This window comes from Actinokineospora sp., from assembly GCF_052390155.1.
Classification (GTDB): domain Bacteria; phylum Actinomycetota; class Actinomycetes; order Mycobacteriales; family Pseudonocardiaceae; genus Actinokineospora.
Map to the genome: position 1 here is coordinate 1 of NZ_JBQTHF010000039.1, position 44,449 is coordinate 44,449.

The 44,449-nt window shown below is 69.7% G+C and carries 28 protein-coding genes; 5 read left to right on the plus strand and 23 right to left on the minus strand.

Features of this window, described 5'->3' with window-relative positions; all coding sequences use genetic code 11:
* Positions 1–186: 186 nt before the first annotated feature.
* The 11 genes from ACT4N7_RS14875 to ACT4N7_RS14925 form a co-directional block, all read right to left on the minus strand.
* Positions 187–5,652, minus strand: coding sequence for a DUF7927 domain-containing protein (locus tag ACT4N7_RS14875; protein WP_444829305.1), 5,466 nt, complete (start codon positions 5,650–5,652; stop codon positions 187–189).
* A gap of 243 nt (positions 5,653–5,895) precedes the next feature.
* Entirely contained in the window at positions 5,896–6,534 is a 639-nt protein-coding gene (locus tag ACT4N7_RS14880) for a hypothetical protein (RefSeq protein WP_444829306.1), read from the minus strand.
* A gap of 39 nt (positions 6,535–6,573) precedes the next feature.
* Positions 6,574–8,229, minus strand: coding sequence for an NADase-type glycan-binding domain-containing protein (locus ACT4N7_RS14885; RefSeq protein WP_444829307.1), 1,656 nt, complete (start codon positions 8,227–8,229; stop codon positions 6,574–6,576).
* Positions 8,226–8,789 carry a phage tail protein gene (locus tag ACT4N7_RS14890; RefSeq protein WP_444829308.1) on the minus strand — a complete coding sequence of 188 codons (564 nt, stop codon included), beginning with the start codon at positions 8,787–8,789 and terminating at the stop codon, positions 8,226–8,228. Before ACT4N7_RS14890 ends, ACT4N7_RS14885 begins: the two co-directional genes overlap by 4 nt.
* A 163-nt stretch (positions 8,790–8,952) precedes the next feature.
* On the minus strand, positions 8,953–10,905 hold the full coding sequence (locus ACT4N7_RS14895) for a putative baseplate assembly protein (RefSeq protein WP_444829309.1): 1,953 nt from the start codon (positions 10,903–10,905) through the stop codon (positions 8,953–8,955).
* The gene (locus ACT4N7_RS14900; protein ID WP_444829310.1) at positions 10,905–11,312 is read right to left on the minus strand and encodes a GPW/gp25 family protein; all 408 of its coding nucleotides are present in this window, start codon (positions 11,310–11,312) and stop codon (positions 10,905–10,907) included. The genes ACT4N7_RS14895 and ACT4N7_RS14900 overlap by 1 nt, the downstream gene beginning before the upstream one ends.
* 16 nt (positions 11,313–11,328) lie before the next feature.
* Positions 11,329–13,647, minus strand: coding sequence for a phage baseplate assembly protein V (locus ACT4N7_RS14905; RefSeq protein WP_444829311.1), 2,319 nt, complete (start codon positions 13,645–13,647; stop codon positions 11,329–11,331).
* Positions 13,644–14,564, minus strand: coding sequence for a LysM peptidoglycan-binding domain-containing protein (locus ACT4N7_RS14910; RefSeq protein ID WP_444829312.1), 921 nt, complete (start codon positions 14,562–14,564; stop codon positions 13,644–13,646). The genes ACT4N7_RS14905 and ACT4N7_RS14910 overlap by 4 nt, the downstream gene beginning before the upstream one ends.
* Positions 14,561–15,043, minus strand: coding sequence for a phage tail protein (locus tag ACT4N7_RS14915; protein WP_444829313.1), 483 nt, complete (start codon positions 15,041–15,043; stop codon positions 14,561–14,563). Before ACT4N7_RS14915 ends, ACT4N7_RS14910 begins: the two co-directional genes overlap by 4 nt.
* A gap of 15 nt (positions 15,044–15,058) precedes the next feature.
* Entirely contained in the window at positions 15,059–15,508 is a 450-nt protein-coding gene (locus ACT4N7_RS14920) for a phage tail protein (protein WP_444829314.1), read from the minus strand.
* A 10-nt stretch (positions 15,509–15,518) separates the two neighbouring features.
* Entirely contained in the window at positions 15,519–17,075 is a 1,557-nt protein-coding gene (locus ACT4N7_RS14925) for an eCIS core domain-containing protein (RefSeq protein WP_444829315.1), read from the minus strand.
* A 1,683-nt stretch (positions 17,076–18,758) separates the two neighbouring features.
* Between ACT4N7_RS14925 and ACT4N7_RS14930 the strand changes: the two genes are divergently transcribed.
* Positions 18,759–19,001, plus strand: coding sequence for a hypothetical protein (locus tag ACT4N7_RS14930; RefSeq protein WP_444829316.1), 243 nt, complete (start codon positions 18,759–18,761; stop codon positions 18,999–19,001).
* Positions 19,002–21,408: 2,407 nt separating this feature from the next.
* On the opposite strand, the gene ACT4N7_RS14935 is transcribed toward ACT4N7_RS14930, so the two are convergent.
* From ACT4N7_RS14935 to ACT4N7_RS14950, 4 genes are read right to left on the minus strand one after another with little or no spacing between them, the layout of a single operon-like run.
* A complete protein-coding gene (locus ACT4N7_RS14935; protein WP_444829317.1) occupies positions 21,409–21,582 on the minus strand; it encodes a DUF6760 family protein in 174 nt (57 codons plus the stop codon).
* The gene (locus ACT4N7_RS14940; RefSeq protein WP_444829318.1) at positions 21,579–21,986 is read right to left on the minus strand and encodes a phage tail assembly protein; all 408 of its coding nucleotides are present in this window, start codon (positions 21,984–21,986) and stop codon (positions 21,579–21,581) included. The genes ACT4N7_RS14935 and ACT4N7_RS14940 overlap by 4 nt, the downstream gene beginning before the upstream one ends.
* A complete protein-coding gene (locus tag ACT4N7_RS14945; RefSeq protein WP_444829319.1) occupies positions 21,986–22,459 on the minus strand; it encodes a phage tail protein in 474 nt (157 codons plus the stop codon). The genes ACT4N7_RS14940 and ACT4N7_RS14945 overlap by 1 nt, the downstream gene beginning before the upstream one ends.
* Before the next feature lie 34 nt (positions 22,460–22,493).
* A complete protein-coding gene (locus ACT4N7_RS14950) occupies positions 22,494–24,026 on the minus strand; it encodes a phage tail sheath family protein (RefSeq protein ID WP_444829320.1) in 1,533 nt (510 codons plus the stop codon).
* 183 nt (positions 24,027–24,209) lie between these two features.
* On the opposite strand from ACT4N7_RS14950, the gene ACT4N7_RS14955 reads away from it, so the two are divergent.
* The 4 genes from ACT4N7_RS14955 to ACT4N7_RS14970 all read left to right on the plus strand — a co-directional run bounded on the left by ACT4N7_RS14955 (position 24,210) and on the right by ACT4N7_RS14970 (position 32,395).
* Positions 24,210–24,857, plus strand: a complete 648-nt coding sequence (locus tag ACT4N7_RS14955; RefSeq protein WP_444829321.1) for a Pvc16 family protein — start codon at positions 24,210–24,212, stop codon at positions 24,855–24,857.
* 8 nt (positions 24,858–24,865) lie between these two features.
* Positions 24,866–27,718, plus strand: coding sequence for a hypothetical protein (locus ACT4N7_RS14960; RefSeq protein WP_444829322.1), 2,853 nt, complete (start codon positions 24,866–24,868; stop codon positions 27,716–27,718).
* A 31-nt stretch (positions 27,719–27,749) separates the two neighbouring features.
* Positions 27,750–29,114 (plus strand): hypothetical protein, encoded by a 1,365-nt coding sequence (locus ACT4N7_RS14965; protein ID WP_444829323.1) that lies wholly within the window; start codon positions 27,750–27,752, stop codon positions 29,112–29,114.
* A gap of 80 nt (positions 29,115–29,194) precedes the next feature.
* The gene (locus ACT4N7_RS14970) at positions 29,195–32,395 is read left to right on the plus strand and encodes a hypothetical protein (RefSeq protein ID WP_444829324.1); all 3,201 of its coding nucleotides are present in this window, start codon (positions 29,195–29,197) and stop codon (positions 32,393–32,395) included.
* A gap of 235 nt (positions 32,396–32,630) precedes the next feature.
* Here the strand turns inward: ACT4N7_RS14970 and ACT4N7_RS14975 are convergent, their stop codons facing one another.
* The 8 genes from ACT4N7_RS14975 to ACT4N7_RS15010 form a co-directional block, all read right to left on the minus strand.
* Entirely contained in the window at positions 32,631–33,206 is a 576-nt protein-coding gene (locus ACT4N7_RS14975) for a DUF3558 family protein (protein ID WP_444829325.1), read from the minus strand.
* On the minus strand, positions 33,203–33,589 hold the full coding sequence (locus tag ACT4N7_RS14980; RefSeq protein WP_444829326.1) for a hypothetical protein: 387 nt from the start codon (positions 33,587–33,589) through the stop codon (positions 33,203–33,205). Before ACT4N7_RS14980 ends, ACT4N7_RS14975 begins: the two co-directional genes overlap by 4 nt.
* Positions 33,590–33,597: 8 nt before the next feature.
* Positions 33,598–34,725, minus strand: coding sequence for a hypothetical protein (locus tag ACT4N7_RS14985; protein WP_444829327.1), 1,128 nt, complete (start codon positions 34,723–34,725; stop codon positions 33,598–33,600).
* A gap of 125 nt (positions 34,726–34,850) precedes the next feature.
* On the minus strand, positions 34,851–40,832 hold the full coding sequence (locus ACT4N7_RS14990) for a type I polyketide synthase (protein WP_444829328.1): 5,982 nt from the start codon (positions 40,830–40,832) through the stop codon (positions 34,851–34,853).
* Between the two features lie 400 nt (positions 40,833–41,232).
* The gene (locus ACT4N7_RS14995) at positions 41,233–41,976 is read right to left on the minus strand and encodes a PaeR7I family type II restriction endonuclease (RefSeq protein ID WP_444829329.1); all 744 of its coding nucleotides are present in this window, start codon (positions 41,974–41,976) and stop codon (positions 41,233–41,235) included.
* Positions 41,977–41,985: 9 nt separating this feature from the next.
* Complete coding sequence (locus ACT4N7_RS15000) at positions 41,986–43,668, minus strand: Eco57I restriction-modification methylase domain-containing protein (RefSeq protein ID WP_444829330.1); 1,683 nt, start codon at positions 43,666–43,668, stop codon at positions 41,986–41,988.
* Positions 43,669–43,909: 241 nt separating this feature from the next.
* Positions 43,910–44,152, minus strand: coding sequence for a hypothetical protein (locus tag ACT4N7_RS15005; protein ID WP_444829331.1), 243 nt, complete (start codon positions 44,150–44,152; stop codon positions 43,910–43,912).
* 94 nt (positions 44,153–44,246) lie between these two features.
* The coding region (locus tag ACT4N7_RS15010; RefSeq protein ID WP_444829332.1) for a hypothetical protein at positions 44,247–44,449 on the minus strand (203 nt) is incomplete at its 5' end.

A 44,449-nucleotide genomic window follows, 5' to 3' on the forward strand; every position in this document is an offset into this window, starting at 1 on the left:
TCACCACCCCTTCCCTCACCACCCCTTCCCTCACCACCCCTTCCCTCACCACCCCTTCCCTCACCACCCCTCCCTCACCACCCCTTTCTCCGCCCCCTTCTCACCTCTGCAATCTTCGCCGCTGTCCATAGGAAACGATCGCCCGCGTGGCGGCCGGGGGGTGGCCGCCACGCGAGCGAGCGGGGGCTACTGCGCCCCGGAACCTTCCGTGCGGTTGCGGCGGCGGCTCCATAGCAGGGCCAGGCCGCCCAGACCGGCTAGGCCAAGACCCACAGCCAGCAGCGGCAGGACGTTCGCGCCGGTGTCGACCAGGTCGGGGCTTCCCGGTGGCGGTGGCGGTGGCGGTGCCAGTGCCACATCATCGCTGGTGCCGCAGTTCGGGTCGGTTGTCCCGGTCTTGCAGTTGTTGCCCGGGATGTCCGACAGCACCGCGTTGAGCAGGACTCGGTCACCCGAGTTCGGGTTGTTGACCTTGACCGAGTAGGTCACTGTCACCGAACTCTCGACCGCGACCGGTCCGCTCCACGACAAGGTTGTGCCGGTGAGGCTCACCGATCCCGTCGTGGCCTGGGCGTCGTTGTTGTAGGTGGCGTCGTCCAGCACCTTCGACAGGTCATCGGTGAAGGTGGCGGGTTTCTCGTCGGTGTAGGCGACTTGGCCCGTGTTTCGGACCGTCACGGTGTAGGTGACCTTGTCGCCAGGTTTGACCGATTCGCCGGTGGACTTCTTCTCCAGGGCGATACTCGACGTCTTGGTGGTGATCTTGCACGCCTCGTCGGTCGACTCCGCCTTGCAGTTGCTGCCAGGGATGTCCGACAGCACCGCGTTGGTGAGCAGGTGGTCGCCGGTGTCGGGATCGTTGACCGTCACCGAATACGTCACCGTCACCGACTCCCCGATCAACACCGGACCGCTCCACGACACCACGTCTTCTTCGACTTTCACCTCGCCCGCGGTGGCCTCGGCGTCGTCGTTGTAGGTGGCGTCGTCGATTACCGTTGCCAGATCGTCGCTGAAGGCGGCGAGCATGTCGTCGACGTAGTCGACCTGGCCGGTGTTCGTCACGGTCACCGTGTACGTCACGACCGCACCCGGATCGACCTCCGCCGCGCTGGAAGTCTTCGCCAGCATGAGACCGGACGTCTTGGTGACGGTCTTGCACGCCTCGTCCGTCGATTCCGCCCTGCAGTTGTTGCCGGGCAAGATCGACGTGATCGCGTTGGTGAGCAGGTGATCGCCCTCGTCGGGGTCGTTGACCGTCACCGAGTACGTCACGGTCACCGTCCCGCCCACCGGAACCGGACCGGTCCACGTCACCACGCCATCGGTGACGACCACCTCGCCCGCGGTGGCCTCGGCGTCGTCGTTGTACGTGGCGTCGTCCAGCACCGTCGCGAGATCGTCGTCGAAGGTGACGGGTTTCTGGTCGGTGTAGTCGACCTGGCCGGTGTTGGTCACCGTGACCGTGTACGACACGATCTCGCCGGGCTCGGCGGTCGCCATGTCCGAAGTCTTGAGGAACGCCGCACTGGCGACGCGGATGGTCGAGCCACACGCCGGGTTGGTCGAGCCGGGCTTGCAGTTGTTGCCCGGGATCGAGGACGTGACCACGTTGGCGATGATCTTGTCCCCGGTGTCCGGGTCGTTGATCGTCACCGAGTACGTCACCGTCACCGACTGCCCGACCAGCACGGGCCCGACCCACGCCACCACGCCGTTGACCACGCTCACCTGTCCGGCGGACGCGGCGGCGTCGTTGTTGTAGGTGGCGTCGTCCAGCACCTTCGACAGGTCGTCGGTGAAGGAGGCGAGTGTGTCGCCGGAGTAGTCGACCTGGCCGGAGTTGGTGACCGTCACCGTGTAGGACACTTTCGCGCCCGGCTCCGCCGACACCGCGTCCGAGGTCTTCGCCAGGGTCAGCTCGGACCCCCGCGTCGTGGTCTTGCAGGCCGGATCGGCCGAGCCGGGCGTGCAGTTGTTGCCCGGAACCGTCGACGTGACCGCGTTGGCGATGATCTTGTCCCCGGTGTCGGGGTCGTTGACCGTCACCGAATACGTCACCGTCACCGACGTGCCGACCGCCAGCGGTCCGCTCCAGGTGAGGATGTTGTTCTGGAACTGGACGGCGCCGCCGGACGCGGTGCCGTCGTTGTTGTAGGTCGCGTCGTCCAGCACCTTCGACAGGTCGTCGGAGAAGGAGGCGGTGCCGTCGGCGTAGTCCACCTGGCCGGTGTTGGTGACCGTGACCGTGTACGAGACGCGGCCGCCGGGGTTCACCTCCTGCGTGCTGGACGTCTTGGCCAGCGCCATCCCGGAACTGCGGGTGGTGCTCATGCAGGCCGGGTCGGTCGAGTTCGGCTGACAGTTGTTCCCCGGCACGGACGAGCTGACCGCGTTGCGCAGGATGTGGTCGCCGGTGTCCGGGTTGTTCACCGTCACCGAGTACGTCACCGTCACCGACTGTCCAATCGGGACCGGCCCGCTCCAGCTCACCACACCAGGTTGGTAGGACACGGTTCCACCCGACGCGGTCGCGTCGTTGTTGTAGGTGGCGTCGTCGAGCACCTGGGCGAGGCTGTCGGTGAACGACGCGCCGCCCGCCGGGTAGTCGACCTGCCCGGTGTTGGTGACCGTCACCGTGTACTGGATCGTCTCGCCGGGATTGGCCGTCTGCCTACTGGCCACTTTGGACAGTCCGAGACCGGAGGTGCGGGTTTCGGTCATACACCCCGGATTCGCGGGCGTCGGACAGGTGTTGCCCGGCGTCGGGGAGCTGATCGCGTTGCGCAGGATGTGGTCCCCGGTGTCCGGGTTGTTCACCGTCACCGAGTACGTCACCGTCGCCGTCTGGCCGACCTTCAGCGCGGCCCGCCAGATCACCACGGTGGGCTGGAAGAACACCGTGCCGGTGCTGGCGACCGCGTCCTGGTTGTAGGTGGCGTCGTCGAGAACCTGGGTGAGGTCGTCGGTGAAGGTCGCCTCGCCCTCGGCGTAGTCCACCTCCCCGGTGTTGGCCACCGTCACGGTGTACTGCACCGACTCACCCGGGTTGGCGGTCTGCCTGCTCGCGACCTTGGACAGTGCCAGGCCGGGGACTCGGTCGAGTCTGGTCATCGTCCGGCAGGCGGGGTCGGTCGAACCGGGAGGACAGTTGTTCCCCGGCACGGTGGACGTGATCGTGTTGAGCAGGGACTCGTCGCCGCCGTCGGCCCGGTTCACCGTCACCGTGTAGGTGACCGTCACCGAGGTGTTGACCGCGACCGGGCCGAACCAGCCCAGATATCGGCCGTCGAACCCCACATTGCCCGCCGTCGCCTGCCCGTCACCGTTGTAGGTCGCGTCGTCCAGCACGGCGACGAGGTCGTCGGTGAACGACGCCCGATCGGCGTCGGTGAAGTCGAGCTGGCCGTTGTTGGTGACAGTGACCGTGTATCTGACTATCGCGCCCGGTCTGACCGCCATCTGGTCGGAGGTCTTGAGGAACACGACCGACTTCGCGCACACCGCCGAGATGTCGTAGGCGAGCTGCGCGGCGGCGCTCGTCTCGACGCTGCCCACACCGGGGACGGAGACCAGCATGGCCGCGGTGTTGGCGATGGCCGCGGGCGCGCCGTTGCACACCTGGCCGACCGAGGTCCTGAAGCAGACCTGCGGCGCGTCACCCGCCCACCGGACCTCCACCCTGGGCCGGGCCGCGGTGTTCGGCGGGAACGCCGCCGGGTTGGCGTCGACGATCCGCACGTCCGCGCTCAGCGTCGCGGTGTTCCCGGTCACCGGGATCGAGGAGATGTCGATCGTCTGCTGGCTCGCGGGGTAGGAGACGCCGTCGAACCCCGGCACCACCGCGCCGCTGCCGTCGCGAAGGGTCACCACGGAATTGCGGTAGTTGGCGGGTGCGAGATCGGCGATCGTCACCGTCGCCCACCGGGACACGTGGCTCTGTCCGCCGTCGCAGTAGTACTGCGTCGGGGTGAGCGGTGTCGTCCTGGTCGACGTGGTGGAACACCGCCCCGCCCCGGTGATGGTGTTGAAGATCTCGAAGCGGCCGACGTCACCGACCGCCCACAGGCATTCCGGCAGCGCCGGGTCCTGCCGGATCGAGTAGTTCTTCATGTCGATGCCGGACGAGAACGGCTGGGTGCCCGCGCAGATGGCGTTGGTGGCGAAGTCGAAACAGTTGTAGGTGCTGGGGAACTCCAGGCCGTCCGGCGGCCGGACGACCACGCGTCGCGACGACGAGGTGTAGAGCCTGGTCCCCAGCAGCAGCGGCGAGCCGTACCCGTTGAATCCCATGTCCGAGTTCGCGGCGGGGATCTGCCAGGGCGGCACCGGAAGGTCCGCGTTGCCGTTGCCCGCCCGACGACAGTCCCAGTTGCCTTGGCCCGCCCCGATGTGGATGTACCAGCAGGCGCCGATGACCTCGCCTGCCGCGTTCAGGTAGGGCGCGGCGTATCTGGTTTCGGAGTCCGGTCTGTCGGCGCGGATCGGGTAGTTCCGGCACGAGGTGTTGGTCGCGGTGTCGAGGCAGAACCGCTGCTCGGTGAACCGTCGCGGTACGCCCGGCTCCTTCAGCGACCGCGTCAGCGACCCGAACACGTACCGGCCGAAACCCTCGACGACCGTCCGGCCCTGTGCGGGCTCGAATCCGGGCAGGTTCTCGGCCACCCGGACCGGGAAACCCGCGCACGCCGTCAGCGTGCTGGTGTCGAAGCACAGCAGCAGACCCGAGGCCATGACCCAGTACGAGCGGCTGCCGATCCGGGCGTTGCCGCTGATGTCGGCGTACGCGCTGGCATCGCCGCCCGGGTCCGGCTCGGAGGTCGCGGCGAGCTGGGTGAAGCCGCACGAGCGTTCGGTGGCGAGGTCGACACAGGCGACCCCGACCCGGGAGCCGCCATCGGCCACCCCCACGGGGAAGTACAGCTTTCCCGACGGGTCGATGTACTCGGCACCGGGCGAAAGAGGAGTGAGGTAGCGGTCTGGGCCGGTGTTCATCGGCGCACCGTTGTCGGGCGAGAAGTACGAGCCGTTCGCGCCCCAGCCCGGGCACACGGCGCCGGAGGACTTGTTGTGACACTCCATCAGCGTCACCGCGCGACCCGCGGGCCGGTGGTGGTGGACGTTGTAGACGTTGGCGCCGAAGAAGATCGCGTAGGTGCCGTCACCACCGCCCCTCGATCCCTGGAAACCGCCATCGGGGCTGGGCAGGTAGGACAGGTTGCCGGTGGCGCCGTCGGGGATGTCCGCCGCCCCGGCGCGGATGTTGGTCGTGCCCGCGGGCGGCTCGTTCGGACCGAAGCTCGCGCCACTGTCGGCCGACCAGGCGCGGGCGAACCCGGGTGGCACGCCGAAGGTGCCGGGGACATAGGTCTGCAGCGCGCCGATCGGGTCGTCGATGCGGACGTCGGCGGGGGTGCCCGAGGTGTTGCCGTAGGACAGCACCCAGTTGATCGTCTCCCCCGGGCGGACCGACGAGGTCGACCCCGTCTCCGCCACGATTCCGGCCTTCGCCAGCGTTCCTGAGGGCTGGCCGCCGACCGCGCCCGCGACGACGGGCGCGACGGCGGGCAGCACCACCGTCGAGGTCACCGTCGAGGCGACCAGGGCGAGCACGAGCGGCAGAGCGCGCAACCGCTTTCGTTGTCCTGTCACTGCAGCATCCATTCTCGTCGCTCGATGGCCTGCGCGGTCACGGAGCATCCGGCGATTCACTTGCTTTCCTTCCGCCGCCAGTGATCTAGGTGGCCACGAACGTTTGCCGTGGTCGGCCGGTCCACGGCGTGGCTGGCGGTGCCGCGGGAAAGACGCTCGTACTGGACGTACTTGGTCTTTTCTGCGGTGCCGTCAGCCGCGTCGTGGGCCTGTCGAACGCGGTGAACGTTTGTGGTCGCCGCACTAGGCGTCCACGTCCGCGCGAACCCGCGGTTCCCGATCGGGAGTGGCGGCCGCGGTCGCGGGCCGCTGGAACCGGCGGTAGCCGACATAGCCGAGGCCGAGCACGAGTGCCGCGCCGAGCCCGGCGGCGACCGAGGCGACGAACGACGGCGACGACCCGGCGGCCGGGGCGGCGGCGGTTGCCGTCCCGGTGTCGATGTCGCTGGAGCAGACCAGCGGCCGGGTCGACTCCGCCAGGAGCAGGCACGCGGTGGAGATGACCTTGCCGGACGGCGTGGTCGCGTTGATCATGGTGCCCGCCAGGGTGAACACGGCCTCGCCCTTCGCGGCGATGTCGACCGACCACCGGATGTGCGTCGGGTCCACCTGGCTGCCGCCGCCCGCGTCACCGACTCGGACAGCGCCACCGGTGGTCAGCACGACCGACGCGCCCGCGAGCGGTTCGGTGGCCGCGTTCCGCACTGTCACCAGGAACCGCACGTCCTGGCCCGGCGCGAGGACGTCGGTCGCGTTGTCCAGGTTGATCGAGGCGATGGGCGCCGCGGCGCTCGCGGGCGTCGGCAACGCGGACAGCAGCAGGGCGAGTCCCGCGGCGAGCAGTCCGGCGAGAACGCGTGGTCGGGACCCGGTCGTGGACATTTCGGTACTCCTCAAGGCTGTTGCCCGGTTTCGGCGCGGTCACTTCAGGGCGAAGAACTCGATCTCGCTGATCGCGACGGTCTTGCGTTTGGTGCCGCTGTAGACATCGACGACCTCGATGGTCACCGAGGTGACCAGCGTGGTGTTCTTCAGCTCGATCGTCTGCGCGCGGGAACTGTCCTGTGGCAACACGTTCTCGCCCTTGCCGGTGTTGTAGGTGAGCCGCAGGATCGACGGTCTGCCGTCGTCGGTGAAGGTGTCGCTCGATCCTGAGTAGACGATGAGGCTGCGCAGCAGATAGCTCTCGGAGAACCTGAAGGTGATCTTCGGGCGGGCGCCGCCCACCTGCGCCATCCAGTAGGTGTTGTTGTAGGTGTCGGACACCAGCCCGGGCTCGTGGTCGGGCAGCGCCGTCACCGAGGACACCGTGGTGGGCCGGACCGGTTCGAGGTTCGGCGCCACCTTCTTGTACAGCGCCCGCATGTTGTCGATGACCGTGGTGCGGAACGGCGGGTACACGGCGTAGGTCAGGCCGAGGACCAGCGCGACGACGACCAGGACGGTGCGCAGCCTGCGCAGCGACAGCGACGCCAGCCACGACCGGTGCTCCCTGGTGCCCTTCTGCCCCGGCCTGGTGCCCGCCGGGAACTTCTTGGTACGGCGCCGGAACAACCTGCGCCACCAGGTCGGCTTCACTACGCCCGCGTCGGCCAGCGACTCGCCGCAGCGGCTGCAGAAGTTGCGGGTGGGCGCGTTGCCCTCGCCGCACACCGCGCACACCAGGTCGTCCAGTTCGAGCCTGCGACTCGGTTTGGTGCGCACGATCGCCCGGGTCTTGATGATCGCGGGCGCCGGGGTCAGCTCGGGCGGCTGGTCGACCACCCGGCTCTCGGCGAAGCCGCTGACCGGCTGCGCGAGCGCGGCCACCAACTCGGGGTCCGGCGCGGTGTTCTCCGTTTCCGCCAACGGTTCCGCCGGCTTCGGCGGCGTGACGGCGGACGGCGGTGTCGTGGCGCCGGGCGGCGGGGTATTGGCTCCCGGTGGGGGTGGTGGCGCCTTCGCACCGGGCGGCGGCGGGGTCGCCTTAGCACCGGGCGGCGGCGGTGGCGTCTTGGCGCCTGGCGGTGGTGGCGTCTTGGCGCCCGGCAGCGGTGGCGTCTTGGCGCCGGGCGGCGGCGGTGGCGTCTTGGCGCCCGGCGGCGGGGGTGTCTTCGCGCCCGGCAGCGGCGGTGGCACCTTCGCGCCGGGCAGCGGGGGCGGCACTTTGGCGCCCGGCGCAGGCGGTGGCACCTTCGCCCCCGCGGGCGGTGGCGGTGGTTTCTTCGCCCCCGGCGGCGGTGGCGGTGGTTTCTTCGCCCCCGGCGGCGGCGGCGGAGTCTTCTTCGCGTCCGCGGCGGCGGGCGGGTCCGCGGCGGGCGACTCGGCCGCGGAGGTCCACGTCGCGAGCGCGGACACCGTCGCGGGCTCGCGCTTGTCGACGTAGACCCGCTCCGGCAGCCACGACGCGACCTTCCGGCGCACCCGCTGCCACCAGGTGAGCTTCTCCTCGACCGGCGGGGGCGGCTCCTCTACGACGATGACCACCTCGGGCGGCGGCGCGACCTTCTCGCCGTTCCACTCCAGGAACTTGCCGCAGTCGCCGCAGAAGGCGGCGGCCTCGTCGTTGTGGTTGCCGCACATCGTGCACACGATCATGCGATCACCTCCAGCGTGTGTGCCACGTGCACGGGCTTGGCCGCCCGGATCACCGCGGCGACCGCCGCCTCGGACACCGCGGCGGCGTCGTTCGGCCGGACCACCACGCGGACCCAGTGCTCGACGTCGGTCGGCGGCTCCGGGCGGGGCCGGATCGACCAGGACGTCCCGCCGCTCTCGGTGATCTCGACCTCGCCGTCGATCACCACCGCGAGGTGGCGGCGCAGCCCGGCCATGGTGCCGCGCATCCTGAACAGGTCGACGGCCTCGGCGACGACCGCGCGCTGCGCACTCATCGGCCAACTCTCGTCCAGCAGCACCCCGAACCAACTCGACAGCCAGCGGACGAACTCCTCGGGCGCGAGCAGCGGATCGATGTAGCCGTGCACGCAGTCGATCATGTTGATGATCGGGCCGAGCACGTCGTCCATGGCCGCGGTCCAGCGCACCGCGAACTGGTCCTCGCCGTACACCGCGGGCAGGTAGTTGATCAGCGGATAGGGCGAAGGCACCGGCGGTGTCCACACAACGAGGTCGCGCCCAGGGTCGACAGCGGTCATGACTGGTCCGCCTCCCCGGAATTAACCCCGGTGGGTGCGTCGGGTCGGGACTGTCCGGTTTGGTGGGTGCCGGTGGCTGGGTCGCGTCCCGTTCCCCTTAGGTGCGGTTGGCAGCGTGGTGCTGTACGGCGACCGGAGGTCGACACAAGGGGCGGTGCTGGGTTCATGACTTCTCCACTCGGACTTGGTGGTCGTAGGAGAACGCCAGACCGCCCGCGCCGACCGGCAGCCGGTTGACCTCCGCGCCGCGTTCGCCGGTGACCGGATTCGCGCCGAACAGCCGCACGTCCTCGACCACGTCCACCCCGCGCACCGACTGCAGCAGCGCGAACACCTCGCCGTGGCTGACCCGCCTGCCGAACGGCCACCCCGTGCCGTCCTCGCCGCCGGTCAGCGGGTTGATGTAGGCGTAGAGCCGCTCCAGCGCCCGCATCCGAATCTCGTCCGGGTCGAGCCGGGTGCGCGCGACGAGCCGGGCGATCACGGTGACGCCCCGGTAGCGCGCCGGTTCGACGAGCACCCGGGTGCCGACCAGCCGCACGTCGTCGAGTCGGGTCGCGATGCGCTCCAGCGTGCCGGGGGCGGGCACCAGGTCGGCGAAGAGCAGTTCCCGGTTCTTCTGCGCCGCGGCAGGCACCACCAGCACCTTCACCGCGCCGTGCGCCACGTCGTCCTCACCCGCGGTCAGGCAGTGGATCCTGGCCACCTCCGGCGCGGCCTCGCGCGCGATCGCCTCGTAGTCCTCGGCGGTGACCGCGCGGCTGCGGGTGCGCAGCATGATCGGCCCGCGCGCCTTGGCCTCCTCCAGCGTCTCGCCGTCGACACCGCCGCCCGCCGGGTGCAGGTTGGTCACCCCCGAGACGAACGGGATGGACCCCTTGAGCGTGTCGATGGCATACCTGGCAACGTTTCCGCGCGCGCCGCCGCCGCTGTAGTAGCGCCGCATCCTGATCATCGCGTCCCGCGGCGGGATCGCGCCGTACTGGCGCAGCAGCCGGTCCTCCAGCCGCACCGCGGGCCCGAACTCGACCTGGCCCGCGACGCCGTCGAGCACGTAGTGCGGGTCGTCGGGGCCGCTGTTGGCGAAGTTGTCCACCCTGGTCCACTCCTGCCACCCGGTGTCCATCGCCACCTGCAGCGTGGCCGGGTGCGACCCGGCGAGCACCGGGGTCTGGCCGAGGTCGAACCGCTGCCCCGGCACACCTTCGGACTCACCGAGTTCCTCGAACTCGATGATCTCGCCGTGCACCGCGGACGCGGTGGCGCCGACCGTGCCCGCGGTGATCCCGCGGACGACCGGCGACGAGCTGTAGGCGGCCTGTCCGGGCAGCGGCTCGATCACCCGCACCCGCAGCCAGCCCGCGCGCTGGTCGTCGATCAGACTCGCCTCGTGCGCCTTGGGCAGGTGCACCACGATGCGGCCGGACTTGTTGAGCCCGCCGGTCTCGTCGGTGGTCACCTGGCACGGGTCCCACCCGTCGCCCGTCCACGCCTCCCAGATCAGCGGCGGGTACTTCGGGTTGACGCCGACACCCTTGCTCTCGCCGTCGAAGTCGATCCGCACCGCGCAGCTCGGCCCCGGCTCGCGCAGCCCGATGAGCAGCGCGTCGTCGAGCTGCGGCGGCTCGTCGAACGCGGCGAACTCCTCGCCGAGGTCATAGGCGGTGGTCTGGTTCTCGCTGGCCACCCCCCGGCCGGTGACCCGGCGCATGGCGCTGATCTCGGTCGGCAGCACCGGCAGATCGACCAATGTGGAGAACACGATGGCGTCCTCGCTCTCGGTGCGCGTGGTGGACACCTTCGTGCCCGCGCGGATCACCAGCGGCGCGCGCGCGGGCGTGGACAGCCAGAAGGTGATCGGCGCCACCGCGGGCGTCGGCGGCAGCATCCGCAACCCCAGCAGTTCCAGGAACTTCACATACAGCCGGTCGGGCACCCGGTTGAGCCGGTAGCAGAGCTGCTCGGTCATGAACGCGAACGTCTCGATCAGCGTCACGCCGGGGTCGGACACGTTGTGGTCCGTCCACTCTGGACAGCGGCGCATCACATACCGTTTGGCCTCGTCGACGAACTCCTGGAATCGGCGGTCGTCGAGACTGGGCGCGGGAAGCACCATCAGTAGTCCCCCTCGTCGGGAATCGTGTAGAAGGGGTGCACCAGGTTCCGCTCGTCGTTCTCGCCCTTGACCACGTACGCGATGTCGATGAACAGCAGGTTCTCCTGGTCCTCTGCGGGATAGACGTTCACCTCGCGGACACTCGCGCGCGGCTCCCACATGGCCAGCGAGTCGCGCACCTCGCTCTCGATCCGGGCGAACACGGTCGTCGTCGCGCTCTCGAAGGTGAAGTCGCGCAGCTTCGAGCCGAACCGGGGCCGGAACGGGCGCTCCCCGGGGTAGGTCGACAGCACCAGGGTCATCGCCTGCTCCAGCTTGCGCGGGCCGCCGACGGTGGCGATGGTGCCGTTGGCCGTGACGTCGAACGGGAACGACCAGCCGCGGCCGATGAAATCGTCTTCGATCATGGGGTGCCCCCGGGGCCTAGATCGGGATCGGGACGCCGTTGACCAGCAGCGTTCCCACGATGTTGACGATGGAACCCTGGATGGTGACGGCCTGGGCGGACTTGACGATCAGGTTCATGCCGCCGTCGACCAGCATGGTTCCGCTGGGTCCGGCGCCGATGTTGACGAAGCCGTTCAGGGCGGCGATGTTGATGTTCGGCAGCGGGGTCATGGTCACCCCGGGCACCGGCGCGGCGGTGATGTTGACCCCGCCGTTGACCTGGTCGACGGTGATGCCGACCTCGCCGTTCTGCGAACCCATGCGCACCGCGGAGCCGAGCGCACCGGTACCGGGGGGCACCAGCGGCGCGGCACCGCCGTCGGTGCCGCCGCCCTGGTCGCCGCCTGTCGGGTCGAGGACAGGCGGCACGGGCGGGGGCAGCGGCGGCGGCACGTCGTAGAACAGCAGCGCGTTGCCCGTGCTGGAGATGTAGCCGCGGTGGTGGATCTCGCTGATCATCCCGGGGGTGAGCACCGACCCGTCGATCGACTGCTGGACCTCGTTGGCCGCGTCCGTGGCGAGCCGTTGGCCGATCTGCCCACCGATGATCGCGCCCAGCGGCCCGGCGTACGCCCCGCCGAGGGACGCGCCCGCCATCTGGCCCGCCACGCCCGCCATCGCGCTGCCGAGACCGGGGAGCCCGCCCGCCATGATCGGCCCGGCCGACGCGATGCTCCACTGGGTGAGGTTGTTCATCATCGCGCCGATGACGTAGGGCCTGCGCGCGTCGCCGAACTCGAAGGCGACCAGCACTTCGTCGCCGATCTCGGGCATGAACATGGCGCCGCTGCGCTGCCCGGAGCAGAACTGCGTGTTCGGCGCCCAGTCGGTCTCGAAGTCCAGCGCCAGCCACGGCAGCGTCACCTTCACCCGGCCCTTGCCGAGCGGGTCGGCGCAGTTGCTCACCACGCCGCACACGACGCTGTCCAGCACCGTCCCACCGCCCGTGCGGCGACTGCTCTTGGACGTCAGCCCGAGCATCGTGCGGTCCTGCCTGCCGTGCGCGGAGAACACGACGCGGTAGCCGAACTCGGACTCGTCGTAGATGTGCCGGGCCCGCGACACCTGCCAGGAGCCCGCGAACGCGGTGGGCACCCCACCGATGTTGACCTTGACGCCGGGTTGGATGGCCGCGTTGCCCTTGGCCTCCCCCTCGGCCTCGGCGAACGTGCTGCCGACGTCGGTGCCCAGCGCGGCGGCGATCATCGGACCGGAGGTCGCCATGGTCACCGAGTCCGCGGCGGGCCTGTCGACCACGACGCGCGCGGTCGCGCTCGGCGGCGGGCCGAGGAAGCCCACCGGGGAGCCGAGCAGCCCGCCGGTCGCCTCGGCCAACTCGGCGTCCAGCGCCTGCTCGGCGCCGCGAATGCCATCGCGGATGCCGTCGAGACTGAACTGCTGGGCGGAGTCCGCGACCGCGTCCAACGAACCCTTGACCGCCGAGAGCCCGCTGTTGGTGAACTGGTCGCCCATCCCGGCGGGCGAGGGATCCGAGCCGGTGGGCGTGCCGGAGACCTGCGACAGGGTCTGGCGCAGCATCGGGTCCCACACCCGCAGTTCCACATCCGGGGTCAGGTTGCCCGCGGTGATCCGCGGCCGGAAGCTGATGAGGTTCTCCGGGAACGTCACCTCCACCTCGGTGTCGGCCGCCAGTACGTCCGCGAGCAGACTCCTGCCCATGCCGTCCAGCCCGCCGCCCATCGAGTTGAGGTTGTCGGTGGAGGGCCGGAAGTAGAACTGCCCGTCGGTCACGCCCACCTCGAACCCGATCTCCATCGCCCGCGCGGTCAGGAACTCCCAATCGGTCTGGTTCACCTGCGCCATGTAGGCGTGCGTGGTCGCGGTGGGCATCACCGTGCCGACCGACAGCCCCGCCTCGTTGGCGACCCGGCGGGCGATGTCCGCGTCGGTGACGTTGATGAAGCTGCGGCTGCGCTTGGCCCGCTGCAACCGGTGCGCGGCGGTGTAGCCGCGCACGATGGTGCGAATGGTGATGCCCTGCACCAGCGCCTCCATCGCGGTGACCTCACCGACGATGAGCGGCACCGCGGTGCCGCCTGCTCCGGCACCGACCACGGTCACGGCCGCGCCGATGGTCACGTTGGCCAGCGCCATCGAGTTGCCGTCGAGATCGAGGAAGGTCAACTCGAACATGCCGGGCAGGTGCAGGTCGTTGTCCACGACCACCCGCAGCAGCCGGTTCGCCACCGCGGGCGGCAGCGGCGCGCCCCCGATGTTCACGCTCGGCCGCGCGGTCGCCTCGGTGTTGGCGATTCCCTCCAGCGGGCGGCTCATGACTTGTCCGGCAGGCCGAACAAGCCGGGACCGGGCAGCGACAGCGTGCGGCCCGGTTTGATCCGCAGCGGATCGTCGAGGCCGTTGGCCTCGGCCACGGCCCGCCACGCCCGCGGCGAGCCGTAGGCGTGGTTGGCGATCTGCACCAGGCCCTCGCCCTGGGTCACCACATGCTTGGTGCGCCCCGGAATGCCGCCGGAGGTGGGGTTCTGCTTCGGCAGCGGCGCGGTGTACTCGACCAGGGTGAGGGAGACCTTCGCCCACACCGGGATCCCGGTCCAGTCGAACCGCTCGTACTCGACGTCGACCTTCTCCAGGTTGACCTTCGTCCCGGTGCCCAGCGGGCCGCCGACCCCCCACATGATCAGCAGCACCGGCAGCCGGTAGTACACCGGCGCCTTCATGATCTTGTCTACCTTGGTGTCCTTTGTGGAGGATTCAGCGGGCATGGCGTTCTCGTCGTTCCCCCCGCCGCCGCCGGGCAGCAGTACCTGCTTCACCTTTTTCTTGACCTGGCTCTTCGCCCTGTCCGCCGCGGCCTTCATGAGCTCCTCGGCGGCCGAGGGGGAGTCCAGTTCCATGGCCTCGGCGGCGGTGATCTGGATGGGCGTCGCCCACGCGATGAGCTGGTCGATCGACGCCTGGGTGACGATCGCGCCGGTCAGGTGGGCGCTCTTGAGCGTGAGCTTCACGTTGCCGGTGGCCTTGAGCGCGTCCTTGAAGCTGGAGGCGATGACACCGCGTTTGCCCTCGGTCGTGTTCGTCTTGCTCAGCGTGACCGACTTCGGGTTGATGGTGAACCGAACCGGCAGGCCGCCCTCTTCGGACACCAGCATGAGTTTGGCGTTCTCGCCGAGCAGTTCCAGCAGGTTCAGCGCCTTGGCGAACTTGGGCGGTATGCCGGGTAGCGAGATCATTCTTCAAGGAACCCTTCGTGATCGAGTTCGAGTCGCTCGATCGCGACCGCGGTGTCCTTGGCGACGAGCGTCGGGCCGTACCAGCCCGCGGGGTAGACGTTCTTGAGCTTCCACGCCGCGACCTCTTCCCAGGCCGAGTCGAGCAGCGTGATGTTCGCCGTGGCGCCGCCGATCAACGAGAAGAGCAGGTCCGGCATGAAGCCCGGCTGTTTCCACGGACTGAGCTTGTCGGCCAGCCATTCCCGCAGCACCGCGGAGGACGCCTTGTCCATCGCCCGCTCCAGTTTCACCGTCGGGAACTCGATGTCGGCGAACAGGATCTTCTGGTAGGCGTAGTTGCCGGTGTCGTAGAGCTTGTGGATCTTGCACTTGAGGTCGAGCCCCTTGCAGGAGGACCAGTTGCCCAGATTCACCCCGTCGATCTTGACGTTGAAGCGCATCGCCATCCCGAGCGCGAGCTGCTTTCCCTGCTCACCCATCAGATCCCTCCATCGCTACGCGCCCTTCTGCTTCCCGGCAAGGAATCCTGAGTAGACGATCTCCAGCGTCTCCATCGCGACCTTGCCCGCGGTCGCGTCGAATTCGCTGATCTGCCAGGAGATCGGGAACATCTCCTGCAAGGTCCAGCTAATGACCGGCTCGCCTGCCGAGGTCAGCATCTCGACCGCGCCCTCCTCGGGCACCCCGCCGCTGGACTGCACTTCCTCCAACCAGGTCTTCACCGCCGTGGTGCCCGTCTGCTCGGCCGCCCGGCTGAGCTTGAGCCGGGCGAACTTGGGCACTCCGGCGAACTTGAAGTACTGGTCGGAATGACCCACCCGGTACTCGGCGAGGTCCCAGGTCACCGACAGACCGGCCACTTTGGACCAGGCGCCCAGGTCGCGTGAGCCCGCGGTGACGACGAACCGGTGCGCCATACCGTGGGCGATGACAGTGGGTGGCATGGGCGTCTCCTTAGCTGAAGTCCAGCAACGTGCCGGACCGCTCGCGTTCGACCAGCACGTCGAAGCGCAGCCTGCTGATCAGGGTGTTGTAGAGCCGGTCAGCGAGTTCGTCGAAGTCGTCGGAGTCGTCGAGGTTCATCCACCGCAGCGGCGGATCGTCGGCGAGCTCGTCCTTGATCGCCTCCATCGACAGCTCGACCGCGGACATGTCCTCGTCATCGTCGTCATCGTCGTTTCCGTTGCCAGTACGGGGTTTCCCAGGTTTCCTGAGCACCGGCCCGGCCGTGCGAGGTTCGTCGTCGTCGTCCTCGTCGTCGTTGGTGTGGCTTTGGGCCTGTCGCCGCATGTCGCGCCACATGTCCTTGAGGCCGCCCAGCGCCAGCTTGGGCTTCGTGTGCGCGTCAGGCGTGTCCCACGGGTCCGGCGCGTCCTGACCGCTTTCGGCGCGCCACATCTCTTTCAGGCCACCCATCGACAGCGTGGGCTTCGTGTGCGCCTCGGGCGTGTCCCAGAAGTCCGGCGTGCCGGGCTCGGTGCCCGCGCGCCACTGGTCCTTGAGCCCGTCCATCGACAGCTCGGGCTTGGTCCTGGCCTCCGGGGTGTCCCAGAAGTTCCCCTCCCGCGGCGCGAGCTGCACATCGGCGGCCGGGCGCGACCGCGACCGCAACCGCCGCGGCGCCCCGGGGTCGAGGTGCTCCGAGACCTCCGGTGGGGCCGTGCCCGCGCCACCGGCATACCACTGCTCGACGGCGACCGCCTCGGCCTCCAGCCGTTGCCCGTCCGCCGTGTCGATGGCGGGCAGCGCCGATCCGAACCGCCGCTGCTGCGCGACATGCGTCAACTCGTGGGCCAGCAACGGACCCGCGTCACCGCCGTCGAGGGCACCCACCGAATCGGGCACGTGCACGACACCGGCGTGGGTGTACCCGCGGGCCCCGAGCCGGTGCGCCACCTGGGAAACCCCACCGCCGCGCCGCACCGTCACGTCGGACACGTCGACCGCGAGCGCTCGCCGCAGCGCGCCGGTCAGCACCGCGGGCACGAAGCTCTCGACCACCGCCATGGCCATCCGCTCGGGCCGGGTCGTCCGCCCGGGCGCCAACTGGGTTTCCCGCTGGGACAACGGTTCCCCGCCCGCGGTCCGCAACCGCAACTCAGTGTCTGTTGTGGATTTCCCGGTCGGCGGCAACCCGATTCCGAAACCTCCACCCGGCGGCAGCTCGTCAGCCTGGCCGGTGTGGGGTAGCCGCTCGATGGCACCACGCAGCTCGGCCGCCCCCATGACAGCCCGCAACTCCGCAGACTCCCGGTCCACCGTGGCCGCATCCCGATCCCCGGCAGCCCGCAACTCCGCTGACTCCCGGTCCACAGTGGCCGCATCCCGATCCCCGGCAGCCCACGACTCCGCATCCGCGGCGTCCCGATCCGCAGCGGCGGCAGCATGCGCCGCCGACCCGTCGCGACCCGGCCGGGCATGCCGCAACTCGGTCGCGGGCAACTCCGGCCCCCCGGCCCACCCGTGCTCGATGGCGCCGTGGAACTCCCCTGCCACACCGACTTCGAACACCGGCCGACCACCGGACCCGCCTGACATCTCGCCATCCGCCCACCGATCAGCACCAGCAGGCAACCCGCCGCCCCGTCCGAGATGGCGCAGTTCCGTCACCGCACCGGATGCCTCCAGCGGCCCCGACTCGACCCCGGCCCCATCGGCCCACCCCACACCACCCCTCCCCAACGGCCCAACCCGATTCGCCCCACCCCCGCCACCAGAACCCGACCCAGCGCCATCCCGCCCAGACCCACCCCGCCCGATGCCCGACCCAGGCCCACCAACCCGCCCCATTCCGCCCGACCCGAGCCCACCACCCGGAGCCGACCCGCCAGCCGACCCCGACGTGCCCGACAACCCAGAACCATCCCGGCCAGACCCGCCACCCTCACCCCGCCCAACACCCGACCCCGGCGTGCCCGACGAACCAGCGCCATCCCGACCGGACCCGTCGTACCCAACACCCGACCCCGGCGTGCCCGACGAACCAGCGCCACCCTGGCCGGACCCGTCGTACCCAACGCCCGACCCCGGCGTGCCCGACGACCCGGAACCGTCCCGGCCGGACCCGCCATCCCCACCCCGGCCGGCACCCGACCCCGGCGTGCCGGACAACCCAGAACCATCTCGCCCGGACCCGCCATCGCCGGCGCCCGACCCTGGCGTGCCCCACGCCCGACCGGACCCGTCATCCCCGGCCTGCCCAGTACCCGACCCGCCCCTGCCGCCCCCACGCCGAGCACCCGAACCGAACCGCCCAATCAGAGCCGACCCGCCTGCCGAGCCAAGCCCACCTGACGACCCGGAACCATCCCGACCAGACCCGCCATCCCCAGCCCGCCCAGCACCCCGACCGAGCCCACCATCCGCAGCCCGCCCTATGCCGGACCCGGACCCGCCATCCCCAGCCCGCCCAACACCCGACCCGGGCCAGGCCGACCCAGCACCCTCCCGCCCTGACCCACGGCCCGACCCGACTTCACCCGTGGAACCAGCGCCATCCCGCCCAGACCCAGCCCGCTCAGCACCCGACCCGGGCCAGCCAGACAACCCAGCACCCTCCCGACCGGACCGGCCATGGCCTGCACCCGAACCGGCCCAACCCGACGGCTTGTCGCCATCCGGCCCGGACCCACCATCCCCAGCCCGCCCAACACCCGATCCGCTCCCACCCGACGACCCAGCACTCTCCCGACCGAACCCGCCATCCCCAGCCTGGCCAGCACCCGAACCGGCCCAACCCGACAACCCGCCGCGATCCGGCCCGGCCCCAGCCCGCCCAACACCCCAACCGACCCCGCCCGACGACCCATCGTCCGGCCCGGACCCGCCATCCCGGCCCGCATCGGACCCGAGCCCACCGATCCGACCCGACCCGCCGTCACCCCCCGATCCATCGGCCGACCCGAGCCCACCAGCCAGTGCCGACCCACCGCCCGACCCGAGCCCGCCCGACGGCCCGTCGCCTGCCTGCCCGGAGCCGCCGTCACCAGTCCGCCCAAGCTCGCCTCTCCCTGCCCGCCCAGCACCCGACCCAAGCCCGCCGTCCCCAGCCAGCTCATCGTCCCGCCCAAAGCCGCCGTCCCCAGCCGGCTCATCACCCCGTACAGAGCCGCCGTCCCCAGCCAGCCCGTCACCCCGCCCAAAGCCGCCGTCCCCAGCCAGTCCGTCACCCCGCCCAAAGCCGCCGTCCCCACCATGCCTGTCACCCCGCACAAGGCCTGCGTGCCCACCATCTCCGCCGCCCGATTCAATCCCGCCGTCGCCAGTCCGCCCAAGCTCGCCTCCCCCGGCCCGCCCAGCACCCCACTCAAGCCCGCCGTCCCCAGCCTCCCCAGGACCCCGCTCAAGCCCGCCGCCCCCAGCCCCTCCAGCACCCGACCCAACCCCACCATCCCCGGCCTGCCCAGCACCCCACCCGAATCCGCCGTCCCGAGCTGACCCCTCGCCCGAACCGGACTCGTCTGTCGATCCATCGCCCCACGTGGACCCGCCGTCTCGGCCCGACGATCCATCGCCCGAGCCTGCCCCGGCACCGCCCGAACCGAACCCGTCACGCCGATTCGGTGACCCGCCACCGTCCCACTCGGTACCGCCCGATGCGAACCCGCCAAACCGACCCGGCTCGCCACCGTCGCTTCCGACACCTCGGTCCGACCCACGACCACCAAACCGGAGCCTGCCGGACCCGCCACCGTCCCACCCGAGTCCAGCCTGGTCCCCGACGCTCCCGGGGCCTGCGGCCACGTCCGGCCGATCGTGGCCCGACCCAGGCCCACCCATCCACCCCGATCCGCCACCATCCCCACCCATCCGACTCGTCCCACCGCCCCCGGCGGGGTCCGCATCGCCACTGCCCCACCCGGGTCCGGCCGCCTGGCCCGACCCACCACTGCCCGACCCGCCATCGCCCGACCCGCCATCGCCCGACCCAAGATGGCCACCGACACTGCCGGGTCCGGTAGCCCGGCCCAACCGACCAGCACCCGACCCGATCCCGCCTGCCGCAGCCGAACCAGGCCCACCTACCGAACCGGGCCCACCGACCGAACCGGGCCCGCCAGCCGAACCGGAACCGCCAGCCGAACCGGCGCCCCATCCAGACCCGCCGACGCGGCCCGATGATCCATCGCCCGAGCCTGCCCCGGCACCGCCCGAACCGAACCCGTCACGCCGAATCGGTGACCCGCCACCGTCCCACCCGGGGCCGGCAGCCCGGTCGGCCCCACCGCCCGACCCAGCATCGCCCGCCCCGGGGCCGCCGGGCCAACCCGACCCGCCGCCATCGCTCCCGGATCCAGCGGCCCAGCCAGTCGCGCCAGCGCCCGACCCAAGCCCACCAACCCGATCCGGCCCGCCACTCGCACGCCCGGCAATCCCGTCCGAGCCGCCACCGCCCGACCCGTGCCCACTAGCCGAATCGGACGCGCCACCAGACTCACCAAACCGACCCGACCCGCCACCAACGCCACCAGACTCACCAGATCCATCACCGTCCCGTTCGGACCCACCGGATAGACCTGGTCCGCCACCGTCCCAGTCGGACCCGCCGAGCCGACCCGGCGATCCATCGCCCGACCCGGGCGCGTCGCTCTGACTCGGTGGCCTGGTGCCGTCCGGTCCGAGTCCGGCGACCTGGTCCGGCGACATCTCCTGGCCAGGCCAGACGATCCCAGCCGGGGACGCGCCGATCCCATCGTCCGGTCGCCACTGGTGGCCGCGGGCAGGGTCCGAGTCAGCCTCGTCCGACGAGGGTTCGGTTCCGTCGTCCGACGGGCCACGGCCCTCGCCTGCCCGACCGGGCGCGAGGTGTCGCAACTCCGATGGGGTGGACGGGTCCGGGACCGCGGGCTCGGTCCCCGCCGCGGGCAACCGCTCAGCCGAGCTGTGCGGCTCCCCAGGCCCGTCGACCTCGGTCGCGCCGGTTAGCTCCATTGTGGACGAAACCCCAGAGTCCACAGTAGACGGCAGGCCCAAGCCCTGCCGTCGACTCTCGGCGAGGGTGGCCCGTCGACGGGTCACCGGCGGCGGGGGCGGGGCGAAGGAGTCGACGTCGGCGTACTGGGGCGGTGGCGGCATCGGCTGCGGCCGGACCGGCGGCGACGGCGGGGGTTCCCCCTCGGCCTCGGCGTACATCTCGGCCAGCATCCGGTCTTTCTCCAGATACGCCTTGTGCATGAACTCCGAGTTGCGCCGGGGCGCGGCGGAGACCCGCGGCGACGAGACCCATTCGTCGGTCACGACGGTGAGCGGGGCCGGGTCCGCCCCGTCCGACGCCCGGGAGGGCAGGCCACGGGCGGGTTGGTCCGGCACCGGTTCGGGTGCCTGCCAGCGGACAGGCTCGTCGGGGAAGTCGAGGACCGGCACCGGAACCACGAGCCCGCCGACCCGCCCCGCCGGGGTCGACACGCGGACACCGGGCACCGGTCCGTCGATGACCCGGCCCAGCACCCCGGCCGACGCGATGTCCACTGTGGATGGAGAGGTCGCGGACACCGTGGTGCGCATCGGCGGCAGCGACCGCCAGGCAGGCCGCCGCCGGACCGGCTCAACAGGCGCCGACTCCACCAAAACCGTTGCCACCGAAGCGAAATCTGCCGCGACGGGCACCGAATCCGCTGCCACCGAAGCGGAATCCGCCGCACCGCCCTGCTCGGCCCACCCATCCCCCGCCGCCGAGACGTACCCGGACTCAGCCGCGCCAGTGCCCGGCGGCTGCGGTGGCATGGCGGCACCGGCACCGGACCGCCTGCGACCGAACGGCCAGCGGAGCATGGGGCACCCCTCTCTGGTGGGCTGCGAAGGCGGCCTTCGAGCAGATCCCGAAGGCCACCGTCGGAAACGATTGCTAGTACTGCGATTCGCCGCCCGCGGCGTCGAGTCGGGCGTTGATGGTGCCGATCTCGTCGATCACCCTGGCCCGCGTGAGGTGGTCGAGTTCGAGGATCGAGTCGAACGACCAGTGCAGGTAGTAGGCGATGTAGACGATCTCCTCCCACAGCCGGTCGGTCGGCGCGCTCATCGTGGTTCCGCCGCCTCACCGGCCACGTCGACGAGGAACTGGTGCCCGCACTCCGGGCAACCGACCTCCGCCTCGGTGTGCCCCTGCTGGTTGATCCGCCGGTAGAGGTCCTGCAGGAAAGCCAGGTCGGAGGCGAACATGTGCTCCACGACGAACCGGTCGACCACCGACAACGTGCCCAATCCGCTGATGGTGCGCATGATCAGGTAGAGCGACAGGTACGCCGGGTTCTGCCGCACCAGCGGTTCGGCGTGCGCGGTGAGTTCGTCCTTCGCGGTGGCCAGCCGGATCGTGCCCGCGCGGTGCACCTTGCCCTGCTCGTCCACGTACCCGCGGGGCAGCACGAACGGGTATTCGGTGCGCAGGCCCGCGTGCTGCTCCACCGCCTCCGCCGTCACAGTCATCAGCTAACGGGTTTCGAGAGGTCGATCTGCTCGCAGATCAGCGTGACGGTCGCGACGATGGCGTCGCCGCCGCCCGCCTTGAAGCCGCCGATCTCCAGCTTCGACGGCCACGCGTTGAGCAGGGTGTAGGTCTGCTTGGGCACATTGGACATGTCCAGCAGGATCAGCGAGCAACTCTTGCGGGCGGTGGACTGGCCCGCGAGCACCTCCTGGTGCCAGGTCCACAGCGTGAAGTCCTGGTCGACGCCGCGCTTGAGCACGACGACGGCGGGCTTGGTCTTGCCGAACTGCTTGGACAGCGACACGCCGAGTTTCCCGCTGGCCATGTACTCCGTCGGCTCCACCTCGGTGGTGATGCCGTTCATCTCGGAGAAGGTGATCTCGGAGCCGCCGTCGAACTGGACGACGAATCGGGCGGCGCTGACCAGGGTCGAGGTGTTGGTGCTCGCCATGGATACGCGGGGCAGAGTCATGCTTCACTCCATTTCGGACAGACGGGTGGATGGCTCACTCTTCGAGCGCGGCGCCTTGCGGCAACTGCGAGATCCGAAACACCACGAACTCGGCGGGCTTGACCGGGGCGACGCCGATCTCGATGAACAGGTTCCCCGCGTCGCGGCTCTCCGGCGGGTTGTTCTCCCCGTCGCACTTGACGTAGAACGCCTCGGCGGCCGAGCGGCCCACCAGCGCGCCACTGCGCCAGATCCGCTGCAGGAACGCGCCGACGACGCGCTGCACGGACTCCCACAGGTAGTTGTCGTTCGGCTCGAACACGACCCAGTTGGTGCCGTTGAGAATGGACTCCTCGATGAAGTTGAAAAGCCGCCGAACGTTGATGTAGCGCCATTCCGGGTCGCTGGAGAGCGTGCGCGCGCCCCAGATCCGAATGCCCTGCCCGGGGAAGGCCCGCATGCAGTTGACGCCCAGCGGGTTGAGCTGCTCCTGCTCCGCGCGGCTGATCACCGTCTGCAGCGACACCACGCCGCGCAGCACCTCGTTGGCCGGGGCCTTGTGCACGCCGCGGGTCTCGTCGTTGCGTGCCCACACACCGGCGACGTGTCCGCTGGGCGGCATCGAGAGCCGGTTGCCGCTGGTCGGGTCGAGCACCTGCACCCACGGCCAGTACAGCGTCGCGTACTTCGAGTCGTAGCCCGCGAACTCGGTGCGCCATTCCTTGACCTGCTGGGAGTTCAGCCCCGGCGGCGAGTCGAGGATGGCCACCCGGTCCGAGAGCAGCTCGCAGTGCGCGATCATCGCCAACTGCACGGCCTTGACGCCGTGGGCGTCGATCACGCCGCGCTGGTAGGCCGACATCAGGTCGGGGACCAGGACCATGGTGATCTCGTCGATCGCCTCGAAACCGCCGAGGCCGGTGCGCTCGACCGGGTCGCCGAGGTACTCGCTGGCGGTGAGCTTGCGGGGCAGCGGCAGGTTCGGCGCGAGCGCCACCACAGTGTCCTTTTTGGGCACACTGAGCGCGCCTGCCTTGGTGTCCTCCAACGTGATCAGCTTCGACTGCTTTGCCACGACGGTCGCGACGTTCTGCTGGCCGCGTTTGGTGGTCACGTTGTCGAAGGACTCCTCGACCTTGCCGTTGCGGATCACGTCGAGGCGGAAGGTGTCCTCGCCGGGCTGGCTGGCCTCGGCCACCGAGACGCTGATCTCCTCGCCCGCGGCGGCTTTGATGGCCTGCACGGCGAACGCGGGCTGGCCGTCGTCGGCCGCGGCGGGGACGGCGGCCCGGTTGACCCGGACGGCATCGGAGCCGTCGTCGCGGCCATCGGGCAGCCGCATGATGTAGGCGCCGCCGCCGCCGTTGAGGAAGTACCCGTACACCGAGTGCGGCAGGTACGCGTTCTCCACGAAACCGCCGAACATCCGCACGAAGTGGGTCCAGTTCGTGACCAGGGTCGGTTGTGAAATCGGCCCTTTCTCCGTGAACCCGACGAAACCCGCGACGGCGGTACCGACGCCCTCGATGGGCTTGGACCCCGAGGACACCTCTTCGACATAGACACCTGGAGCGAGGTAATTGGGCATCGAGTCTCCCAGCTCAGACCGAATCCGACGTCGATCAGGCTGACACCGATCGGGCCCGCCGCCGCCCGTCCGGCGCGCAACGCCGCGGTCACCGCGAAATGCCCTCCAGGGCAACCGGAACTGGCCGCGCGCCGGGCCGCGGCCGCGGTGTCCACCGGCCCGCGGCGACCGACACTGCAGAGCGTGCTGGCTGACATTGACTCCTCGATCAGGGCGTGGTTGGCCGCCGAGCTGTCACCGGGGACGGAGATCGGTTTCGATCCGCCGGGGCTGCTGGCGGGCATCCAGCGCCGACCGCGGCGCGCGGGGATCGTGAACGTGTTCCTCTACGCGGTCAACGAGAACCTCGACGGCGTGCCCGCGGCCAGGATGCACGTGCGCAACGCCGACGGCCGGGTCACCGGGACGCTCGCCCCGACCCGCAGCTACCACCTGTCGTACCTGGTCACCGCGTGGGCGGCGGATACCGCCGAGGAGCACGAGCTGCTCGGCGCGGTGATCGGCGCGCACGCCGAGCAGGACGTGCTGAGCCCGGACTACCTGCGCGGGTCGCTGCACAACCTGGACATGTCGCTGCCGGTGCGGGTCGGGTGGTCGCCGGTCTATCGGGGTCAGGACCTGTGGGGCGCGCTCGGCGTGTCGATGCGGACCGCGCTCGACCTGACGGTCACCGCGCCCGCCCTGCCGTCGCGGCTCAAGCAGGCCGCGCCGCCGGTGCAGACCGTCGACCTCGACGTGTACGACGGCGTGCCCGTGCCCCCGGAGAAGCCGCGTAAGCGCTGGGAGCGCACCGCGATCGCCGAGCACCACACCAGCGAGCCCCGAACCTGAGGAGAACCATGGCCGTCTCGGACATCATCACGACCTTCCCGTGGTTGCGCAGCGACCCGGCCTCGCTCAGCGGCGAACCGCCGAGCAAGATCACCGCGGTCGGGGGGAGCAAGTGGGAACAGGTCTTCATCGAGTGGCTGCGCGGCACCACCGCGAACGTCGTGAACACGACCGCGATCGACGACTCGATCAGCGAGGAGGAAGTGTTCCAGCAGTTCATGGAGATGTCGTTCCCGAAGACGACCGGCGAGCGGCGCACGGAGCTGGCGGCCAAGTTCCAGGGGCCGTACGGGTCGTTCCGGCACGACATCGGCCGCATCCAGAAGATCCTCGCCGACCGGGTCACCGAGATCAGGCAACAGGCCAAGGCCGAGGGCAAGGACGTGCCCGACGCGCGGGACGCGCGCAAGCAGGCGGGCCATGAGACGGCCAAGGCGGCTGTGCAGCAGCAGGTGAAGGAACAGAGTGCCACGCTGGGCAACATCAACGTCGCGCTGGTGGCGAACCTGCAGCTCAAGACCTTCCAGGTGACCGCGCTGCAGGAGTTCAAGAACGCGCTGAACGGATTCGGCGAGGCGAAGTGGGATGTGGTGCCCGAGAATCCCGAAGAGGATTCCGGGGACACGAAAGTCATCCCGAGCCCCGAGAAGGAACAGGCGATGGCGGCGCTGGGCGCCGCGGGCACGGCCATGTTCGCCGCCTACGGCAAGGTGAGTTCCGCCATCGCGCAGATCACCAAACTCGACGGCGCCGACATTCCCGAGAAGACGGCGAACGAACTCACCGAGAGCCTGCTCGAATTCGGCCAGGCGATCGCCGCGCAGGCCGACTCCATGGGGCAGGCGGGCAGGCTGTTCGGCAAGTGGGCGCGGCGGACCACCCGGGAGTTCATCCGAAACAACTTCAACTCGATCTACCCGGGTGTGGCGGTCGGCTTCTTCGCCCTGCGTACGCTCGCCGCTGCCGGCGCCGCGGTGGCCTCGACGTTCCCCGGCTACGGGAGCATGGTCGGCACGGCGGTGAAGGTGGCCGAGCAGGAACTGGAGATGGGCGCCGTGTACCTGACCTCGTGGCACGAGGGGCAGAGCACCGAGGTCCAGAAGAAGTTCGCGCTCCGGGAATTCCAGATCACCGACGAATACCGCGACGGCTTCTTCGACCGGGCGAACAACGCGAAGAACGCGGTCGACGGCTTTGTCGAGAAGATCAAGGACAAGACCATCGGCCAGGCGAAGACCAAGCTCGCCGTCGGAATGCGCTCTGTCGCGGACGCGGGCATCGGCCGGATGAAGGTCGACGACATCGTCCGGCACGCGGGCGAACTGGGCGAGCTGCTGGGGCCGATCACCGATGTGGCGAAGGAACAGCTCAAGATTCCCTCGCTGGACGTGGCGGACCTGCTCGCCGACGCCTCGCCGGGGTTCGCGGCGGCGAAGAACGTGGCGGGCGTCTTCTTCGACTTCGCCTCGCTCTACGTCGCGATCCACTCCGAACTGGTCGACCGGAGTGGCATCACCGCCGAGCAGCGGGCCCTCATCGAGGCGCTGATCGACGCGCCGCCGCAGAACGAGGGCTACCACCTGTTCGCGCGCGGCAAGCCCGTCGAGCTGGTGCAGCCCGTGGGCTACCCGGTGGTGCACGTGCGCTCCGGCGGCATCGGGTTCTCGCTGGACCTGGAGACGAACTACGTGCACATCGTCGACGAGGGCCTGATGAGCGCGGAGATCGTCGGCTACGCCAAGAAGTGGGCCAAGAACCCGCCGAACGACAACAACGGCCTGCGCTACCTGGGCGCGGTGTACACACCGGACTGGGGAAGCTGGCAGCTGGACTTCGGCGGCGGCAAGAACTCGCCCTTCCACGCGACGATCCAGGCCGTGCACTCGACGGCGTCCGAGGACAAAGTGGTCAACCTGCACGTGGCCGTCGACCTCGACCTGGACGAGGTGGCGATCACCGCGTCGGACTACGTGCCGCGCCCGGAGGGGCTCGACGGGATCATGGAGTTCAACGCCGCCCCGCCCGCGGACGGCAAGTTCGCCGCGCTCAGCGGCGACCAACTGCTGGCCCGCTTCGCCGACCGGCCGGTGGTCTTCGGGCCGACGGAGTACACCCTCAGCGCGGCGGGCGCGGTCACGTTCGCGCACGCCGACGACTGGTCGTCGCTGACCTTCACCATGCTGGGCGTCGACGCCGACGGGGCCACCGCGACGCTCGACCTGGAGTACCTGCCGGGGCAGAGCGTGCGGGCCGTCAACGCGGTGGTCGCCGCGGGGTCCGCCCAGGCGGACCTCGCCGCGGCCGATCCCCTCATCGCCGCCAATGAGGCCAGGCAGAACACCCCAGAGGCGCAGGCGAAGCTGGCCGCGGGTCACGCGGACCTGGCCGCGCGCACCGAGGCCGACGCCAAGAACGACGCGAAGGCGGCCAAGGCGCTGGCCGAGCAGGCCCCGAAGGACGCCAGGCACGCGGCGCAGGCGCTGGCGCACGCGGAGAAGGACGCGGCGGACCTGGCCAAGAAGGCCGCCGCGGCCACCAAGGCGGCCGAGGAGGCCAAGCAGAAGGCGGGCACCTCTCCCGCGGCGGCGGCGGACGCGGGTATCAAGGCGAGCCTCGCCGAGCAGGCGGCGCAAGCGAAGGCGGACGCGGACGCCGCCGTGGTCGCCGCGGCCGAGGCGAAGTCGGACGCGGACGCCGCGGTGCTCACCGCGAAGGCGGACGCGGAGGCCAAGGCCGCCAAGGCCGTCGCGGCGGCCGAGGCCAGGAAGCAGGCCGACGCGAACCTCAAGATCAAGGTGAAGGCGGGCAAGGCAAAGCAGCCCAAGCAGAAGACGGGCCTGACCCTGGCAGGCATCAAGTGACCGAGGCGGCCTACCCGAAGCGAGGATTGTCATGACCGCACCTGACATCGACCAGGAAGAGATCGTCGAGGAAGACGCCCTCGAAGAGGACACCACAGCGGAAGACGAGTCCGACGGCGAGGAACTCTCGGCGGAAGACATCGAACTGCTGCAAACCGCGCTGAAGAAGTGCACCGAGGAGCAGCCGACCGTGCACCTGCTGCCGATGGAGGAGGAGATCGGCTGGCACCGCAGCGACGGCGACCAGTACTTCCTGTCCATCGGCGAGTACGAGGTGATCGTCAACGTCGCGAACGGGTCGTTCGAAGCGGTCGATCCCGAGCAGATCCGGCAACTCCTGGTCGCCAAGCTCGATGAGGTGCACGGCGCGGACGCGGTGTTCGACGTCGGCGGCGTGAGCCGCTCGATCGACTGGACGACCGTGCAGGTCGTCCAGGAGGCGGCGGGAAAGGCCGCGGCCACCGCGACCACCCTGCCCGACGCCGAGGGCGAGACCGCGGAGGTCGACCTGTCCATCGACCTGGAATTCGCGGTGACCATCGGGTCGGCCGCGACAGCCGAGGAGCAGGCGCCCCCGGCCGTCATCGACGGCGCCTACCTCGCGGCCACGTACGGGAACGAGGAGTACGTCTTCGACGGGCGCTCGTTCGTCATCGACTGGACCCAGTGGAACACCGACAACACGACCGATGAGGGCGTGGTCGGGTCGGAGACGAAGGCGACCAGCGACGGCGAGACCTACGACGTGTACGCCTGGTTCGTCCCTGGTGTCGGCGTGGAGATCGTCCAGGCCACCCTGGCCCAACCGGACGGCGCGGCCGGCGACGAACCGGACGGCAACGAACCCGACCACGGCGTCACCACGGCCTACCTCAGCGAGTACTACACCGACCCGATCGAGCACGACGGCCACTCGATCACCGTCGACTACTCGGACTGGGACAACGACGTGTCGGTCGCCGAGGACATGGTCGGCTCGGAGGTGTCCGGCGTCGACGAGAACGGGGTGCGGTACGAGCTCTATATCTGGTTCTCCGTCGAGGACGGGCCCAAGATCGTCACGGCCACCGCGCTGGAGAGCGACGAGCCCGAGCAGGAGGAGACGGCGCGGGTCGATCCGCGGGAGCACTTCGACAGCGTCCTGGTCGGGGACCTGCGCGATGTGTGGTCGGGCAACGGCAACCTGCTCAAGGACACCTCCGGCAAGGAATACGACGTCAGCGCCTGGCTCAACGGCGACAGCGGCAGCGCGCCCGAACTGGTCGACTTCGACGGCGAGCACTTCTACGTCTCGATGAGGATGAGCACCACCACCGACGAGCCGCAGCGGGTCCGGTGCGCGCTCAAGGTCCGCGACGCGCACACCGTGTCCGTGGAGTCCGAGGAATCCGCCTGACCCGACCGGCTTCCCGCCGCCGCGCGGGAAGCCGGTCACCACAGTCCCCTTCTGCCAGCCCTTTCTGCCAGGGAGTCCCCGTGCTGCGCTTCTGGGTCGCGATCTGCCTGCTGCTTCTCGTGCTGGCGCCCGCGCTCGACCTCGACTCGGCGGCGCCGCCAGCGGCGGCACCGGATGTCGCGGCGCAGCCCGGGTTGCTGCCCGCGCCGCCCGCCCCGACGGTGACGCCGACCTTCCGCGACGCGGTGTTCGGCGATTTCCTGTTGGCGGGCAACAGCGTGCTGCGCTGCCCGGTGGGCGACGAGATCGCCGGGGACCACACGCCTGCCGACTGCGCCGCCGCGACGGACAACGCGGGACCGGGCGGCGGCCTGCTCGACAACAGCGGCAACAACAACGGGTACTACGTGCACCTGGCCGACGACGACGGCCGCGCCGACTCGTTCAGCTCCAGCCGCGCGGCGGTGACCATCCCGACGGGCGCCAAGGTGCGCTACGCGCAACTGCACTGGGGCGGGCACACCGGCACGTTCATCGGCTTCGCCGGGGTGAACTGCGTGCGCCCGCTGCTGTTGCAGGGCGAGCCGCCGCCACCGCCCGCGGCGGCGACACCCGCGCAGCAACAGGTGCGCATCGCGGTCGGCGGCGGCGCACCGGTGCCGGTCACCCGCGTGCCCGCGCACTACCGCACCACCGACGGGCTGACCGAGGCCAGCCAGATATACACCGACTGGGCCGACGTCACGGCCGCGTTCGGCTCGGCGCCGACCGGTGCGCCGATGGAGATCTCGGTCAGCAACGTGTGGGCGCCGACCGGGCCGGGCTGCGCGGGCGGCTGGTCGATCGTGGTGGTGTTCGGCTACGACGAGCCGCGCGAGCCGTACACGCAGCCGCGCGTGGTCGACCTCTACACCGACAACCTGCCCAAGAGCGGCGCCCTACTGCCCGGCCTGATCGAGCCGCTGGTTCCCGGCTTCCCCAGTGTGGTCGACGGTCTGCTGCCCGGGCTGGTGCCCGCGCTCACCGGCACCAGCGTCATCCTGCCCGGGATCACGCCACAACGCGGTAGCGCGAACGTGGAGATCGGCGTGACCGCGTACGACGGCGACTGGCGCCAGGGCGGCGAATCGTTCACTGTGGACGGTGAGCCGATGACCGAGCCCTGCCTCAACGACTCCACTTCGGACTTCTTCCGCTCGTGCGCAAACTCCGCGATCAATCCGATCGACCCGGCAGCACCGCTGCGGAACAACCTGAGCGTCGACGCCAAGACGGTCAAGCCGACCCTCGCCGACAACGAGACCGGCGACATCGAGATCGGCGTGGACAGCGTCGGCGACTTCGTGGTGGTGCAGAACGTGGTGCTCGCCGAGACGGTGTCACCGTCGGTGGCAATCACCAACACCGGCCCGGCCGAACCGGTGCGCCAGGGCGACTTGGCGAGCTTTGCCATCGAGATCCGCAACGACGGCGCGCTGCCGCTGTTCGACATCGAGCTGGCCGACACCAGCGCGCCCGCCTCGGACGCCATCCGCTGCACACCGACCGTGGTGCCGCCGATCGAGCCCGGCGAGTCGCGCCAGGTCACCTGCGTGCAGCCGGCGGGCGCCGCCGACTTCACCAACACCGCGACGGTGACCGCCGCGTACGTCATCGGCCAAGGCGGGGACCGGCGCACGGTGACCGCGTCGGCGAGCGCGGACGTCCAGGTCGAGCTGCCGGACTACGCGGTCCAGCGGGTGCCCGACCGGCTCGTGGCCCGCGCGGGCGAAACGGTGACGTTCACCGTGACCCTGATCAACAACACCGCGGCCGACCTGACCTCCATCGCCTACACCGACAGCGTCGCGGCGGACTGCGCCGGGCCCGCGGACGCCACCCTCAGCGCGGGTGAGTCGGACACATTCGAGTGTGCGGCCACCGTGCCCGAGGCCACGTTCACCAGCTCCGGCGAACTGACCGGCACCGAGACCGCAGGCACCACGGTGAAGGTGACCAGCCAGACGGTGACCATCGCGGTGATCGACCCGGCCGTCACGGTGAGCCTGGTGTCCGACAAGGACACCATCTACCGGGGCGACTCGATCGACCTGACCTTCACCGTCACCAACACCGGCGACGACCCGGACGAGGCGCTGAACAACGTCCGCGTGGCGGTCGAGGCGCTGCCGGACTGCGCGCCCGACCCGGTCGCGGAGCTGGCGCCCGGCGCCTCGGCGACGCTCACCTGCACCGCCTCCCCCACCCGCACCCTGGACGTGGTGGCGGGCGTGGCCGCGGTCGACGTCGCGGGCAAGCCGGTGACGGCGTCGTCCGAGCCGACCACGATCACGGTGCTGGAGCCGCTGGTCTCGCTGAGCCAGACGGTGGACCTGTCGACCGTGCGGGTCGGCGGCGAGGTCACCTTCACCTTCACCGCCACCCACATCGGCGACGCCGAGGACGGCCCGCTGTCCGACGTGCGCATCACGAACCCGACGCTGCCGCCGGACTGCATGCCCGCGCCGATCGCCGAACTCGCGCCTGGCCAGTCGGAGAGCCGCACGTGCGCGGCCACGCCGGACCGCAGTTTCGACAGCCTGGCCGTGGCCTCGGCGGTCGACCGGCTCAACCGGCTGATGAAGGTCGCCGCGCCGCCGCTGCGCGTCACGGTGATCAACCCGGCGCTGACCATCAGCGCCACGGCCGATCCAGAGCAGGCCAAGCACGGCGCGGAGGTGTTCTTCACGGTGACCGTCCGCAACATCGGCGACGTGCCGCTCACCCTGCAGGTGCGCAACGACACCGCGCCGGACTGCGACTTCGAGTTCACCGGCCAGGGCCTGCGCGCGGGCGCGGCCAACGGCTCGCGGTGCAAGGTGACCACACCCGAGGCGGAGTCGACGACCGAGCTGACGAACAACGCGTCGTTCACCGCGAACTCGACAGCGGGCGTCGGCGACCCGGGAGATCCCATCACGGGCTCCGACGACGCCACCGTGAAGCTGGTAGCGGGCCAGGCGCCGCCCCCGCCCGCCCCGGGCACCGACCCGGCGACCGGCGGCGGCTCGACCGGCGGCGGCTCCAGCTCCGGCGGCGGATCGAGTTCGGGGTCGGGTTCCAGCGGCGGCGGCAGCGCGTCGGGCGGCGCGGGCGACCTGGCCAGAACCGGTGCCTCGGTGGCCATCCCGCTCGGCCTCGGCGTGAGCCTGCTGATCCTCGGCGCGCTCACCCTGGTGGCGACCTCGCACCGGCGGTTCCAGGAGGACACGATGCTGTCGCGCTGGTGGCCAGGAAACTGAGACAGGCATGCGAACGGCTCCCGGTAGTCGGGGGGCGTGCTACCGGGAGCCGTCTATTAGTCCTATCGGAGTAGCGAGTTCGCGCGTTAGCACGAATCTCGACAAAAAGGGACGGCTCCCGGCGCTGGGGGTCGCGGGGAGCCGTCCGCTCACGTCATCGTCCGCGGCGGGCATCCTGTTTCATGTGGCTTTGGGTAACCGGACCAGCACACCTGGGCAGGTCAGCGGCCCGCGGTCACTTGAGCTTGGCGAGGATCATCGCGGCGGCCCGGTCGGCGCGGGCGCAGTCCGGCGCGGTCGCGGATCCCGCCCGGACGTCGTTGAGCAGGATGACGGATCGGTCCGAGATGCCGAGGAACTGCTTGCACGAGCCGTACTTGGCCTCGGTCTCGCCGTTCGCCCGGATCAGCGGGTAGCCGTCGACGGTCGCGGTGGACCAGGTGTCGCAGCGGGCACTGGCCGAGCTGCCGCACTGGGCGTAGAGCACCGCGAGGCCGCGATCGGACATGACCTGGACGCGGAGGAACTCCAACGGCCTGGGGTTGCCGGGGTCGGCGCTGAGGTCGCATGCCTTGCGCCCCGCCGAATCGTCCACACGGGACACGGCGAGGGCGAGTTCGGCGCGCTGGGCGTCGCCGAACAGGGTGCACGGGTCGTCCGCGAACGCCTTGGCGTCCAGCGGCGCGGGTACCGCCGGGATGTCCAATGTGGACGGTCGCGAGCTGCCGGACGCCGCCGGGCCCGCGGCGGTCGGGCTTGACGACGAACAACCAGCGGCCAGCAGGGCGGCGAGCACCAAGGCGAGCCTCATCGCTTCGGCCCCCGCAAGCCCTGCCACAGCGGACCGTCGTCGTCGAGTTCGTCCTGCTCGCGACGGGTCGCTTCCTCCTGCTCGGCCGCGACCTTCTCCGCCGCCATCTCCACCGCGACGGCATCGAAGTCGAAGCGCTGCAAGGCATCCATGCTGTCGTGCACGTAGTCGGCGTACACCGAACTGGTCGCCACGGTGTGCCAGGTCATCGTGCCGTCGGCGATGCCGGAGCCGATCTCCCGGGTGATCGGGTCGGCACTGGTCCGCATGGCCTCGACCAGGAGCTGCTCCAGCTTGGCCTCATCGTGCGCGACGTGCTCGTACCGCGTGCCATCGGCCAGCTTGATCAGCTCGGCCAGGTTGGGCGGAAAGTGTTCAGGCATCGGCTTTCCTATTTCGGGACGTCGATCGGGCGGGATGGCAGCGACGGAAGTGTGACGCCGCTCTGCAGGTTGCCGAAGTCGGTCTGCGCGGCCTTGACGACACTGATCGCGGTGTCCAGCTTGCCGATGATGTCGCACAGCGTGCGGATGCCGTCGATCACCCGGTGGATCTTGTAGCCCGCGAACAGCGCCGCGAGGCCGGTCACCGGCAGGCCGACGCCCGTGGTCGCCGCGCCGCCGCCGACCGCGGCCGCGGCGGCGGCCTGGATGGCCGAGTCGCCGATCTGGTTGAGGATGTTCACCGCGGCGTCGCGCAGCTCGGTCATGTCCGCGGACGCCTTGACGTAGGTGCCCGCGAGCTTGTCGACCGGGCCCCACACGTCGTTCAGCGGGGTGGCCATGTTCATCAGGTACACCGCCGCACCGTTGCCCGCGTTGCCCTGCCAGACGCTCTCGGTGCTCTGCGAGGCCCACTGGATGTTGGTCGCGGTCGAGTGCGCCGCGTGCCCGACGTTGCGCAGGATGTCCGCCGCCGCCCGCACCCCGGCCCAGTCCCCGACGAACGGCTTGACCAGCTCGGCCTGCGGGTCGTACGGGTGTTCGAGCCAGCCGAGCCAGACCGCGACGTTGCTGACCGTCTCGATGGCGTTGCCGATCTGCGCCATCGGGCTGAACACGTCCCACCAGTTCGGCGAGCCGTCGAGCTCGGCGTGGTAGTCCTTCGGCTCGGCCAGGTGCGTGGTCGGCTCGGTGACGTCGCCGAACGACCCCGTGCCCTCGGGCGGTTCGATCGGCACATAGCCGGTGTGCTCGCGGATCTCGGTGACGTTGGTCTCCGGGTAGGTGCCGTCGAGCTTCTCGGCGGAGGCATTGTCGGTGTTCTGGTAGTAGTTCGCCGAGTCGGTCACCGCCTGCGAGACGCCGGTGAGGGTGGGGTTGCTCAGCTTGCCGAGCCAGTCGGACAGTGCCTGGTAGGACTCCCGGTGGCCGCCGACGAGCAGGTTGACCAGGCCCTCGCCGCCCGCGAAGTTCTCCATCTTGGCGAAATAGGTCTTGCTCTTGTCGACGTCCTCGCGCGCGCGGTCGAGCAGCCCGGCCAGCTCGCGCAGGGCCGCCGGTTGGACGGTGAAGGTCATGGCTGTCGATCCCCAGTGTCGAGACGTTGGACTGATTGGCCGAACGCAGGCCGACGCTACCCGACGTCCGGGCACCCGGCACCCGAACGGCGGGGATCACACCGGCCGGTGCCCAGTCAGTCCGGCTACGCGGCGGGCGCGAGCTGCTTGTCGATGAACCCGGCGAGCTTGCGCGCGGTCGGGTGGTCGAACGCGACCGAGGCCAGCAGCGGAATGCGGAACGCGGCCTCCAGCGCGTTCTTCAGCTCGACCGCGACCAGTGAGTCCAGGCCCATCTGGGCGAACTCGGCGTGCGAGTCGAGGTCGTCCAGGTCGGCGAAGTGCAGCACCTGGGCGACTTTGGCGCGCACGAACTGGCCGATGGACGCCAGCCGCTCGTCGTTCGGCAGGGCCGCCAAGGCGTCCAGGTCGAGCGCTTCGGCGTCTTCTACGCCCGCGCGGACCAGTTCCTCGCACAGCGCGGTGACCGCGGGCGTGGCCAGCACGACCCGGTTCCAGTCGCGCTCGCCGACCGCGGCCTGCACGGTCGACCCGCCGAGCAGCGCGACCAGCGTGCGCATTGCCTTGGCGGGGCTGAAGAACTTGATCCCGTCCGCGTCCAGCGCGTCGGCGTGCTCGTCGCCGAGTCGGGCCGAGGTGCCCACTTCGGACATGGGGCCCCAGTTGACGCCGAGACCGGGCTTCCCGCCGCGGACCCTGCGCTGCACCAGGTTGTCCAGGAACGCGTCGGCCGCGGCGGAACTGGCCTGGCCCGCGCCGCCGACCAGCGCGGCCGCGCCGGAGTAGGCGACGAAGAAGTCCAGATGCGGGCACGATTCCCCGGCCTCGTGCAGCAGCCAGCCGCCGTACACCTTGGCTTGGAAGAGCCGGTCGAGGCTCTCCCAGGTCTGGGCCGAGACCGGCGCGTCGGCCGACTCGCCCGCCGCGTGGATCACGCCACCGACCGGGTACGGGCCGGCGGCCAGTTCCTCGTTGATCCGCCGGACATCGTCGGCGTTTCCGACATCTCCTTGGTACAGCGTCACTTCCGCTCGATCGCGGAGCCGGTCGAGCAGCGCGGCGACCTCTGCGGGGGGAGCACCGGTCCGGCTCACCAGGGCAAGCCTGCGGGCGCCGAGGCTCACCAGCTTCTCCGCGGTCACCAGCCCGAACGCGCCGACACCGCCCGCGATCAGGTAGGTCCGGTCCGGCCGGATGGCGACCTCGCGGGACGCCGGGGCGTCCTGGTCCACGAAGGCGATCACCAGCTTGCCGACGTTGGCGCCCCGGCTGAGCACGCCGAACGCCTCCTCCACCTCGTCGAGCGAGTACACCGTGGTGGTGATCGGGTTCAGCGCGCCGTCGGCGATCTGCCCGGCGACGGCGGTCAGGATCTCCTTGTTGAGCCGGATCACCTCGGCCACCGGCAGCTCGCTGAAGTCGAAATTGTGGTACTCCACCTGGGGATGCGCCTGCGCGACCTGCTCGGGCGACCAGACGCCGACCTTGCCGAGTTCGACAAATCGGCCGTGTGGAGCCATTGTGCGCAGGCTCGCCGGGATGTGGTCCTTGTTCAGGCTGTTGAGCACGATGTCGACGCCCGCGCCGTCGGTCTCGCGCAGGATCTGCTCGGTGAAGTCGAGCGTCCGCGAGTTCATCAGGTGCCGGACGCCTTGGGCGCGCAGGACCGGCCACTTGTGCGGGCTCGCGGTCGCGAACACCTCCGCGCCCGCCGCCCTGGCGAGCTGGACGGCGGCCTGGCCGACGCCGCCCGCGGCCGCGTGGATCAGGATCCGGTCGCCCTGCTTGATCTTGGCCAGGTGGTGCAGGGCGTAGTACGCGGTGACGTAGGCCGAGGCCAGCCCGGCCGCCTCGGTCTGGCTGAGCCGAGCGGGCTTGCGCACGGCCGCCGCGGAGGGCACCGTGACCCGGCGCTGCATCAGGCCCGCGTAGTTGACGATCACCTCGGCGCCGACCTCGAACTCGGCCGCGGGCCCGGCCGCGATCACGGTGCCCGCGCACTCGAAGCCGAGCGGCTGCGGCTGGTACTGCACGCCAAGGCTTTCGGCGTGCTCCTTGAGCATGCCGAGCGCGTTGAGCACGTCCTTGAAGTTCAGCCCGGCGGCGTGCACCCGGACCTGGATCTCGGTGTCGACCGGCGCGGCGTCCTCGACCGGGACGGGCTTGATGTTGGCGAACCGGCCGAATTCCCGGATGCTCAGGGCGAAGTTCGCGTCGTCCTGGCCGGTGGGGCCGGTGGCGAGCAGCCTGCGCACGTGCCGATTGCCGTCGCGGTAGGCGAGTTGGAACTCGCCGCCGTCGCGGGCCTGCCACTCGTCCACCAGGTGCGGGTCGCCGCCCTCGGGCAGGTCGACCAGGGTGGCGCGCAGCTCCGGCCGTTCGGCCAGCAGGGTTTGGCCGAAGCCCCACAGCGTCGCGGCGGCGGGTCGGGCGGCCGAGTCGACGGTGTCGCCCGGTAGCCACTGGGCGCGTTCGGTGACCAGCCACAGCCGCTGGTCACCAGTGTCCATTCGCGACAGCAGGGACAGCAGATCGCGGTAGTTCCGCTCGCATTCCGCGCGCAGGGCGGGCTCGGTGACGGGACCGTTGTCCGGCCGCCAGAACCAGCAGACATCGGTGGGCGCCTCGGTGCGCAGCACTGTGTCCGCGTCCTGCGCGGTCCGCGCGAACGACAGCCGGACGCCCGCCCGCTCGGCCCGCTCAGCCGCGGTGAACTCGTTTCGCCCCACCAGAAGCACGTGCCGGGGCTGCTCGACCGCCTGCGCCAGTTGGGATCGCTTCAGCCAGGCGGGCCGCTGCAGGAAGCTGCGCCCGCCACTGTCCGCGAGCCGCTTGAAGCCCAGGTCGAGCAGTTCGACCACCGGCTGCCCGTCCTCCAGCACCAGCAGATCGGCGGACAGGTCCACGCCGACCGCCCGCGCCTGCTCGGCGGTGCGCAGCCGCAGCAACACGCGCAGGTGCGCGGACTTGGGCTTCTTGGCCAGCCGCAGCTCGCCGAAGCGGATCGGCAGGTAGTTGTGCCCGTCATCGAGCAGGCTCGCGATGGTGTGCAGTGCGCCGTCGAGCACCGCGGGCGGCAGGTTCTCCATCCCGCCGGTGTGCTGGCCGCGCAGGTCGCCGATCGCGAAGTCGGCCGCGTACCTTGTGGTGGAACGGATTCGCTGGAAGTGCGGGCCGTAGCCCATCCCCACCGCGGCGAACTCCGGGTACAGCTCCTCGATCAGCCGGACGTCCTCGGGCACCCCGGCCTCGGCAGCGCGCGCGACCAGGTCCCGTCCCGCACGCGCGAATCCGTCGACCGAGCGCGCGGCCAGGGTCGCGGTGGCGTGGCAGCGTTCGACGGCCTCGCCCTTGCCTGCCACCCGGCTCATGATCTGCACCGTCCCGGTGTCCAGGGTCAGCCGGGTGCGAACCTCGGTCAGCCGCTCGGCGTCGAGGAACAGCGGTTCGCTGATCCGCACGTCGGTCAGCGGGCGCCCGGTCTCGCCGTAGACCGCGTCCTGCAGGGCAAGCAGGATCTCGATGTAGCCCGCGCCGGGGAACACCACCTGGCCGGACACGACGTGGTCGACCAGGTAGGCCGGGTGGTGCGGGCTGAACTGTCCGCGGAACTCGCGGACTCCGGTGGAAAGCTGTTCCGGGGTGGAGATCTCCGCGCCGAGCAGCGGGTGGTGCGTCGACGCGTCCATAGTGGACGCCGCGATCCGGGCGCTGTTGATCGGCAGCCAGTAGCGCTTGCGGTCGAAGCCGTAGCTGGGCAGCGTGACCTTCCGCCTGGATTGTCCTTTGTGGATGGCAGGCCAGTGCACGGAGGCGCCCGCGAGGTACAGTTCGATCAGCGTGGCACGGATCGCCGCGCCGTTCTCGTCGGTCGGGTGCAGGCAATGCGCCCACCCGTGGTCATCGGCCGACACACACTGCTTGGCCAGCGCCGTCAGCGCCGCCGACGGTCCGATCTCGACGAACACGTGCGCGCCGCGCTTCTCCACCGTGCGCATGCCCGCGGCGAAGTCGCCCGACTCCGTGGCCTGGCGCGCCCAGTAGTCCGGCTTCGAGATCTCCGCCCGCCGCGCCACCTTCCCCGACAGCGCCGAGATCATCGTCAGTTTGGTCTCGTGGAAGGAGATGCCGCTGATGGCGGCGCGGAACTCCTCGACCGCGTCCGCGCCCGGCGCGGCCACGAGCCGGGCCCTCGCCGTCACGAGCGTGACCGCGTCCGCCAGGGTGAACAGCCCCGCCACGGTCGCGGCGACGACCTCGCCGACACCGGTGCCGACCATCACGGTGGGCCGGACACCCCACGCCAGCCAGAGTTGCGCGAGGGCGTACTCGACGGTGAACAGCGCCGAGTCCGCGGACTGCTCGGCGAACAGCCGCGCACAGTCCTCAATAGACTCCCGATACACCGGAAACTGCTGGTACAGCGCCGATCCCATCCCCGGATACGGTGTTTCGTTGCCACTGAACAGGAATGCCGTCTTGCGGATCACACTGGACCCCGCGCCGTCGTCGTCGGCGGCCAACCGGTCGAGCAGGTCGGTGAGCTGCTCGCGGCGCTCGACCACACCCGCGACCCTCAGCCGGAAGTGCGCGCGGCCGACGTTTCCGGTGTAGCAGAGGTCGCCGAGGTCGGCGTCCGGGTGCTCGGCCAGGTGGTGCCGGAACCGCTCGGCCTGCCGCCGCAGCGAACGCCGGTTCTTCGCCGACAGCGTGAAAACGTGGCTGCCACCGGCAAGCGCGGGATCGACGGACTCGACGGGCGCCTGCTCAAGCACGACGGTCGCGATGGTCCCGCCGAACCCGAAGCTGTTGACCACGGCCCGGCGGCTCTCGCCCTGCCACGGCGCGCACTCGGTCGGCACGGTCACCGGGTAGAGGTCCCAGGGAATCCGGCCGGACGGGGTGGCGAAGTTCAGGTGCGGGTAGATGACGCGGTCGCGCATCTGCAGCACCGCCTTCACCACCCCGACGATGCCCGCGACCGACTCCAGGTGCCCGACGTTCGTCTTCACCGAGCCGACGACGACGGGGTTGTTCTTGGTGTGGGACTTGGCGAACACGTCGTTGATCGCGCCCATCTCGATCGGATCGCCCAGCGCGGTGCCGATCCCGTGCGCTTCGACGTAGGAGATGTCGGCGGGCGCCAACTCCGCGTCGGCCAGCGCGGCCCGGATCACCCGGACCTGCGCGTTGCCGTTGGGCACCGAAAGCCCGGCCCCGTCGCCGTCCTGGCCGATCGCCGAGCCGCGGATCAGGGCGAGGATGGTGTCACCGCAGCGTTCCGCGTCGGACAGTCGCTTGAGGACGAACGCGCCGCAGCCCTCCGCGCGGACGTAGCCGTTCGCGGACTCGTCGAAGGTCTTGCACTGCGAGTCGGGCGAGAGCATGTTGGCGTGGGAGAGAATGACCGAGGACCGCGGATTGTGCAGCGCGTTCACCCCGGCGCACAGCGCGATGTCGCACTCCCCCCGACGCAGCCCGACAACGGCCTGATGCAGCGCCGTGAGCGACGAAGCCCCCGCCGTGTCGACCGTCATGCACGGCCCGTGCCACCCGAGAAAGTACGAAAGCCTGCCCGACATCGGGAACAACGTGCTCCCGGCCGCGAGGTGCCCGTCGAGTTCCTCGTGCTGCAACTGGTCGAACTGCATCGCGTAGTCGATCGACCCCGCGCCGACGTACACCCCGCCATTGCCCCCGCGCAGCGCGGTCGGGTCGATGTTGGCGTTCTCCAGGGCTTCCCAGGTGGTCTCCAGCAACATCCGCTGCTGCGGGTCGGTGTACTGCGCCTCGATCGCGGACACGTCGAAGAAGGCGGCGTCGAACTCGTCGATCCGGTCCAGGAATCCGCCCCCGACACTGCGAATCATGCCCTTGACCGTGTCGTCCTCCGAACTGAACGCGGCCGCGTCCCAGCGATCCGCCGGCACCGGCCCGATCCCGGACCGCCCCGCCCGGAGGAACTCGGCGAACTCGTCCGGCGTTTCACTGCCACCGGGAAACCGCAACCCGATCCCCACGATCGCCACCGGCTCGTGCTTCTCGAAATAAAGATCCCTGGCCGAGTCGACGCGCGGTTCCTGACCGGTTCCCGTTGTGTCCGACATGCCACAGTTCCTTCCACAGATGATCGCAGCGGCGCACGATGGGCCCCCCAGTCGCCGCTACCAGGTCGTTCGGACTGTGTCGGAGGCGAAGCCCGGTTCATCGGCACAAAGGCAAACACGTCCACCTGACACCTACCTGATGACCGCTTGACCGTCGCGCCGCACGTCGCGGGCGAATGATCACGCTGGACCGCACCGGTCCGCCGTTCCCTGATCTTGTCCTGGGTGGGCCGAGTGCTTACCGGACACATCCGAACGAGTGGCCTGTTGCCGAGGGGCGGATGCGCCAGAGTGCTTCCAGGCCGAGTTCGCATGCGCGGGCTCATTGCTGAGCAAGGCGACCTGGAGGGCGCGACCGCGACGCTTCACCAAGCGATCGACGTGATCGAACTGACTACGTCTATAGCGGCAACATCCCACCATCGCCCTTCGGTAGCCCCAACTCCTTGAGGAAACCGATACGCGCGTTAATCGCCGCAGAGAAGTGCCGCCAGTCGAGACTCTCGACTGGTTCGGATGGCTTCGACTCAAGCGCTGAGGACGTCACGTAGCACACCGAGTCGTAGATGCGTTCCTCCATCAACCGCTCGCAGAACACCCCGAAGCGCTTCTGGTATGAGCTGCCGTGCCAGACCCTCGCTACAGGGAAGGCACCCTTCTCGATCCGAACCGGGGATCGTGAGCCGGCACCATCCTCCATGAAGTACCCGAGCCACGGCTTCTCGCCAGGGAACAGCTTCTCCAGCGCCGCGCGCCGAAGATCGACCGCACTGCCAAGGGCCTCTTCGACCCGGTTGTTGTAGTTGTTCCCAAACGACGGCCCGCCGAGCGCCTTCAGCTCGAATGCCGCCACGAGGGTGTTCTCATGTGCGACAACGAGGTCCCACTGCTTCTGAGGGCGGTAGTAGCCGGGCAGCTCAAGCCGCTGACTCTTGGTGACCCGGATGTCCTGCGGCGGGTAGCCGGCTTCAAGGAAGAACTTGGAGAGGAGCGCGGCGATGGTGTCGAAGTGCTTCCCGCCACGGACCGAGCCAGCAGTACCCGCTCCCACCTTGTTCTTGATTGCTGACAACTCGTTTTGAGTCTGCTTGGCCCCCCAATACGCGGCAACGGCATCTTCAAAGTCTTGGCGGGTGACCGTCAAACAGCTCTCCTAGTCGGGTAGCTCGCTGAGTCCATAGGTGCGCATGGCGGCGCTTGTCGCGGCCTGCGCGTCACGTCGGTCGAAGGCGTCCGCCAGTGCGGTGCGATCGACCTCGCTCATCATGGAGGGGTCGGGCACACGAATCTTGCGGAGATACTGCGCCTGGAATCGGAGGGTGCCACCGCGCATCTTGACGGCGTACGCAGACACGAACGCTTCGGCAACCTTCGACAACAGCAGGCCGCCAAGGACTCGTAGGTCCCACACGTCCGACACGACGAAGTACAGGTTGTGGTGAGGGTAGTGACCGCCATCGTCCAGGACGGGATGAATGGTCAACTTCATGTCTGGGAAGAGAAGCTTCGGCCGCACGGTGAGCTTGTGGTCCACCTTGTCGATGGTCTTGTACCACCGGTCGGGTTGCTTGACCGCGATGTAGCGCTTGCGCAAGTCGCCGCCATGCTGCGCGAAGTATCGTGCGAGACGCGGGTAGTCCCGAAGATCGACCAAATCGCCGTCAGCGGTCCACGGATTGACCAGGTATGCGCCGTGCCAATTCAGTACACCGGTTCGGGTGTCGCGCACCATGCTGAGCGGGAGGAGTCGATCGTCCTCGACGTCTGGCTCGTTGTCTCGGTAGGTGATGAACACCTTATCGGCACCAGTCGCGATACCAATACCTACCCGTGTCCCCGTCGACCTGTCCTCAAGCAGCCCGAACCTGTCACTGAGGTCTTCTAGCATGGCCAAACGCGCAGGCGAAGCAGCGGGCCAGGAATCCTCTCCCGAGAACCAGTGCGGCAAACGGGCCGCGTGGAATGCCTGCTCGCTCACGTGCGGGTGATGTGACTTCCCCGCCCAAGCAACCAGTGCCTGGGCCTCCTTTGCGCCAAAAGTGCCGTTGGTATCTGCGACAATGGCCGGGCCTTGAGGTTTGTTGCCGATGATGGTGATAGCGGGATAAGCCGAGACCTGTTCCTTGAAAGCGTCCACGTCATGCATGACCAGTACAAGATCGACGCTGTATCGCCGAGAAACCAACTCGCGGAGGTTGCGGCCGTACTGGTTGCGCATCCAGCGATCGGCGCAGATGAATCCCATGTGCCCGCCAGGTTTGAGGCTTCGCAAGCCGATCTCATAGAAGCCGACATAAATATCCGCTCGACCACCCATCGTCGGACAGTTCGCCCGGTAGGCGCTCATCCGGGCGTCCGGTACGTCTTCGAGACGGATATATGGCGGGTTGCCAACCACGAAGTCGGCGCTCTGGACGGCGCACTCCCGTAGCAGGTAGTCCCCCTGGCCAATCCAACTGTGTACGACCTTGACGACCTCGGATGACGCCCAGCCGTCGGCGAGCAGCAGTCCAGCCACGAGTTCGCGGCTGTGCTCGACGTTCCGGTGAAGCAGATCGAGAGCCTCGACCGCGTGCGCCGCGTCCAGCAGGGAGCGCCTGTGGTAGCGACAGGAGGCACTAAGGCGCTCGGTGATCGATGCGAGGAAGGCACCGGTCCCGCAGGCCGGCTCCACGATGACCATGTCGGCGAGATTCCGGTCTGCCGTGTAACCCACCAGATCCAGGATCGTCTCGACCACCCAGCGACGCGTGAACACCTCGCCGTGCTCGATCGCCTCCTGCAGCGACCCTGGCAGGTGAAGAGCTTCAAGATCGAACAGCTCGCGGGTCGCCATGACTCGAGACGATAGCCAGCTCGAGTCATCGCCCTGAGCATTGGGCCTTCGACCGGCCGCTCGGTCCTGGGGACAACCTCAGTATCTAATCACCCTCGGCTTGCCTCCCGTCTCCATGAACTCTCTCAGCCCTTCCCGAACCTGCTCGATCGAATCTCTACATCGGCGTTCATCTCGGTAATCTGCCCCAGGTAGGTGCATACGACCGGCGCACTCCAGAGGTGCCATGGCGTCACGGCTGCTATGCGGGTGGGTCGTCGACTTCTCCAGTGACGGCCAGCCGTTGTTGTGCCCGTTCTTGCAAAGCTTCGCCGAGTTGGATCAGGCGCCTGCCCAGGCTGCATTCGGCAGCGGCCGACAGCGGCTCCACCCGTCCGGCATCGACGTCGAGTGTCCGCACCACGTAGAGCCCGATGTCCTGATTCAGGGTCGACAGCTTCCCGATGAGCGTCAGTTCATCGCGCCACTGCTCGCCGCCGGTCATCACCACGTCCCGCCCCGACCGCGCATGGCCACCGTGTGCGTCAGTCGGACGACAAACACCACCGCCACGGTGAGCGTGAACCCGAGTAGCGGCGTCACGACGCTCCACCGGCCCCGCCGGGCGGCACTGTCTGGTGTACGCAGAGCTGCTCGGCTGCCGGTGGCAGCCCGCCGTCCATGACCAGGATGGCGGCGCCCCTACGTCGGATCTGCCGCACCAACTCCGTCACCACGTCGACCCGTGGCGACAGATGCGCCCCGTCGACCACCACCACCCCGGCAGCACTCGGCAAATCCA

Coding starts and splice junctions, on each gene's coding strand:
- ACT4N7_RS15005 (WP_444829331.1), bottom strand. CDS start 44,152: ATGACCGGCGGCGAGCAGTGGCGCGATGAACTGACGCTCATCGGGAAG.
- ACT4N7_RS14940 (WP_444829318.1), bottom strand. CDS start 21,986: ATGACTGTGACGGCGGAGGCGGTGGAGCAGCACGCGGGCCTGCGCACC.
- ACT4N7_RS14915 (WP_444829313.1), bottom strand. CDS start 15,043: ATGGGTGAGCAGGGAAAGCAGCTCGCGCTCGGGATGGCGATGCGCTTC.
- ACT4N7_RS14950 (WP_444829320.1), bottom strand. CDS start 24,026: ATGCCCAATTACCTCGCTCCAGGTGTCTATGTCGAAGAGGTGTCCTCG.
- ACT4N7_RS14985 (WP_444829327.1), bottom strand. CDS start 34,725: ATGACCTTCACCGTCCAACCGGCGGCCCTGCGCGAGCTGGCCGGGCTG.
- ACT4N7_RS14920 (WP_444829314.1), bottom strand. CDS start 15,508: ATGCCACCCACTGTCATCGCCCACGGTATGGCGCACCGGTTCGTCGTC.
- ACT4N7_RS14885 (WP_444829307.1), bottom strand. CDS start 8,229: ATGATCGTGTGCACGATGTGCGGCAACCACAACGACGAGGCCGCCGCC.
- ACT4N7_RS15000 (WP_444829330.1), bottom strand. CDS start 43,668: ATGGCGACCCGCGAGCTGTTCGATCTTGAAGCTCTTCACCTGCCAGGG.
- ACT4N7_RS14975 (WP_444829325.1), bottom strand. CDS start 33,206: ATGAGGCTCGCCTTGGTGCTCGCCGCCCTGCTGGCCGCTGGTTGTTCG.
- ACT4N7_RS14935 (WP_444829317.1), bottom strand. CDS start 21,582: ATGAGCGCGCCGACCGACCGGCTGTGGGAGGAGATCGTCTACATCGCC.
- ACT4N7_RS14980 (WP_444829326.1), bottom strand. CDS start 33,589: ATGCCTGAACACTTTCCGCCCAACCTGGCCGAGCTGATCAAGCTGGCC.
- ACT4N7_RS14960 (WP_444829322.1), top strand. CDS start 24,866: ATGGCCGTCTCGGACATCATCACGACCTTCCCGTGGTTGCGCAGCGAC.
- ACT4N7_RS14965 (WP_444829323.1), top strand. CDS start 27,750: ATGACCGCACCTGACATCGACCAGGAAGAGATCGTCGAGGAAGACGCC.
- ACT4N7_RS14880 (WP_444829306.1), bottom strand. CDS start 6,534: ATGTCCACGACCGGGTCCCGACCACGCGTTCTCGCCGGACTGCTCGCC.
- ACT4N7_RS14890 (WP_444829308.1), bottom strand. CDS start 8,789: ATGACCGCTGTCGACCCTGGGCGCGACCTCGTTGTGTGGACACCGCCG.
- ACT4N7_RS14910 (WP_444829312.1), bottom strand. CDS start 14,564: ATGATCTCGCTACCCGGCATACCGCCCAAGTTCGCCAAGGCGCTGAAC.
- ACT4N7_RS14900 (WP_444829310.1), bottom strand. CDS start 11,312: ATGATCGAAGACGATTTCATCGGCCGCGGCTGGTCGTTCCCGTTCGAC.
- ACT4N7_RS14895 (WP_444829309.1), bottom strand. CDS start 10,905: ATGGTGCTTCCCGCGCCCAGTCTCGACGACCGCCGATTCCAGGAGTTC.
- ACT4N7_RS14990 (WP_444829328.1), bottom strand. CDS start 40,832: ATGTCGGACACAACGGGAACCGGTCAGGAACCGCGCGTCGACTCGGCC.
- ACT4N7_RS14930 (WP_444829316.1), top strand. CDS start 18,759: ATGCCTGTCACCCCGCACAAGGCCTGCGTGCCCACCATCTCCGCCGCC.
- ACT4N7_RS14905 (WP_444829311.1), bottom strand. CDS start 13,647: ATGAGCCGCCCGCTGGAGGGAATCGCCAACACCGAGGCGACCGCGCGG.
- ACT4N7_RS14945 (WP_444829319.1), bottom strand. CDS start 22,459: ATGACTCTGCCCCGCGTATCCATGGCGAGCACCAACACCTCGACCCTG.